51 protein-coding genes, 2 pseudogenes and 1 riboswitch (1 of these 54 running past the window's edge) are annotated in these 57,671 nt (G+C 65.7%); of the genes and pseudogenes, 24 read left to right on the forward strand and 29 right to left on the reverse strand.

The window, feature by feature from the left end; genetic code table 11:
• The 3 genes from EET13_RS23270 to EET13_RS23285 all read right to left on the reverse strand — a co-directional run.
• Positions 1-668, reverse strand: a 668-nt coding sequence (locus EET13_RS23270; protein WP_136623235.1) for a PPE family protein, incomplete at its 3' end; no start/stop codon positions are given.
• Positions 669-938: 270 nt separating this feature from the next.
• Entirely contained in the window at positions 939-3,326 is a 2,388-nt protein-coding gene (locus EET13_RS23280; RefSeq protein ID WP_122444481.1) for a cation-translocating P-type ATPase, read from the reverse strand.
• Positions 3,323-4,915, reverse strand: coding sequence for a serine hydrolase (locus EET13_RS23285; protein WP_168990869.1), 1,593 nt, complete (start codon positions 4,913-4,915; stop codon positions 3,323-3,325). The genes EET13_RS23280 and EET13_RS23285 overlap by 4 nt, the downstream gene beginning before the upstream one ends.
• Positions 4,916-5,156: 241 nt before the next feature.
• On the opposite strand from EET13_RS23285, the pseudogene EET13_RS23290 reads away from it, so the two are divergent.
• A pseudogene (locus EET13_RS23290) lies at positions 5,157-6,072 on the forward strand (IS3 family transposase).
• Positions 6,073-6,204: 132 nt separating this feature from the next.
• Here EET13_RS23290 and EET13_RS23295 read toward each other — a convergent pair.
• From EET13_RS23295 to EET13_RS23310, 4 genes are all read right to left on the reverse strand, one after another.
• Positions 6,205-7,023 (reverse strand): sulfite exporter TauE/SafE family protein, encoded by an 819-nt coding sequence (locus EET13_RS23295; RefSeq protein WP_122444482.1) that lies wholly within the window; start codon positions 7,021-7,023, stop codon positions 6,205-6,207.
• Positions 7,024-7,217: 194 nt separating this feature from the next.
• The gene (locus EET13_RS32955; protein WP_122444483.1) at positions 7,218-9,014 is read right to left on the reverse strand and encodes a PE family protein; all 1,797 of its coding nucleotides are present in this window, start codon (positions 9,012-9,014) and stop codon (positions 7,218-7,220) included.
• Positions 9,015-9,851: 837 nt separating this feature from the next.
• Complete coding sequence (locus tag EET13_RS23305; protein WP_122444484.1) at positions 9,852-10,970, reverse strand: MBL fold metallo-hydrolase; 1,119 nt, start codon at positions 10,968-10,970, stop codon at positions 9,852-9,854.
• Positions 10,970-11,701, reverse strand: a complete 732-nt coding sequence (locus tag EET13_RS23310) for an enoyl-CoA hydratase (protein WP_122444485.1) — start codon at positions 11,699-11,701, stop codon at positions 10,970-10,972. The genes EET13_RS23305 and EET13_RS23310 overlap by 1 nt, the downstream gene beginning before the upstream one ends.
• A gap of 26 nt (positions 11,702-11,727) precedes the next feature.
• On the opposite strand from EET13_RS23310, the gene EET13_RS23315 reads away from it, so the two are divergent.
• The gene (locus tag EET13_RS23315; RefSeq protein WP_122444486.1) at positions 11,728-13,209 is read left to right on the forward strand and encodes an acetyl-coenzyme A carboxylase carboxyl transferase subunits beta/alpha; all 1,482 of its coding nucleotides are present in this window, start codon (positions 11,728-11,730) and stop codon (positions 13,207-13,209) included.
• A 33-nt stretch (positions 13,210-13,242) separates the two neighbouring features.
• Here EET13_RS23315 and EET13_RS23320 read toward each other — a convergent pair whose 3' ends face one another.
• Together EET13_RS23320 and EET13_RS23325 are read right to left on the reverse strand one after the other, a co-directional pair.
• Positions 13,243-15,060: an ABC transporter ATP-binding protein gene (locus EET13_RS23320; protein WP_425294267.1), complete on the reverse strand. Its 1,818-nt coding sequence runs from the start codon at positions 15,058-15,060 to the stop codon at positions 13,243-13,245.
• Positions 15,057-16,868, reverse strand: a complete 1,812-nt coding sequence (locus EET13_RS23325) for an ABC transporter ATP-binding protein (RefSeq protein WP_244604071.1) — start codon at positions 16,866-16,868, stop codon at positions 15,057-15,059. Before EET13_RS23325 ends, EET13_RS23320 begins: the two co-directional genes overlap by 4 nt.
• A gap of 461 nt (positions 16,869-17,329) precedes the next feature.
• On the opposite strand from EET13_RS23325, the pseudogene EET13_RS32630 reads away from it, so the two are divergent.
• The 4 genes and pseudogenes from EET13_RS32630 to prrB form a co-directional block, all read left to right on the forward strand.
• Positions 17,330-17,569: pseudogene (locus EET13_RS32630) on the forward strand (MFS transporter); the annotation flags it as partial.
• A 121-nt stretch (positions 17,570-17,690) separates the two neighbouring features.
• Complete coding sequence (locus tag EET13_RS31900) at positions 17,691-18,491, forward strand: MFS transporter (RefSeq protein WP_244604073.1); 801 nt, start codon at positions 17,691-17,693, stop codon at positions 18,489-18,491.
• 65 nt (positions 18,492-18,556) lie between these two features.
• A complete protein-coding gene (gene prrA, locus EET13_RS23335; RefSeq protein ID WP_023367425.1) occupies positions 18,557-19,267 on the forward strand; it encodes a two-component system response regulator PrrA in 711 nt (236 codons plus the stop codon).
• Positions 19,268-20,608 carry a two-component system sensor histidine kinase PrrB gene (gene prrB, locus EET13_RS23340; protein WP_122444488.1) on the forward strand — a complete coding sequence of 447 codons (1,341 nt, stop codon included), beginning with the start codon at positions 19,268-19,270 and terminating at the stop codon, positions 20,606-20,608.
• 13 nt (positions 20,609-20,621) lie between these two features.
• On the opposite strand, the gene arfC is transcribed toward prrB, so the two are convergent.
• From arfC to arfA, 3 genes are read right to left on the reverse strand one after another with little or no spacing between them, the layout of a single operon-like run.
• Positions 20,622-21,206: a channel accessory protein ArfC, sunset domain variant gene (gene arfC / locus EET13_RS23345; RefSeq protein ID WP_122444489.1), complete on the reverse strand. Its 585-nt coding sequence runs from the start codon at positions 21,204-21,206 to the stop codon at positions 20,622-20,624.
• Positions 21,203-21,358: a channel accessory protein ArfB gene (gene arfB / locus EET13_RS30575; protein ID WP_168990870.1), complete on the reverse strand. Its 156-nt coding sequence runs from the start codon at positions 21,356-21,358 to the stop codon at positions 21,203-21,205. The genes arfC and arfB overlap by 4 nt, the downstream gene beginning before the upstream one ends.
• 12 nt (positions 21,359-21,370) lie before the next feature.
• The gene (gene arfA / locus EET13_RS23350) at positions 21,371-22,369 is read right to left on the reverse strand and encodes a channel-forming protein ArfA/OmpATb (protein ID WP_122444490.1); all 999 of its coding nucleotides are present in this window, start codon (positions 22,367-22,369) and stop codon (positions 21,371-21,373) included.
• A gap of 104 nt (positions 22,370-22,473) precedes the next feature.
• Here arfA and EET13_RS23355 point away from each other — a divergent pair, with 104 nt between their 5' ends.
• Positions 22,474-22,737 carry a DUF2630 family protein gene (locus EET13_RS23355; RefSeq protein WP_122444491.1) on the forward strand — a complete coding sequence of 88 codons (264 nt, stop codon included), beginning with the start codon at positions 22,474-22,476 and terminating at the stop codon, positions 22,735-22,737.
• Between the two features lie 41 nt (positions 22,738-22,778).
• Entirely contained in the window at positions 22,779-24,329 is a 1,551-nt protein-coding gene (locus EET13_RS23360; RefSeq protein WP_122444492.1) for a phytoene desaturase family protein, read from the forward strand.
• 70 nt (positions 24,330-24,399) lie between these two features.
• Here the strand turns inward: EET13_RS23360 and EET13_RS23365 are convergent, their stop codons facing one another.
• Positions 24,400-25,695, reverse strand: coding sequence for a citrate synthase (locus EET13_RS23365; RefSeq protein ID WP_036405182.1), 1,296 nt, complete (start codon positions 25,693-25,695; stop codon positions 24,400-24,402).
• 855 nt (positions 25,696-26,550) lie between these two features.
• Between EET13_RS23365 and EET13_RS23375 the strand changes: the two genes are divergently transcribed.
• Positions 26,551-27,672, forward strand: a complete 1,122-nt coding sequence (locus tag EET13_RS23375; RefSeq protein ID WP_122444493.1) for a citrate synthase 2 — start codon at positions 26,551-26,553, stop codon at positions 27,670-27,672.
• Positions 27,673-27,766: 94 nt separating this feature from the next.
• Here the strand turns inward: EET13_RS23375 and EET13_RS23380 are convergent, their stop codons facing one another.
• The 3 genes from EET13_RS23380 to EET13_RS23390 form a co-directional block, all read right to left on the reverse strand.
• Positions 27,767-29,317, reverse strand: a complete 1,551-nt coding sequence (locus EET13_RS23380; RefSeq protein ID WP_122444494.1) for an Ig-like domain-containing protein — start codon at positions 29,315-29,317, stop codon at positions 27,767-27,769.
• A 1,259-nt stretch (positions 29,318-30,576) separates the two neighbouring features.
• Positions 30,577-31,338 carry a sterol desaturase family protein gene (locus EET13_RS23385; protein WP_122444495.1) on the reverse strand — a complete coding sequence of 254 codons (762 nt, stop codon included), beginning with the start codon at positions 31,336-31,338 and terminating at the stop codon, positions 30,577-30,579.
• Between the two features lie 9 nt (positions 31,339-31,347).
• Positions 31,348-31,917 carry a TetR/AcrR family transcriptional regulator gene (locus EET13_RS23390; protein WP_122444496.1) on the reverse strand — a complete coding sequence of 190 codons (570 nt, stop codon included), beginning with the start codon at positions 31,915-31,917 and terminating at the stop codon, positions 31,348-31,350.
• 335 nt (positions 31,918-32,252) lie between these two features.
• Here EET13_RS23390 and EET13_RS23395 point away from each other — a divergent pair, with 335 nt between their 5' ends.
• Positions 32,253-32,711, forward strand: a complete 459-nt coding sequence (locus EET13_RS23395) for a VOC family protein (protein ID WP_122444497.1) — start codon at positions 32,253-32,255, stop codon at positions 32,709-32,711.
• Position 32,712: 1 nt separating this feature from the next.
• Here the strand turns inward: EET13_RS23395 and EET13_RS23400 are convergent, their stop codons facing one another.
• Positions 32,713-34,416, reverse strand: a complete 1,704-nt coding sequence (locus tag EET13_RS23400) for an FAD-dependent oxidoreductase (protein WP_122444498.1) — start codon at positions 34,414-34,416, stop codon at positions 32,713-32,715.
• Between the two features lie 6 nt (positions 34,417-34,422).
• The gene (locus EET13_RS23405) at positions 34,423-35,448 is read right to left on the reverse strand and encodes an AurF N-oxygenase family protein (RefSeq protein ID WP_122444499.1); all 1,026 of its coding nucleotides are present in this window, start codon (positions 35,446-35,448) and stop codon (positions 34,423-34,425) included.
• Positions 35,449-35,667: 219 nt separating this feature from the next.
• Between EET13_RS23405 and serC the strand changes: the two genes are divergently transcribed.
• The 3 genes from serC to EET13_RS23420 all read left to right on the forward strand — a co-directional run bounded on the left by serC (position 35,668) and on the right by EET13_RS23420 (position 39,038).
• Positions 35,668-36,798: a phosphoserine transaminase gene (gene serC / locus EET13_RS23410; RefSeq protein WP_122444551.1), complete on the forward strand. Its 1,131-nt coding sequence runs from the start codon at positions 35,668-35,670 to the stop codon at positions 36,796-36,798.
• Positions 36,799-36,918: 120 nt separating this feature from the next.
• Positions 36,919-37,668: a septation protein SepH gene (sepH, locus tag EET13_RS23415; RefSeq protein ID WP_122444500.1), complete on the forward strand. Its 750-nt coding sequence runs from the start codon at positions 36,919-36,921 to the stop codon at positions 37,666-37,668.
• Between the two features lie 743 nt (positions 37,669-38,411).
• Positions 38,412-39,038: a hypothetical protein gene (locus EET13_RS23420; protein WP_136623236.1), complete on the forward strand. Its 627-nt coding sequence runs from the start codon at positions 38,412-38,414 to the stop codon at positions 39,036-39,038.
• A 460-nt stretch (positions 39,039-39,498) separates the two neighbouring features.
• Here EET13_RS23420 and EET13_RS23425 read toward each other — a convergent pair whose 3' ends face one another.
• Genes EET13_RS23425 through EET13_RS23435 form a run of 3 tightly spaced genes read right to left on the reverse strand, consistent with a single transcriptional unit; the run spans position 39,499 to position 41,047 of the window.
• Positions 39,499-39,795: a DUF2537 domain-containing protein gene (locus tag EET13_RS23425; RefSeq protein ID WP_122444502.1), complete on the reverse strand. Its 297-nt coding sequence runs from the start codon at positions 39,793-39,795 to the stop codon at positions 39,499-39,501.
• Positions 39,792-40,619 carry a TrmH family RNA methyltransferase gene (locus tag EET13_RS23430; protein ID WP_122444503.1) on the reverse strand — a complete coding sequence of 276 codons (828 nt, stop codon included), beginning with the start codon at positions 40,617-40,619 and terminating at the stop codon, positions 39,792-39,794. The genes EET13_RS23425 and EET13_RS23430 overlap by 4 nt, the downstream gene beginning before the upstream one ends.
• On the reverse strand, positions 40,616-41,047 hold the full coding sequence (locus tag EET13_RS23435; RefSeq protein WP_122444504.1) for an Rv0880 family HTH-type transcriptional regulator: 432 nt from the start codon (positions 41,045-41,047) through the stop codon (positions 40,616-40,618). The genes EET13_RS23430 and EET13_RS23435 overlap by 4 nt, the downstream gene beginning before the upstream one ends.
• Positions 41,048-41,491: 444 nt before the next feature.
• Between EET13_RS23435 and EET13_RS23440 the strand changes: the two genes are divergently transcribed.
• Both EET13_RS23440 and EET13_RS23445 read left to right on the forward strand, forming a co-directional pair.
• The gene (locus EET13_RS23440) at positions 41,492-41,767 is read left to right on the forward strand and encodes a DUF2530 domain-containing protein (RefSeq protein ID WP_122444505.1); all 276 of its coding nucleotides are present in this window, start codon (positions 41,492-41,494) and stop codon (positions 41,765-41,767) included.
• Between the two features lie 39 nt (positions 41,768-41,806).
• Complete coding sequence (locus EET13_RS23445; RefSeq protein ID WP_122444506.1) at positions 41,807-42,262, forward strand: SRPBCC family protein; 456 nt, start codon at positions 41,807-41,809, stop codon at positions 42,260-42,262.
• On the opposite strand, the gene EET13_RS23450 is transcribed toward EET13_RS23445, so the two are convergent.
• Positions 42,259-43,062: a DUF3027 domain-containing protein gene (locus EET13_RS23450; RefSeq protein WP_122444507.1), complete on the reverse strand. Its 804-nt coding sequence runs from the start codon at positions 43,060-43,062 to the stop codon at positions 42,259-42,261. The two genes, EET13_RS23445 and EET13_RS23450, sit on opposite strands and share 4 nt — an antisense overlap.
• Positions 43,063-43,255: 193 nt before the next feature.
• On the opposite strand from EET13_RS23450, the gene EET13_RS23455 reads away from it, so the two are divergent.
• The 4 genes from EET13_RS23455 (at position 43,256) to EET13_RS23470 (ending at position 47,178) form a co-directional block, all read left to right on the forward strand.
• Positions 43,256-44,851 carry an MFS transporter gene (locus tag EET13_RS23455; protein ID WP_122444508.1) on the forward strand — a complete coding sequence of 532 codons (1,596 nt, stop codon included), beginning with the start codon at positions 43,256-43,258 and terminating at the stop codon, positions 44,849-44,851.
• Positions 44,848-45,339 carry a DUF2771 domain-containing protein gene (locus EET13_RS23460; protein WP_122444509.1) on the forward strand — a complete coding sequence of 164 codons (492 nt, stop codon included), beginning with the start codon at positions 44,848-44,850 and terminating at the stop codon, positions 45,337-45,339. Before EET13_RS23455 ends, EET13_RS23460 begins: the two co-directional genes overlap by 4 nt.
• A gap of 315 nt (positions 45,340-45,654) precedes the next feature.
• Entirely contained in the window at positions 45,655-46,287 is a 633-nt protein-coding gene (locus tag EET13_RS23465) for a hypothetical protein (RefSeq protein ID WP_122444510.1), read from the forward strand.
• Positions 46,288-46,761: 474 nt separating this feature from the next.
• Positions 46,762-47,178, forward strand: coding sequence for a hypothetical protein (locus EET13_RS23470; RefSeq protein ID WP_122444511.1), 417 nt, complete (start codon positions 46,762-46,764; stop codon positions 47,176-47,178).
• A gap of 73 nt (positions 47,179-47,251) precedes the next feature.
• Here EET13_RS23470 and EET13_RS23475 read toward each other — a convergent pair whose 3' ends face one another.
• From EET13_RS23475 to EET13_RS23485, 3 genes are all read right to left on the reverse strand, one after another.
• Positions 47,252-48,256, reverse strand: coding sequence for a glutathione S-transferase family protein (locus tag EET13_RS23475; protein WP_122444512.1), 1,005 nt, complete (start codon positions 48,254-48,256; stop codon positions 47,252-47,254).
• A gap of 6 nt (positions 48,257-48,262) precedes the next feature.
• Complete coding sequence (locus EET13_RS23480; protein WP_122444513.1) at positions 48,263-50,209, reverse strand: acyl-CoA dehydrogenase family protein; 1,947 nt, start codon at positions 50,207-50,209, stop codon at positions 48,263-48,265.
• Positions 50,210-50,582: 373 nt separating this feature from the next.
• Positions 50,583-50,987: a cold-shock protein gene (locus EET13_RS23485; protein ID WP_036393661.1), complete on the reverse strand. Its 405-nt coding sequence runs from the start codon at positions 50,985-50,987 to the stop codon at positions 50,583-50,585.
• Positions 50,988-51,149: 162 nt separating this feature from the next.
• Here EET13_RS23485 and EET13_RS23490 point away from each other — a divergent pair, with 162 nt between their 5' ends.
• The 4 genes from EET13_RS23490 to EET13_RS23505 all read left to right on the forward strand — a co-directional run bounded on the left by EET13_RS23490 (position 51,150) and on the right by EET13_RS23505 (position 54,241).
• Positions 51,150-51,554 carry a YccF domain-containing protein gene (locus tag EET13_RS23490; RefSeq protein WP_122444514.1) on the forward strand — a complete coding sequence of 135 codons (405 nt, stop codon included), beginning with the start codon at positions 51,150-51,152 and terminating at the stop codon, positions 51,552-51,554.
• Entirely contained in the window at positions 51,551-52,636 is a 1,086-nt protein-coding gene (gene moaA / locus EET13_RS23495; RefSeq protein ID WP_122444515.1) for a GTP 3',8-cyclase MoaA, read from the forward strand. Before EET13_RS23490 ends, moaA begins: the two co-directional genes overlap by 4 nt.
• A 4-nt stretch (positions 52,637-52,640) precedes the next feature.
• The gene (locus tag EET13_RS23500; protein ID WP_122444552.1) at positions 52,641-52,907 is read left to right on the forward strand and encodes a MoaD/ThiS family protein; all 267 of its coding nucleotides are present in this window, start codon (positions 52,641-52,643) and stop codon (positions 52,905-52,907) included.
• A gap of 236 nt (positions 52,908-53,143) precedes the next feature.
• A riboswitch (cyclic di-AMP (ydaO/yuaA leader) is annotated at positions 53,144-53,329 on the forward strand.
• A 9-nt stretch (positions 53,330-53,338) separates the two neighbouring features.
• Positions 53,339-54,241, forward strand: coding sequence for a transglycosylase family protein (locus tag EET13_RS23505; RefSeq protein ID WP_122444516.1), 903 nt, complete (start codon positions 53,339-53,341; stop codon positions 54,239-54,241).
• Between the two features lie 8 nt (positions 54,242-54,249).
• Here the strand turns inward: EET13_RS23505 and EET13_RS23510 are convergent, their stop codons facing one another.
• The 4 genes from EET13_RS23510 to EET13_RS23525 are packed head-to-tail and all read right to left on the reverse strand — an operon-like array spanning position 54,250 to position 55,853.
• Positions 54,250-54,675 carry a molybdenum cofactor biosynthesis protein MoaE gene (locus EET13_RS23510; RefSeq protein WP_122444517.1) on the reverse strand — a complete coding sequence of 142 codons (426 nt, stop codon included), beginning with the start codon at positions 54,673-54,675 and terminating at the stop codon, positions 54,250-54,252.
• The gene (locus EET13_RS23515) at positions 54,672-55,157 is read right to left on the reverse strand and encodes a MogA/MoaB family molybdenum cofactor biosynthesis protein (protein ID WP_122444518.1); all 486 of its coding nucleotides are present in this window, start codon (positions 55,155-55,157) and stop codon (positions 54,672-54,674) included. Before EET13_RS23515 ends, EET13_RS23510 begins: the two co-directional genes overlap by 4 nt.
• Positions 55,154-55,645, reverse strand: a complete 492-nt coding sequence (gene moaC / locus EET13_RS23520) for a cyclic pyranopterin monophosphate synthase MoaC (protein ID WP_122444519.1) — start codon at positions 55,643-55,645, stop codon at positions 55,154-55,156. The genes EET13_RS23515 and moaC overlap by 4 nt, the downstream gene beginning before the upstream one ends.
• Positions 55,646-55,655: 10 nt before the next feature.
• The gene (locus tag EET13_RS23525; protein ID WP_122444553.1) at positions 55,656-55,853 is read right to left on the reverse strand and encodes a hypothetical protein; all 198 of its coding nucleotides are present in this window, start codon (positions 55,851-55,853) and stop codon (positions 55,656-55,658) included.
• Positions 55,854-55,924: 71 nt separating this feature from the next.
• Between EET13_RS23525 and EET13_RS23530 the strand changes: the two genes are divergently transcribed.
• Positions 55,925-57,671 carry the 5' portion of a helicase-associated domain-containing protein gene (locus tag EET13_RS23530; protein WP_122444520.1) on the forward strand. The gene runs 530 nt beyond the window's last position, so the window shows 1,747 of its 2,277 coding nt (coding positions 1-1,747); the start codon lies at positions 55,925-55,927; its stop codon lies beyond the right edge, outside the window.

Raw genomic sequence — 57,671 nt, forward strand, 5'->3', positions numbered from 1 at the left:
CCCACATTCCCATCACCCACACTCCCCAACCCAACATTGCCCACCCCCACATTCGCCAACCCCGCATTAAAAATGCTCACCCGACCCGGCGGGCTCAAGACGGCGGCCTGCGCGGCCGCGACCAATGCCTCACCGGCGGCGACGGGGTTCTGCGCGAACTGGATGAACGGCGTCAACGCCGACGCGGCCGCCGAAGCACCGGCGTGATACCCGAACATCGCCGCCACATCCTGGGCCCACATCTGCTCATAGACGGCCTCGACGGCGGCGATCGCGGGCGCGTTGAAGCCGAGCAGGTCGGAGGCAACCAGCGAAACCAGCTGAGAACGGTTGGCCCAAACCGCTGCCGGATGCACCGTGGCGGCGCGGGTTGCCTCGAACGCGGCCGCGGCGATCCGAGCCTGACCACCCGCCTGCGCCGCTTGCGCTCCCGCCGAGGACAACCATCCGAGATAGCTTCCGGCGACACTTGCCATCGCCGTCGCCGCCGGGCCCTGCCAGGAAGAACCCACCAGCTCCGAGGTCACTGACGAGAATGCGGTGGCCGCCGATCCCAGTTCACCGGCCAGCTGATCCCAGGCCGCCGCCGCGGCCAGCATCGGAGCCGCTCCGGCACCACCGAATATGCGGGCCGAATTGATCTCCGGTGGCGAGACCGAAAAATTCATCGCGGCAACCTTCCACGAGTGGCCCGAGCACCTGGGCCACCTATCGATCACTGCCTGCGACAATCCGGCGGTCACCGGGATTCAGCCGGTTGCCGTCAAGCGGATTTCCCGGTCAGCATACGGTGACCGGGGTCGTAATTTCGCATTTTCACCAAAAATGGACAGCGACAAATACGTATTCTTAGATAGCCCGATAATGTAAAGTTTCTGTACAGCCTCGAATAGCGCATACCCTCGTCATGCGTCCAGGCCGAATTAACGTCTCTGTCATTAGGTTTCTGGTCGGCACCATACCTGCGGTTTGACACCCAGCGCCCTGGCCCGAATCCACCACGTTGCCTCGATGGCCGCGGCGCCGATCACACCGATGCCCAGGGCCGTCGACGTCACAACGAGGTTCGACGGGTCCAGGAAGAACTTCTGCTGCGCCAGCGGCAGGCTGAAGATCACCACATAGGCAGCACCGGATGCCATGACCAGTCCCACCCGCCACCATTGGTAGGGGCGGGCTACCACCGCAAGCACCCAGAGCGCGGTGACCAGCAGCGTGATCAGGGCCGCGGTCGAGGCTTGCGTTCGGTCATGCCATGTCGAGTGGCGGCCGGGATAGGCGGCAAGGTAGGAGACGAACGTCGCCGTGCCCACAACAAGCCCGGAGGGCAGTGCGGACGTCAACACACGCCGAACGAAGCCGGGATACGCGCGCTCGGTGTTGGGTGCCAGCGACAGAATGAATGACGGAATGCCGATGGTGAACCACGCCGCGATGGTCACATGGATCGGCTGAAACGGGTACAGCAGCGGGTCGGCCCCGAGCGGTTTGGCAAGCAAGCACTCGATCCCCACCAGCAACGCCAACAGCGCCGAATACACCGTCTTTGCCAGGAACAGATTGGCCACCCGCTCGATATTGCCGATCACCCGGCGGCCTTCGCCCAGGACATAGGGCAGGGTGGCAAATCTGTTGTCCAGCAACACGATCTGCGCTACTGCACGAGAGGCGGGGCTACCGGCTCCCATCGCCACGCCGATATCGGCGTCCTTGAGAGCCAGCACATCGTTGACGCCGTCACCGGTCATCGCCACGGTATGCCCGTGCGACTGCAGGGCATGCACAATCGCGCGCTTCTGGTCGGGGCGCACCCTGCCGAACGCCGTGAAGGATTCCAGGGCGTCGGCCAATTCAGCCGGCTCCCTGGGTAGTTGGCGCGCATCCAGCACCTCGCCGCGCAGCCCGAGCTTGGCGGCGACCGCCCCGACCGACACGGCGTTGTCGCCGGAGATTACCTTGATAGAAATACCTTGGTCAGCAAAGTATTCGAGTGTTTGGTAGGCATCGGGACGGACCTTCTGCTCGAGCACCACCAGCGCGACCGGGGTGACCAGGCCGGGTGCGTCGGGGTGATCCACGGCGACGTCGCAAGCACCTAGCAGTAGCACCCGCAATCCCTGCCCCCCGAGGTGCTCTGCCCGCTCGGCGGCCGCCGACGCCGGCTCGAGTAGCACATCGGGCGCACCGATCACCCAGTTGCCGTGGTCGCGGTAGGAGGCACCGCTCCATTTGGTCGCGGACTTGAAAGATGCCGTGGCTGTGGAGATCCAGCCGGGCGGAGGGTCGCCGGCCTCGGCAATCGCCTGCATGCTGGCGTTGGGTCGGGCATCGGCAGCAGCCAAGGAAGCCAGCACGTCGGACACCCGGTCGTCAGCGGCGCCCAGCCGAATGACCTCGGCTACCCGCATGCCGCTTTCGGTCAAGGTGCCCGTCTTGTCGGCACACACCACGTCCACTCGGGCCAGTCCTTCGATGGCGGGCAATTCCTGTATCAGGCAACGTCGTTGGCCTAGCCGGATGACACCGACCGCGAACGCGATCGACGTCATCAGTACCAGACCTTCGGGCACCATCGGTACCAGCGCCCCCACCGTCCGCAACACCGAGTCCCGCCACCCCGCCTTCGTGGTGAACAGCTGCGTGTAGACGGTCAGCAGTCCGGCCGGGACCAACAGGTAGGTGATGAACTGCAGAATCCTGTTGATGCCGTTGCGCAGTTCGGATTTCACCAAAGTGAACTTGCTGGCCTCGGCGGCCAGCTTGGCCGCGTAGGCTTGGCGGCCCACCTTGGTGGCGCGGTAAGCTCCGGCGCCGGAGACGACGAAGCTGCCCGACATCACCGCGTCGCCGACGTCTTTGGCGATCGGGTCGGCCTCGCCGGTCAGCAGTGATTCGTCGACCTCGAGGTTCGAGTCTTCGACAACAACGCCGTCGACGACGATCTGGTCTCCCGGACCGAGTTCGATGATGTCGTCCAGCACAACTTCGTTCGGCAACCGGGTCTGAGTGCCAGATCGCCTGCGCACCAACGGTTTCGCTTGGCCCACGATTGCCAGGTTGTCCAGCGTCTGCTTTGCCCGGAGCTCCTGAATCATACCGATGATGCTGTTGGCGACGATCAGCAGACCGAATAGCCCGTTGATCACCGAGCCCGTCGCCAACACGATCAGAAGCAGCACGCCCAGAATTGCGTTGATCCGGGTGAACACATTGGCTCGGATGATCTGCGCGACGCTGCGGGTGGTCCGTTCCGGGACGTCGTTGCCCTTGCCCTCGGCCAGCCGTTGTGCCACTTCGGCATCGGTCAGGCCGGGCGCGGCACTCATCGGGCAAAGGTTCCCAGCTGGTTGGCGTCGTAATATTCGAGGTTCAGCGTGGCGACTGGGGAGCCGGCGAACACCGCCTTGGAAATCGATCCGGGTAAGGCGTTTTCGGTCGACAGGGGGAACGTGAAAGTGTCTCCGTCCCAATGGGTCAAAGCCAAAATCTGGTTCTTCGGTCCCAGCGACAGCTGCAGCTGGCCGTCATGCTCGGTCACGGTGGCCGGGCCCCAGTACTCGTTGGCATAGACCCCGACGTAGTCGCTGAGCGGCCGCGCGGGCGCGGGGCTGACCGGCGGTTGTTTGCCGACCAGCGAGCCTTCCGGATTATTCATCGGGGCAAGTTGCTGCTTGTACAGCGTCGCCCAATCCTGGCGCACCTGCCCGTACTGCACCAGGTCCATGAATTCGGCCGTCAGCGTTTCCGGCACCCCGTACGGTGCGGCATTGGTCAGGGCAATGATACCGAGGTCTTCAGAGGGCAGGACCGTGAAATTCGTGGCGGCCCCCAACCCGAAGCCGCCGGAGTGGCCGTACTGGGTGCGACCCGACGAGTTCACCGACACGTTGAACCCGTAGCCATAGGTGCCCGCTCGCGCCTTGGGCAACCGCGCGGGTGTCGAGATCACTTGTGGTGTGACGGCCGGCAGGAGCGCCTCCGCAGTGGCGATCTGCTGACCGTTGTAGGTGCCGCTGGCCAGCACCATGGTCAGCCAGCGCGTCATGTCGTTGAGCGAGGAGCTCACCCCGCCGGCGGGCGTTTGGGGATCGGGATCCCGTTGGTAGCGCGCCTCCCATTTGTCTCCGACCTTGATGTGGGTGACCGCGTGGTTGGGCCTGGCCAGAAAGTCGGCGAACCGCGAGCTGGTGGACCTCATTCCCAGCGGACGGTAGAGCACCTCGTCGGACAGGTCCGCCCATGACTTGCCGGCGGCGGCCGCGACCGCTTCGGCCGCCGCGGTCACCCCGAAGTTGGTGTAGGCGTAACTGATCCGAAATGGTGCCAATGGCAAGTACTTGAGCCGCTGCAGTACCTGCTGCCCGTCGTAACCCAGGTCCTCCAGTGGGTCACCGGCATGGTCGGGCAACCCGGAACGATGCGAGTACAGGTCCGCGATCGTCACATGGCTGGTGACGTAGGGATCGCCGAGTTCGAACCACGGCAGCTTGGAGACCACGGGCGTATCCCAGGTGACCACGTGGACGCCGACTTCGTGCGCCACCACCGTGGCACCGACCGACTTGGACACCGATGCCAGCTGGAACACGGTGTCGGCATCCACCTGGTTGTCCTGGCCATCGGTCTTGCTAGCATCCCTGATACCGAAACCCTTGGCGTACAACGTTTTTCCACCGTGGACAACGGCAACGGCCATGCCGGGGATGCCGCTGTTCTTCATCAGTTCGGCGACCAGAACGTCGAGCTTTGCCACCGCCTCGTCGATACGCCCGGCCGGAATGTCCACGCCGGAAACCTCATTGGGCGGAGCCTTCGACAGCGCGGACGCCGGGCCGGATGCCCGCTGCGCGGACCCGCAGGCCACCAACGCCAGCAACATCACCAGTAATGCGGCCGTTGCCGCACGTCTTGTCATCTTTAGTCAAGGGCACAGGTCGCCGAACCCCTCCCTTTACCCCTTTCACCTACGTGCGTGCGGGTTTCCGAACACGGCTTGCCGCGAGCAGCCAATATGTTGACAACGGTTTCGCGCATTAGCACCTGGAATGTTAGCGCGCGCGGGGTGCTGATCGCTCCGGTTGCTCGGGCCTTGACCCCGCGTGTTGGACACGCTTAATCCCGGTGTCAGACCGGCGGAAGCGAGATGATCCAACCCGATGGCAAAGAAGAATTACAGTAAAGAGTTCCGCCGCAACGCCGTTGAGCTGTACCGCGTCACCAAGGGTGCGACCGTAGCGGGATCGCCACCGCTCTCGGCATCGCGCACGGCTCGTTGTCCGCGTGGCTCAACGCCGCGGGCGTCCCCATCCGTCGACCCGGCACACCGGTGCCACCGCCGGGACCAGGTGAAGCGCCGGAGCAGCAAGCAGCCCGACTGCGGGCCGGAGGTGCACCAGCTGCGTGCGGAGAAAACCAAGCTCGAAACCGAGCGTGACATCCTGCGACCGGCGGCCAAATATTTCACCGCGGAGACAAACTGAAGGGATTGCGGCTATGCCGCAAGCATCGCACCACGATTCCCGAGCCCGCTGACACCGCGTCCACGGGCCTGCTCGATCGAGATTTCACCGCCACCGAGGCCAACACCAAGTATGTCGGCGACGTCACGTACCTGCCACGCGGACAGGGCCAGTTGTTGTACGTGGCGACAGTGATCGATTGCCGTTCCCGGCGCCTGGTGGGGTGGTCGATCGCCGAGCATCTGCGCACCGCGCTTGTCGAGGACGCACTCAAAGCTGCTGCGCTTGTGCGGGGCAGCCGCAATGGCGCCGTGTTTCACGCGGATCACCGAAGTCAGTACACCTCAAAGGATTTCGCAGGACTATGCGAACAGTTGGGTGTCACCCGATGGATAGGCGCGATCGGGAGCAGCGCCGGTCGTTCAACGCCACTCTCAAACGCGAGACACTACCGGGCGCGACGCGCTGGGGATCGCCCCGAGCGGCCCGCCTGGTGGTGTTCCGATGGATCACCCGATACAACACCAAACAGAGGCACTCGCACGGCAACTATCTCAGCCCTACCAGCTACGAAAACGCTCACACGACAGATGGCCTGGACCACGTCGCCTAACCACAAATCCCGTGTCCACTACATGGGGACAACGCCCTGTTCCTCAGCCATGCCAACTATCTCGGCTGGCCATCGGACCGAACCGCCGGTTCCCTTCTGCAGGCGCATGAGCGATGGAGTTCTAACCTGTGACTACACCATGAGCAGACGAAAGAGCCCGATCAGGCCGACCACAATGATCATCGCGCGCAATGCTTTCGGCGACAGCCGACGGCCATAACGGGCTCCGAGCGATCCTCCGAGCAGCGAACCTACCGCGATCGCCCCGGCAACCGGCCAGCTGATGCGATCGCAGGCAACAAGCGTATATCCGAACGCTGCAACAAGATTCACCACGAGACCCAGGACGTTCTTCGCCGCGTTCATACGCTGGACCGACTCCGGCAACACCGCGCCCATCAGGCCAACAAGCAGGATTCCCTGTGCGGCGGTGAAGTAGCCGCCGTATAGGCCGACGCCAAATGTGCCGAGGACCAGCGCGGCCATCCGACCCGTAGTGATGCGTTCGACCGAATCCCCCGCCCGCTCGGCTCGACGGCGCGCCCACGACTGAATCCCTGGCCCGATCGCTACCAGTAACAGAGCCAGCACCAGTAGCGCGGGCACGACCTTGCCAAACACATTCTCTGGCATATGCAAAAGCAGCAAAGCGCCCAAAGCCGCTCCAGTGAGGGAGGCTGGGATCTGCCAGCGCAACCGGTGCCACTGTCCGTGTAACTCGGCGCGATAACCCCAGCTGCCTGACATATGGCCGGCGACCAAACCGATCGTATTGGACATGGTGGACGTGACCGGCGGATAGCCGATAGCCACAAGCGTCGGGAAGGTGATCAAGGTGCCTGATCCGACCAATGCGTTGATTGCGCCGGCTCCGAAGCCAGCCAACCCGATCATGAGGATCTGCACGCCGGCCGCCGCAGGTATTTCCGGCGCTGCAATCACAAACGACATCTGGTACCTCTCACGCGAAGGGGCGGACGGCAGCTGATCTACTCAGGATGGGCGCCGCACCTGCGCGACATACCACCACGGCCGTTCGCCTGTTGCGGTGCGCGCGGGTGACTTCGATGGGCGTTTGGCGACAGGCAGCTTGCCATCGGTAGCCAGGACGTATCGCGCTGCCGTTGCCGCCGCGATGCGTCCGCCTACGCGGGTCGACCCGCAGCGCCGTTAATGCCGTTGGCGCCGGTCGCGCCCTGTTGGCCGGGGTTGCCGTCAGCTCCATCAATGCCGTCGATAGAAAGGAAATCCCCGAAACCGCTGCCACCCTTGCCGCCAATGCCAAAACCCCCGCCGGTTCCCGGAGTCCCGGCGTTTGCGCCCTGACCGCCGGCGCCGGAGCCTCCCGCATGGCCGAACAGTCCGCCGGCACCCGCGTCGCCGCCCATGCCGCCGTTGCCGCCATCGCCGGCAGCGCCGCCACGACCGCCATCGCCGCCTTGACCGCCAGAACCGCCCCTACCGACGGTGCCTTCGCCACTGCTAGAGCCATTTCCGCCGGTGCCGCCGGCGCCGCCCTGACCGCCCATAGCGCCGTTACCGCCGAACCCGCCTGACCCACCGAGACCACCGTCGCCGCCAATCCCAAAGAGCAGCCCGCCACGGCCACCCGCCCCCCCGGCGCCGCCGTGGCCACCGTTAACACCAGCGATGCCGGCGCCGCCGGTGCCTCCACGGCCACCTTCGCCGCCGATAGCGCCCGAATAATCAGAAGGAACGCCAGCCTTGCCGGCTCCGCCGTTGCCACCGGTGCCCCCGCTTCCGCCTCCGATGCCGCCGTCGCCGCCGGCGCCGCCTGCCCCTCCGATGCCAGGCCCGGCGGCGGTGGTGCCGGTTCCGCCGCCAGCTCCGCCAGTGCCAGATCCGCCGTTACCGCCGTTACCGCCGCGGGCGCCGCCTCCACCGACGCCACCGTTTCCACCTGCACCGCCTTCTCCCCGTCCGCCACCCATTCCGGCGTTAGCGCCGCCCTCACCATCACCGCCTGTGCCACCGACGCCGCCGTCGGTGCCGGCGGTTGCGCCGAAACCGCCGCCGCCTTGACCGCCGCTTCCGCCTTTAGCGTCACCACCCGGGCCGCCGCTGCCGTTTCCGCCCGCGCCCCCGGTGCCACCAGCCTGCGTGTCGTTGGTGCTATTGGTGCCGGGGATGCCATCTTGGCCATTCGGTGTGCCGTTGTTTCCTGGAGTGCCGTCAGTCGCGCGATCGGACGCGGCAAGTGGAGTGGGATTTTGGCCGTTGGCGCCGTTGGCGCCGGCTCCACCGGCACCTCCGGTGCCGCCGTTGCCGAAGAGCCATCCACCGACCCCGCCATTGCCACCGCTACCGCCGTTGGCGCCAGCTGAAGTGGCGACTCCACCGGCTCCACCATTGCCGCCGTTGCCGAAGAGCCAACCGCCCGCCCCGCCGTTGCCGCCGGCGCCGCCGACTCCGCCGGCGCCGCCAGAACCACCGTTACCGATCAAACCGGCGGCGCCACCGTGGCCGCCTGCCATTCCAGGTAGCCCGGCTCCACCATTGCCGCCGTTGCCGTAGAGCAACCCGCCAGGTGCCCCTGGCTGTCCAGGTAATCCGTCGGCGCCATTACCGATCAGTGGGCGCGCCAATAGAGTCTGTGTAGGAGCATTCAGCAGATTGAGCAAGCCGCTCAGCGGTGTAGCGTTTCCGGCATCTGCGCCTGCATATGCCACGGCGCTCGCAGTCAATGTCCGCACAAATTCATCATGAAACGCTGAAATTCGGGTGCTTAATTCTTGATATTCCCTGGCGTGCATGGAAAACAACGCTGCCACGGCCGCTGATACCTCATCGCCAGCGGCGGCCACCAGTCCTATGGTGGGAGCGGCGGCCGCCGAGTTCGCAGCGCCGATCGCTGAGCCGACGCCCGTCAAATCCGCTGCCGCCGATAGCAAGAGCATCGGATTCGCCCTCATCATGGACATAATTTTTCTTCAGAAGATCGCCGCCATCGGGTCGTCGCCAGGACCCCGGCACCCAACGCCCCCCTGTGTATCGAAGCCGGCCCGGTCGACTGCATCGTCGTTCCCCACCATGGCGACCGAGATTCCCGATGCCACCTTCGCCAGCCAAGCCCGCTCGACCGCCAGGCGATGCCGTGCCTGATGAGCACGTACCCCTGCGGCGTCTGGGTGGGCTTATCGATCACGTCGACCTGGCATCGTGTTTGCGGCGGCGAGGTGCCGGCGACCTCAGCGCCGCATCCGACGCAGCGCTCGTTCTCCACGATGGCGGCCCAGTGCTGTGCATAATCTCAGTCGCGTGAAGACATCGGCACGGTGACATCGCGGCCAATTCCAGTGACCGTAAAGGCCAGTTGTTCGTCATACACCTGGTCTTCATCGATAGCACCTCGTGGGATACACAGTCAGATACGGAATGCAGGGTTGGATATCGCAGCGTTGCAAAAATAACCCGCCAAAATTGTGCTGGTCATGCCTTGAGAAAGCATTGGACAACCATGAAATGCGCTGGTCGCCGGGGTACGGGGGCGCCCGCTTACGCCGCCTCGCCGAGGCTCATCCACAAATTCTGAGCATTGCTCTCGCTGAAGAGGTGCCCTCGAGAGCGGGCAGAGTCAGTGCGGGAAATCGGTTACAAACGTCTGAGCACTGCTCATGATGGCGCAATCTAGCCAAGCAAGACGTAACTCGAGAGCGGTGTCGCATTGTGTGAGAAACGTGTCGATTGAAACGGTGTTCCTGCGTTTTTGGCGTCAACAGATGGGATTGCTCGACTGCCGCGACCTCGGACCTACACATTCAAAGCCGCCACCACGGGTTGGATCGCAACGGCCCGGCCGGATCTACCCGCTGACCCGGCAGCGGAACCGCGACCTTGACCCGCTCGGACTCCGCAGCCGTCAGTAACCGCTCGACCGGTTCCGACCACGGGTGCGGAGCCAGCCGGAACGTGCCCCAGTGCACCGGCACCAACAGCCCCGCCCGGGAATCGGTCACGTCCAGATGCGCCCGGATCGCCTCTTCGGGGTTCATGTGGATATCCGGCCAGGCCGTGTTGTAGGCGCCGATCGGCATCAGCGTCAAGTCGAACGGCCCGTGGTCCACGCCGATCTGGGCGAAGCTCTTGGTGTAGCCGGTATCACCGCCGAAGTACGCGCGATGGCTGGGACCGATAAACGCCCATGACGCCCACAAGGTGTTATCCCGGCTCAGGAAGCGCCCCGAAAAGTGGCGTGCCGGCATGCAGACGATGGTGAGCTCGTCGACCTGTCCGCTTTCCTGCCAATCGAGTTCGACGATGCGCTGCTCGGGAATCCCCCACGACCGAAGGTGGGCGCCCACTCCGAGCGGCACGAAGAACGGTGCCCGCTGAGTGCGGGCCAAGGCGATGATGGTGTCGATGTCGAGGTGGTCGTAGTGGTCATGGCTGATTACCACGGCGTCGACGGCCGGCAGACCCTCCAATTGCACCGGCGGCGGATGCAGCCGCTGCGGCCCCACGATATCCGAGGGCGAGCAACGGTTGCTCCACACCGGATCGGTCAGCACCCGGTAACCGTCGATTTCCACCAGCGCCGTCGAGTGGCCGAACCAGCTGACGGCCAGCCGGCTGGCGTCACCTGTGTAGATCTCCGGTGGGGCCAACGGGATCGGCTTCGCGGGCCGGCTGCCACCGCGATTGCCTACGAACTCCCAGAGAATGAGCCGCAGTTCCTCCCGCCCCATGAGGTATACCGACGCCGGGTCGAGGTTGACGAAGCTGCCGTCTCGGTAATGCGGCGACCCCTCCGAGACAACGTGGATGTCCGCAGGGTTTGCCCCGAGCGCGGCCGGAGCCCCGTGCAGCGCTCGCACGAGCCAACCACCGGCCGCAAGCGAGGCTGTGCCAGCAGCCAATCGCAGCGCTCGGCGCACCACTATTCCCCCTGAAACCTCGGCGGCCGCTTCTCCACGCGGGCGACCTGTGCCTCGATAACATCCTGGCTGCCCCACGCCCGATCGAAAAGCTCCTTGTGCGCCGGCCACGGCTCCTCGATGGCACCGTCGTCGTTGAGCACCCGCTTGGCGTGCTGAATTGCCAGCGGCGCCAGGCCGGCGATCTCGGCGGCCCAGGCCTGCGCGTCGGCCAACGTCCCGATCCGATTGGCCATTCCGGTGTGCAGCGCCATCTCCGCGGTCAGCTTCTCCGCGGCCAGCAGCATCGCGCGGGCCCGTCCGTGACCGACCAGCGAGGAGAGCCGACGAATGCTCCAATTATCCAGTGCCAGGCCATATTTCGACGTCGGAAACTGAAAGAAAGCATCCGCAGCGACCACCCGCAGGTCGCATTGCATGGCCAGCTGCAGTCCCGCGCCGATAGCGGGGCCGTTGATGGCGCCGACCACCGGTATCAGGGTGGCGTCCATCACCCGGTGCAGCTCGACGAGCCGGTCGGGGTAGTCGGCGGCGAATGCGTCGCCGGACAGGTCCGCGCCAGCGCAGAACGCCGAGCCTTGTCCGGTGAGCACAATCGCCCGGATTGAGCCGTCACCGGCCTTGAGGAATGCCTCGCGCAGCTCCTCCACGAGCTGGGAGTTCAGGGCATTGCGGCGCTCCGGGCGCTGCAACTCGATTGTCAGCACGGCCTCGGCCTGGGTGATACCGATCATTGCGTCAGCCTATATAGCCTCATCGGGTGAGTCGTATCACGACCGACCAACTGCGCGATGCGGTGCTGGACGAGGACTCGTTCACCAGTTGGGACACCGAACCGCTGCCGGTGCCGGTATCGGAGCCCTACGCGCGTGATCTGGCGCGGGCCCGCGCCGCCACCGGCCGTGACGAATCGGTGCTCACCGGCGAAGGACGCATCTTCGGGCGCCGCGTCGCGGTGGTGGTGTGCGAATTCGAATTTCTCGCCGGATCGATTGGGGTGGCGGCGGCAGAGCGCATCACCGCCGCCGTCGAGCGCGCCACCGCCGAGCGCCTGCCGCTGCTGGCGTCGCCGTGTTCCGGCGGCACCAGGATGCAAGAGGGCACGGTCGCCTTCCTGCAGATGGTGAAGATCGCCGCGGCCGTCCGGCTTCACCAGCAGGCACACCTGCCCTATCTCGTCTACCTGCGCAATCCGACCACCGGCGGGGTGTTCGCGTCTTGGGGCTCGTTGGGCCATGTCACCGTCGCCGAACCGGGTGCCCTGATCGGTTTCCTGGGTCCGCGGGTGTACCAGCTGCTCTACGGCGAAACCTTCCCCGACGGTGTTCAGACCGCGGAGAATCTGCAGCTTCATGGCGTCATCGACGGTGTGGTTGCGCTGGGCCAGCTGCGGCCCATGGCGAATCGGGCGCTGACGGTGCTCACCGACGCTCCCGAGCCGCCGCCGGCGCCGGCGCCGACCAAGCCGGCACCCGACGTGCCGACCTGGAACTCGGTGGTGGCGTCGCGACGGCCCGACCGGCCGGGTGTGGCGCGGTTGTTACGCGATGGTGCATCCGACCGGGTGCTGCTCTCGGGTACCGGTTATGGCGAAGCGGCGACGACGCTGCTGGCACTGGCTCGCTTCTGCGGCCAGCCGGCGGTGGTGCTGGGCCAGCAGCGCGTCGTCGGGGGACTCGTCGGTCCGGCGTCGCTGCGTGAAGCCCGGCGAGGCATGGCGCTGGCCGCCGAGCTGCAGCTACCACTGGTGCTGATGATCGACACCGCCGGACCCGCGCTGTCGGCCGAAGCCGAGCAGGGCGGGCTGGCCGGCCAGATCGCCCAGAGCCTGGCCGACCTCGTCACGCTGGACACCCCGACGGTGTCGGTGCTGCTGGGCCAGGGCAGCGGTGGGCCGGCGCTGGCGATGGTGCCCGCCGACCGGGTGCTGGCCGCACTGCACGGCTGGCTGGCGCCGCTGCCGCCGGAGGGTGCCAGCGCGATCGTATTCCGCGACACCGCCCATGCCGCCGAGCTGGCTGCGGCCCAGGGCGTCCGGTCGGCGGACCTGCTGGCCGCCGGGATTGTCGACGTCGTCGTACCCGAGTATCCCGACGCCGCAGACGAGCCGGTCGAGTTCGCCCAACGGCTGGCGCACGCCATCGCGACCGAGATCCACGCGCTGCGGTCGGTTCCCGACACCGAACGCATGGCGGCCCGGTTGGCACGCTATCGCGGCATCGGGTTGCCTCGAGACACCTAGATCCACCTAGACCCGCGCCGGGACCGCTGTGGCTTAGCCCTCGACACCCGGTGCCACCCATTTCGGGTGGCCGTGCCCCACGGCGGCGCCCGGCGCGTTGTCGGCGACGATCTGGCCGTGTTCGCCGAGCACCACCAGCCGGTCGGCACCCTCGGCCGCGTCGAGCCGCTGCGAAATGACCAATGTGGTACGGCCCGCCAGCACGGTCTGCAAGGCCCGCCGCACCGCGCGTTCGCCGGGGACGTCCAGCAATGACGTGGCCTCGTCCACGATCAGCACCGCCGGCTCGGCCAGCACCGCCCGAGCCAGGGCAATGAGTTGGCGCTGGCCCGCGGACAACGGCACGCCGGTGCCGGCGACCTCGGTGCGGTATCCGTGGGGCAGCGCGGCAATGAAGTCGTCGGCTCCTACCGCGGCGGCCGCATCTCTGACCTGCGCATCGCTGGCGTCGGGCCGGCCCAACCGAATGTTGTCGGCAATCGAGCCGGAGAACAAAAAGGATTCCTGGCCGACCAGCACGACATGCCGGCGCAGCTCGGCCCGGGACAAATCTCGCAGATCGACGCCGTCCAGGGTGATCTTTCCCGACATCGGGTCGTAGAACCTGGCCAGCAGTTTGGCGACGGTGGTCTTGCCGACGCCGCACGCCCCGACCAGCGCCATCCGCTGGCCCGCCGGCACCGTCAAAGACAGTCCCGACACGACGGCGCGCCCCGGTGCGTAGCCGAAATCGACATTGTCGAAGTCGACGGTTCCCCGCACCGCACCGAGTGTTCCTGTTCCCGCATATTCGATGGCGGGCCGCCGGTGCAGCGCCGCGGCCAGCTTCTCCAGCGCCGACGTCGCAGCCTGAAAAGCGTTGAAGAAATGGGTGATCTCGTGCATCGGCTCGAAGAACATGCGCAGGTACAACAGGGAGGCCGCGAAGGTTCCGATCGTCATCTCGCCATGCAGTACCAGGCTGCCGCCGTAGAGCAGCACCATTCCGATGGTCAGGTTGCCGATCACTTTCACGCCCGGTGTGAAGACGGCCATCAACTTGAAGGACTTCTCGTTGATCACCCGGTACTGATCGGCGATGTCGTCGAACACCACCTGATTCCGCGGCTCCTGCCGGTAAGCCTGCACCGTCTTGATGCCGGCCATCGACTCGATGAACTGCATGATGACCAGCGCCGTGCTCTCCCGCACCTCGCGGTAGGTCTTCGACGATTCCGCCCGAAACCACGCCCCCAGTCCCAGCAGGATCGGAAACACCGCCAGGCAGATCAACCCCAGCTGCCAGTCGAGCACGACCAACAGAACCGCGATACCGAGCGGCGTGAGCGCCGCGGTGATCAGGCAGTCGAACCCGGCTGCAAGCATGTCCTGGACGGCCTCGACGTCGTTGGTCAGCCGGCTGACCACCCGGCCCGTCGTATAGCGGTCGTGGAAGGCGGCGTCGAGCCGCTGGAAGTGCCGGAAGACCCTGCGCCGCAGCTCCAACAGGACCGTCAGGCGGACCACGCCGGCGCGGTTGAGGAAGAACCACCGGCAGACGCCGTGCAGAAGCACGGCGCCGCACAAGGTGACGACGATGAGCAACAGCGCGCGCGCCGAGCCGCCACGCATGATCGAGGGAATCCCGTAGTCGATGCCCCGCCGGACCAGCAGTGGAACGGAAAGCCGCGCAGCGTTTTCCAGCACCGCCACCAGTAGCAGCAACCCAAGCGCCGGCGCATGCGGGCGCATCAGCGAACCCAGTAGGACGCGCGCGTCGCGGCCGTGGGCCAGGGTTTCGTCGAGGGCAGGATCGGGGCGGTGGGCGTTACGGTCGTGAGCCGACCTCGGCCGGATACCCAGCGTGGTCACGGTTGCTTCACCAATGCGCTCGTGAAAGCCGATGCCGGGCAATCGATATCGTCGAGCAGCCGGCGGTAGCGCGGCAGCTGCGCATACAACTCGGCATGCGATCCGATGTGAGTGATGGTCCCGTCCTGCAGCAACGCCACCCGGTCGGCGAGTTGCACCGTGGACACCCGACGGGCAACCACCACCGTGCTGATCCCGCGCAGCGTCCTGGGCAACACGTCAGCCGCCGGCGAGGCGTCATCGACAACCAGTAATGCCGGCGCGGCAACCAGCGCCCGCGCGATGCACAACCGCTGCCGTTGCCCGGCAGATAGCCGCATGCCCTGCTCGCCGATGCGGGTGTCGAGCCCGAATGGCAGGTCGTACACGAACTGTGCCCCGGCCAGCTCAATCGCCTCGGCCACGGTTGCGTCGTCGGCCGCCGGCCGGCCCAGTCGGATGTTCTCGGCTACCGACATCGAAAACACTGTGGGGTCCTCGAACACCGGGCAGACCAGGCCGCGCACTGCGGGCAGCGACCACTCACGGATGTCGCGGCCGTCGAGCATGATCCGGCCCTCCGAGACGTCGTAGATGCGCGACAGCAGCGCGGTCAGCAGCGACTTGCCCGACCCGGTGCAGCCGACCAGCGCCAGCGTCTCACCGGGTTCCAGGCTCAGCGTGACGTGCCGGAGCAGCCACCTGTCACCACCGGCGCCGGGAACACGGAACCCGACATCGCGCAATTCCAGCCGGCCGCGGGGCGCCGAGCCCGGAAGTTCTCCGTCTTCGATTTCAGCTGGGGCATCGAAGATCTCAGCGATACGGTTCGCCGCGGTCATCGCCTCCTGGGTCATCGACAGCAGAAAACCCATCGCGGTGACGGGCCACACCAGCGACAGCGTCATCGTGATGAACGCGGCCAGGGTGCCGATGGTGACCAGTCCGTGGCCCACCGCATAGGCGCCGAAGCCCAACAGCACGATCAGCGCCACGTTGGGGATGACCTCGAGCAGGGTCCAGAACTTCGCGGCCACCGACACCTTGCGACGGCCGACGCAGTACAGCGTCGTGATCTCCGAGTCGAACTGGTCGTATACCTGATCTTCGCGCCCGAATGCCAGCACCGCGTCGCGCCCCAGCGTCGACTCCTCGACCTGCGTTGCGACGTGGCCGGTCTGGTCCTGGACATGGCGCGACAACTGGGCGAACTCCCCCTGGTAATGCAGCACCGTGGCCACGATCGGCACGATCGAACCCAACACGACCACACCCAGCGGCCAGTACATCACCAGCAGGCATAGCGTCACCACGGTGATCTGCAGCAGGTTGAGCATCATGAACACCGCACCGAACGACAGCAAATCGCGAATTGTGGCAAGGTCGTTCATTATCCGCGACACCAATTGGCCCGACTGCCATTTCTGGTGAAACGACATCGGCAATATCTGCAGTCGCGCATGCAGGTCTCGCCGGATATCCGCTTCGACTCCCATGGTCGCGTGCGCGGTGAGCCAGCGCCGAATGAACAGCAGCCCCGCCTCGGACAGGCCCAGACCCAGCGCCGCAGTTCCGAGTACCCACAGCCCGCGTTGGTCGTGGTGGCGCACGGGTCCGTCGATGACGGCCCTGGTCATGATCGGGATACCCACCGTCGCCACCAGGCTGGCAGTCGCGGCTGTCACGATGACGATCCAGCGGGTGCGATACGGAACCAGATAACGCAACAGCCGCTGCAGATCCGTTGCGGCCCTGCGATGCTCGGGGGCCGCGGCGATGTCCGGCGCCGAACGTGTCGCGGCCCCCCGCGTGCACCTGGCTTCACCCACGACGACTTCGTCTCCCGATCCCGTTGCGAAAATGATGGCGCCACATCGAAACCGCAACGACGAATGTCGGTCGCGGCATCGAATGCCGCGGCCTGCCACCTGGTTTCGATGATGACACGCCGGCAATGCCGGGCAGTCGCGCCGTTGCCTCGAGTCCGTAACCATTCAGCCAACATTGGCGCACACCACCCGTGGGCACCGGCAGAGCGCGAAATCGCGTTGTCGCGGACGCCCCGGTCGAGTGCCTGCGGCGGTGCGGGCAGCGCGTCAATCCGCTGAGTACGGCGCGTCCCGGGCCAGGTGTACGCCTTGCCGGTACCGCATCGACTTGCGCCGAGCCGGCGGGCCTCGGCAACAATCAGGGAGTGCCTACCTGGAACATGCCGGCGCCCAGGCTTGCTGTTCGCGATCGCGCTGCGCTGCGCGCGGTGAACTTCTTCATGGCCGATATGGAAGCCGGCATGGGCCCTTTCCTGGGCGTGTTGCTGGCCGGCCGCGGCTGGAGTACGAGCGCCATCGGCGCGGTGATCACGTTAGGCGCGATCGTCGGGATGTTCACGGTGGCCCCGGCCGGGGCCTTGGTGGATGCCACCAGGCGCAAACGCGCCTGCGTCATCGTGGTCGGCTTGGCCGCTGTTGCAGCCTCGGCGGTGATCCTGACCTCGCGGAATTTCTGGGTTGTCGCCGGGGCGCAGTCGGTGATGTGCATTTCGGGAGCGACGATCGCCCCCGCGGTGATCGGGATCACGCTCGGCCTGGTCGGGCAGGGGGGGGTTCGTCAGCCAGAACGGCCGAAACCAGGCTTTCAACCATGCCGGCAGAATGGTCGGCGCCGCCGGATCCGGGCTGCTGGGGCTGCTTTTCGGCTATGCCGGCGTGTTCTGGCTGGCGGCAGGATTCGCCGTCGCCACGGTGGTGGCGGTGCTGGTGATCCCCGCCGCTCGCATCGACCATCACGTCGCCCGCGGTGCGGCCCATGAGTCGGATCAGGCCCCGGTCAAGCGGATCCGCGTGCTGCTGGAATCTCGGCCGCTGCTGGCGCTGGCTGCCGCCCTGGCGCTGTTTCACCTGGGAAACGCGGCGATGCTGCCGCTGTACGGGCTGGCTGTGGTGGCCACCCACGCCAACCCGTTCACCACGGTGGCCAGCACGGTCGTCGTCGCGCAGGCGGTCATGATCGTCGCGTCGCTGGCCGCGATGCGGATCGCGCAGAGGCGCGGCTACTGGCTGGCCATCGTGATCGCCTTCACCGCTTTGCCGATCCGCGGTCTGCTGGCCGCGGGCGTCATCACCAGCTGGGGAGTAATACCGGTGCAGATGCTCGACGGCATCGGGGCGGGCATGCTCTCGGTGGCGGTGCCGGGGCTGGTAGCCCGGATACTCGACGGCACCGGCCACGTCAACGTCGGCCAGGGCGTCATCATGGCGGCCCAGGGACTCGGGGGTGCGCTCAGCCCGCTGCTGGGCGGAGTTGTCGCCGAGGACTTCGGGTTTCCGGCGGCGTTCGCAATGCTGGGCGGGCTATCGCTGGGATCGCTGGTCATCTGGATCGGGTCCAAGGGGCTGCTGCGCCGCGTCGGGGGCACCGCCGCCGACGCTCCGGTGGTCGTCGAGATGCGTTGAACCGCCGTCGCCAGCAGGCGACCCGGCGGGTGGCGTCCCACCGCCGCGGGTGACAATCAGGCAAAATGAGCGGCATGGAGACTGGTGTGAGCTCACCTCGGGTCTTGGTGGTCGACGACGATTCCGATGTCCTGGCCTCTTTGGAACGCGGCCTGCGGCTGTCCGGGTTCGAGGTCTCGACCGCCGTCGACGGCGCCGAGGCTCTGCGCAGTGCGACCGAGACGCGCCCGGACGCGATCGTGCTCGACATCAACATGCCCGTGCTGGACGGCGTCAGCGTGGTTACGGCGCTGCGAGCCATGGACAACGACGTGCCGGTGTGCGTGCTGTCGGCACGCAGTTCGGTCGATGACCGGGTCGCCGGCTTGGAGGCCGGGGCCGACGATTACCTGGTCAAGCCGTTCGTGCTGGCCGAGCTGGTGGCGCGGGTGAAGGCGCTGCTGCGCCGGCGCGGCTCTACCGCGACGTCTTCGTCGGAAACCATCACGGTGGGCCCGCTGGAGGTGGACATCCCCGGCCGGCGCGCCCGGGTCAACGGCGTCGACGTCGACCTGACCAAGCGCGAGTTCGACCTGCTGGCGGTCCTGGCCGAGCACAAGACCGCGGTGCTGTCCCGCGCACAGTTGCTGGAGCTGGTGTGGGGCTATGACTTCGCCGCCGACACCAACGTGGTCGACGTGTTCATCGGGTACCTGCGGCGCAAGCTTGAGGCCAACGGCGGTCCCCGGCTGCTGCACACCGTGCGCGGGGTCGGCTTCGTGCTCAGGATGCAGTGAGTGAACATCCTGTCGCGGATCTTTGCCCGTACCCCTTCATTGCGGACGCGGGTGGTGGTCGCGACAGCGATCGGCGCCGCGATTCCGGTGCTCATCGTCGGCACGGTGGTCTGGGTGGGCATCACCAACGACCGCAAAGAGCGGCTGGACCGCCGCCTGGATGAGGCGGCGGGATTCGCGATCCCGTTCGTGCCGCGCGGTCTCGACGAGATTCCGCGCTCCCCCAACGACCGTGACGCCCTCATCACCGTCCGCCGTGGTGATGTGGTCAAGTCGAATTCCGACATCACCTTGCCCAAACTGCAAAAGGACTACGCCGACACCTATATCGGCGGCGTGCGCTACCGGGTGCGCACGGTCGAGATCCCCGGCCCCGAGCCGACGTCGGTAGCGGTGGGCGCGACCTATGACGCCACCATCGCCGAGACCAACAATCTGCACCGCCGGGTGCTGTTGATCTGCGGGTTCGCCATCGGTGCCGCGGCAGTGTTCGCGTGGCTGCTGGCCGTGTTCGCGGTGCGGCCGTTCAAGCAGCTGGCCGAACAAACGCGGTCGATCGACGCCGGGGATGAGGCGCCGCGGGTCGAAGTGCACGGCGCCAGCGAGGCCATCGAGATCGCCGAAGCGATGCGGGGCATGCTGCAGCGCATTTGGAACGAGCAAAACCGCACCAAAGAGGCGCTGGCGTCGGCTCGCGACTTCGCCGCGGTGTCCTCACACGAGTTGCGCACCCCGTTGACCGCGATGCGGACCAATCTCGAGGTGCTGTCCACCCTGGACCTGCCCGACGACCAACGCAAAGAAGTGCTCAACGATGTGATCCGCACCCAGTCGCGCATCGAAGCCACCCTGTCCGCGCTCGAGCGGCTGGCCCAGGGCGAACTGTCGACCTCGGACGACCACGTGCCGGTCGACATCACCGAGCTGCTCGACCGCGCCGCCCATGACGCGATGCGCATCTACCCGGACCTCGACGTCTCCCTGGTGCCGTCGCCGACCTGCATCATCGTCGGGTTGCCGGCCGGGTTGCGCCTGGCCGTGGACAACGCCATCGCCAACGCCGTCAAGCACGGCGGCGCCACCCGCGTGCAGCTATCGGCGGTCAGTTCGCGCGCCGGCGTCGAGATCGCCATCGACGACAACGGCAGCGGCATACCCGAAGAAGAACGCCAGGTGGTGTTCGAACGGTTCTCCCGAGGATCGACGGCTTCGCATTCGGGGTCGGGACTGGGACTGGCACTGGTGGCGCAGCAGGCCCAGCTGCACGGCGGGACCGCGTCGCTGCACGACAGCCCACTCGGCGGCGCGCGGCTACTGCTCAAGCTGCCCGGCCCGAGCTAACCGAGCGCCGGTTTCACTCGCGTCGGGCGCTCTTGCGCCATGGCGTGAAAAACGCTCGTGCCGCGGCGCCCTCGTCCTGGAACCAGACCTGGGCCGCGGTCGCGTCGTAGTCGGGATCCTCCGGGGTGTAATAGAGCCTGGTATCCGTTCGGCCCTTGACCAGCCATCCCGGCGGTCCGCTGCCGTCGGCGTCGGCCCGCGCGGAGCCCGGGCCGTAAGGGGCAAACCGCGTCGGGGTTTGCGGCGCAGCTTCCCTGGTGACCGCGGTCTGCTCGGCCGAAGATTCTCCAACAGGCGGCGCCGCAGGGACTTTCCCGGCTGTGATCTCTTGCGTTGCAGTCTTTTCCGCATCGGCGGTGTCGGATCGCGGCACCTTCTTGGCGGCCGGGACCTTCGTCGCCGGTGCGCCTTTGCCCGCGCCGGACTTCTTCGGCCGCGTCCCGGCGACAGTGGCCTGCGTCGCCTGCTGCCGCGGCAAAGTGCGCGGCTTATGTTGCGGTTGTTGGCTTTTGACCGGCCCCACCATCATCATGAAGGTCAATAGCAGGCCGAGGGCGAAGGACAGGCCCACCAGCCACCAGTGCAGATGGCCCGTCACGGCGCTGCCCCGGTCTCATGCTCGTGGACTTCGGCCGGGTCTTGGTGGTCCTGGCCGCCGGGCCTGATCAAGGCGGTGGCGATCACCCAGGCCAGAGCCGAACCAGCCACGAAGGCAGCCAGGTAGTACAACCACTGGATCACGAAAGCCACGCTCGATTCTCCTTAGCTGACCACGATTTCGACGCGGCGATTCTTGGCGCGACCCTCGGGTGTGTCGTTGCCGGCTATGGGATTGGCCGAACCGAAGCCCTTGGCGGTGATGTGATCGCGGGCAAAACCTTGGGCAGCCAGGAAGTCGGCGACGGTAGTGGCTCGCTGCACGCTCAACGGAAAGTTGATGCCCTCGCCGCCGCTGTTGTCGGAGTATCCGTTGACGGCTACGCGTGCGTCCGGACAGGCTTTGAGCCTGGCGGCGACCTGAGTCAGAGCCTGATTGTCGGCGGGGGTCAGGCTGACCCCGTCGTCCTTGAAGGCAATAGCCCCGCCCGTCAAGGCATTGATGGCCGCCGGCAGATCGGCACACGGTCCGGGTGCGCCGGAGCCGGGCGGCGGAGCGGCCCCAGGCGTCGGCGGCGGTGGCCTGACCTCGATCTTGTTCACGACATTGGCTCCGGGCCAGGCGGTCTTGGCCGCGCGTTGCACCGCATCTTTCTGGTCAGGCGACGCAGCGGTTCCCGACAGCGTCACGGTGTCCCTCTCGACTTTGACGCTGAAGTCCGGAATAGCCGCGCTGGCGGTGAAAACCGGTTCTGCGCTTGAGAAGTCGAGGGCGCGCACCAGGGGATCGATACGAATTTGGTCGATGACGGTGACACCCGGAGTCAGCACACCCTTGAGCGCCGCCAGCAGCGCCGCCTTGGCATTATCGTCGGGAAAGTCGCCGATAAGTGTAATAGTGTTGCCGCTGCGGCTAATTGAGAGCAGCGACCAGGACGCGTCGGAAACGCTGGGCGTGCTGCTGGCGGTCGTCAGGGTGGGCAGCTCACCGGTCGGGGCGGTGACGGACGTGGGTCGCTCGAATGCGCCGTATCCGATTGCCGCTATCAGCAACGGGATAACCACCAGCGCGATCACCCAGGCGGCGCCGAGCGGATGCCGGTGGAGTCTGCGCTTGTGGGCGGGTGCGGGCGCCGCGTCTGAGACCGGCTGGGTACCCGCCATTGCCCTGCCTCTCGTCGTTGAAAAGTTGTCGTACCGCCCTCAGGCGATATGCAGCCTACCGACTGTGCAGCGGCGAAACCGTCAATGTCAGGCACACTGGAGCAATGGCCAACGGGAGGAAACCAACGGACAGCGAGACCCTGGCGCATATCCGCGACCTGGTCGCTGAGGAGAAGACGCTGCGTACGCGGCTGCAGCACGGCGACGTCGCCGAGTCCGACGAGCATCAGCAACTGCGCCGCATCGAAATCGAACTCGACCAATGCTGGGACCTGTTGCGGCAGCGACGGGCACTGCGGGAAACCGGTGGTGACCCGCGCGAAGCCAAGGTGCGCCCCGGCGGCCAAGTCGAGTGCTACCTCAGCTAGCACTCAGCTAGCATCGATCCGGGCTGCCTGTCGACACCACCATGCAGGAATACGATGTCATCGTCATCGGCGGCGGTCACAACGGCCTGGTCGCGGCCGCTTACCTGGCCCGAGCGGGGCTTGCGGTGCGCTTGCTCGAGCGGCTGCCGCACGTCGGTGGGGCCGCGGTGTCGGCGCAGGCCTTCGATGGCGTCGACGTCCGGCTATCGCGCTATTCGTACCTGGTCAGCCTGCTGCCGTCGCGAATTGTCGACGATCTGGGCGCCGCCGTGCGGTTGGCCCGTCGACCGTTTTCGTCGTATACCCCTGACCCGGCGACCGCGGGGCGGTCCGGTCTGCTCGTCGAGCCGAACGGCGCGGGCACGTTCGCGGCGATCGGCGCCGCGGCTGACGAACGCGGCTTCGCGGCCTTCTACCGCCGGTGCCGGCTGGTGACCGAACGGCTGTGGCCGACGCTGACCGAACCGCTGCGTACCCGCGAGCAGTTGCGCCGCCGGGTCGTGGAACACTCCGGCCGCGCCGCGGCGACGGCTTGGCGGGCCATGATCGACGAGCCGATCGGACACGCCATTACCGGGGCGGTGGCTGACGACCTGGTCCGCGGGGTGATCGCGACCGACGCGCTGATCGGCACCTTCGCCCGGCTGGACGACCCGTCGCTGACGCAGAACATCTGCTTCCTGTACCACGTGCTGGGTGGGGGTACCGGCGACTGGGACGTCCCGGTCGGCGGCATGGGCTCGGTGACTTCGGCCCTGGCCGCGGCGGCCACCAGAAATGGTGCTGGAATAGTCACTGGCGCAGAGGTTTTCGCGCTTGAACCGACCGGGGAGGTGCGCTACCGCGCGGGCGGCGACGAGCATACGGCCCGGGGCCGCTTCGTGCTGGCCGGCGTCACGCCGGCGGTGCTCGCCAACCTCCTCGGCGAGCCGGAGCCCAGACTGACGCCGGGTGCACAGGTCAAGGTCAACATGGTGGTGCGCCGACTACCCCGGTTGCGCGACGCCCGCGTCGCACCGGAGCAAGCGTTTGCCGGGACCTTGCATGTCAACGAAACCTGGACCCAGCTAGACACCGCGTATGCCCGCGCAGCCGCCGGCCGGTTGCCGGAGCCGTTGCCGTGCGAGGCGTACTGCCATTCGCTGACCGACTCCAGCATCCTGTCGGACCGGTTGAGAGAGGCGGGAGCGCACACCATGACGGTGTTCGGCTTGCAGACTCCGCACTCGCTGTGTTCGGACGGGGTCCGGGCTCAGCTGACGCGTTCGGTGCTGGACTCGCTGAATTCGGTTCTGGCCGAACCTATTCAAGACGTCTTGTTGTCCGACGCAGGTGGCCGGCCGTGCATCGAGACCACGACCACCGCGGACCTGCAGCGGACCCTGCTCATGACCGGGGGCAACATCTTCCACGGCGCCCTGTCGTGGCCGTTCGCCGAGGACGACGAGCCGCTCGACACCCCGGCCCGGCAATGGGGGGTGGCCACCGACCACGAACGGATCATGCTGTGCGGTTCGGGAGCCCGCCGAGGCGGAGCGGTATCGGGCATCGGCGGGCACAATGCCGCGATGGCGGTGCTGGCCAGCCTCTAACCGCGAGCAGCCGCAAAAGCACCCTATTTCGAGCCGAAATGGGTGCTTTTGCGGCTGTTCGCCCTATGGGCTAGCGCCCGTCGATCGCGACGTAATCGCGTTCGGTGTAACCGGTGTAGATCTGGCGCGGACGGCCGATCTTGCTGTCGCCCTCATCGTGCATCTCGCGCCAGTGCGCGATCCACCCAGGCAGCCGGCCCAGCGCGAACAGCACGGTGAACATCCGGGTCGGAAATCCGAGGGCGCGATAAATCAGGCCGGTGTAGAAGTCGACGTTCGGGTAGAGCTTGCGCTCGATGAAGTAGTCGTCGGTCAGCGCGGCCTCTTCAAGTTCTTTGGCGATGCCCAGCAGTGAGTCGTCGCCGCCGAGCTTGGACAGGATCTTGTCGGCTTGTTCCTTGACAATTCGCGCGCGGGGGTCGTAGTTCTTGTAGACGCGGTGGCCGAAGCCCATCAGTTTGACGCCGGCTTCGCGGTTCTTTACCTTGCGGACGAATTCACCCACGTCGTCGCCGCTCTCGCGAATCTGCTCGAGCATTTCCAGCACCGCTTGGTTGGCGCCGCCGTGCAGCGGGCCCCACAATGCGTTGATCCCGCCGGAAATCGAGGTAAACAAGTTGGCGCGCGACGAGCCCACCAGCCGCACCGTCGATGTCGAACAGTTCTGCTCGTGGTCGGCGTGCAAGATGAACAGCATGTCCAGCGCGCGCACCACCTCGGGGTCGGCCTGGTAGGGCTCGGCGGGGAAGCCGAAGGTCATCCGCAGGAAGTTCTCCACCAGCGTCAGCGAGTTGTCCGGGTAAAGGAACGGCTGGCCGACAGACTTCTTGTAGGCGTATGCCGCGATGGTCGGGAGTTTGGCCAGCAAGCGAATCGTCGACAGCTCGACCTGCCGGCTGTCCATCGGGTCCAGCGCATCCTGGTAGTACGCCGAGAGCGCGTTGACCACGCTGGACAACACCGGCATGGGATGGGCGTTGCGCGGGAAGCCGTCGAAGAACCGCTTGAGGTCCTCGTGCAGCATGGTGTGCCGTTGGATGCGCCCGGTGAACTCGGCAAGCTGGTCCGGGGTGGGCAATTCTCCGTAGATGAGCAGGTAGGAAACCTCGATGAAGGTCGACTTCTCCGCCAGCTGGTCAATCGGGTAGCCGCGGTAACGCAGAATGCCCGCGTCTCCATCAATGTAGGTAATGGAGCTCTTGCAGGCGGCGGTGTTGACGAAGCCGACGTCAAATGTCGTGTGTCCCGTCTTAGCGAGCAGCGGACCGAGCGCAATACCGTCCGCACCTTCGGTGGCATGGACGACCTGCAGGTCGATCTCGCCCCCCGGGTACTTCAGTGTTGCGGTGTCGTCGGTGTCGGCCACGAGAACCCCTTTGCGCTCTGGCTGATATGGCTGCTCCATGTGGTGCGTATAGGTGAAGGTAGTCGTTGACACGACGGTGCGCCTGCCCGGGGTCGAATCTGCTGGTCTTGCGGTGCTTGTCAGGTCACTGAGGGCATGCCCCGGGATGCTGCTGCGGCGTCGAGTGTGGGCCCATGGCGTCGAGCGTGCGGTGGCGGCGTCGAGCGTGCGGTGGCGGCGTCGAGCGTGCACCCATGGCGTCGAGCGTGCGCTCCGGGCGAGCCCGAGGCCCTTGGTGCCACCGTGAGCTCACATTCAAAGCCACAATTGCACAGTCGGAGCACACTCGGAGCACCTTCGGATGACGGCGGCTTGATATGGGAACTGTTCGCCCCCCCACAGTCTCGCCACTGCCCGCCGTCGAGCGATCTCGCCGGGGCGCGGCGCGGTAGCGTGCCCATCGACTCCCATTAGGGCTGTGGACGCTTGACACGACCGCCGGTGACGCGGATCTTGTTGTACAGCAAGCCTTCTCGGCCATGCCAGAATTTCACCACCGCAGCAGCAACGCCGTAACAACCCCTTGGTCGAGTCGCAGCTCGTGAAAAGGTGATCCCCGTCACGTCTACACCGTTGCGCTGCACCGATCGGCTGACCGGCCGACCCGCCGCAAGGGTGGCCACGACCATCGCATTGGCTCGACGACTCCGGCGCATTCAGCATCGTATCGGCATCGAGGTCGAGACTTCCGTCCCTGTCCGACAGACCCATACTGCGCAGACATCCCAGGTAGATCGCCTGTGATCGCGCCGAAGCAACGGGCGTTGCTACCAGCCGGTAGCGTCCGCCGGGAAGTGGGGTGCGAGAATTTTGCCTATGACTGTGGTCCCGGAAGATTTTGTCCCTGGTCTTGACGGCGTGGTGGCCTTCACCACTGAAATTGCCGAACCGGATAAGGACGGTGGCGCCTTGCGCTATCGGGGTGTCGATATCGAAGATCTGGTGAGTCAACGGGTCACCTTCGGCGACGTGTGGGCGCTACTGGTGGACGGCGAATTCGGCCACGGTCTGCCACCCGCGGAGCCGTTCCCGTTGCCCATCCACACCGGCGACGTGCGGGTCGATGTCCAGGCGGGACTGGCAATGCTGGCCCCCATCTGGGGATACGCGCCATTGCTCGATATCGACGATCGCACCGCCCGCGAACAGCTGGCGCGGGCATCGGTGATGGCACTGTCCTATGTCGCGCAATCCGCGCGCGGCATTTACCAGCCGGCTGTGCCGCAACGAGTCATCGACGAATGCTCCACGGTCACAGCGCGTTTCATGACCAGATGGCAAGGCGAGCCGGACCCCAGACATGTAGAAGCCATCGACGCCTACTGGGTGTCGGCCGCAGAGCACGGCATGAACGCCTCGACGTTCACCGCACGCGTGATCGCCTCCACCGGTGCAGATGTCGCAGCAGCGCTGTCCGGGGCGATCGGCGCAATGAGTGGACCGCTGCACGGCGGGGCACCGGCCCGGGTCCTGCCCATGCTCGAAGAAGTCGAGCGCAGCGGCGATGCACGTGGCCTGGTCAAGAAGATCTTGGATCGTGGCGACAAGCTGATGGGCTTCGGGCACCGGGTCTACCGCGCCGAGGACCCGCGGGCGCGGGTGCTGCGAGCAACGGCCCAGCGGTTGGGCGCGCCGCGTCATGAAGTTGCCATGGCGCTGGAGCAGGCCGCGCTGGACGAGCTGCGGGAACGCCGGCCGGACCGGGCGATCGAGACCAACGTCGAGTTCTGGGCCGCCGTCATCCTGGACTTCGCTCGGGTGCCGGCCAACATGATGCCGGCGATGTTCACCTGCGGACGTACCGCGGGCTGGTGTGCGCACATCCTGGAGCAGAAGCGCCTCGGCAAGCTGGTCCGGCCGTCGGCCATCTATGTCGGGCCTGGTCCGCGGAGTCCGGAATCCGTCGCAGGGTGGGACCAGGTGCTCACTAGCGCCTGATTCGAGGCCTGATTCGAGCGAACAACGCCCTTAGGCGCGCGGCCCTCCCCGGGTTACAGCTGCCGGTCCTAGCTGGCCGGCGGCGGATTGACGCCTAGGGACCCACATTGTCCGCGGTGTACTGAAAGGTCACCATGGGCGGGCTGTGATCCGACAACGGCTGACCGTTGGAGTTGAAGAACTTTGGCGCCTCGTTGCTGTAGGCCATCGCCGTCAGCGTCACTCCCTGACCGCTTCGGTAGAAGATTTTGTCCAGCAACTCGCACTCGTTACCGACCATGCACGTGGGCGCGAAGGGCGGGCTGGTGGGACCGCCCTGCACCTGGACCCACGCATCGGTCAGCGAGTTGTTCGAGGCGAATTGCAGAAGCGCACTTTGGTCGTCGGAATACAGGGCGTTGAAGTCGCCCGTGACGATGACGGCACGGCCGGCGGAGTTCTGCTGGATGTAGGTCGTGATCTGATCGAGGTTGGCGTTCGTCAACACGCCTCCTCCGGTATTGGTATGCAGGTTGTAGAGGTCGATCGTTTCACCGCCCGGAAGCTGCAGCTGGCTGTAACTGAATCCTTTGGCGGTGAGGCAGTTGTCGGCATTGCACTGCCACCAGGTCTGCCGGTCGAGCCGTTTCACCTTGAACTGGGCGAGCGTATTGAGTCCGTCGGAGAAAGGCACCCCGACAGGCCAGAGCAGCGTGGGCGGGCTGGGCGGTGTCTGGCTAGGCATATTGGATTTCTTGACCAGGAAATCGTGGTAGGCGAAGTCCTCCTGGACGTTGGCGACGTAGTACGAATTGAGCCGCTGCCCAATCTGTTTGGTGTACAGAAAGCGCGGCAGAACTGCACTGGACAGCGGAAACGGCAGCCCGGCGATGTTGTAGGTCAGCATGCTGAAGCCGCCGGTGATCGTCGTGGTGGGGATGCCACCCACGAATACGGTCACGGTGGCGACGTCGTCGTGCCCATGGAACGGACCCAAATATCCCGCCAGACCGTGCACATGCAGGCTGGTGTCGTCACTGACGGCGACGGTGAAGGTGTCGTTGCCGACGAAACCCGGATCTGCCGTGTAGACGAAGCTGGCAGTTTGTTGGTTGACGTTGACAACACCGTGCTGCGGTCCGCCGGGAGTACTACGCGGGTTGACCTTGAAGGTCATTCTGTTGCCATCGGGATCGAAGGCCGTGAACGGGACGGGACCCGTGCTGCCGTTCACCGGAATGCTGACTTGCTGCGGGGTGGCCACCGGGGTGCGGTTGAAGATGACGGGCACGACCCCGTTGCGGATCGCGGCCAGGAAATCGATCACCGCGTTGACCACGTCGTCGGGAATGCTGGCGGGGTCGACCGGTTGCGCGACGGCGCCGGGCAGGGCCGCACCCGGGACAGCAGCCGCCGCACCCGGCATCTCAGACACCGCACCCGGCACCGCAGCCGCCCCACCCGGCACCGCGGCCGCCGCACCCGGGACCGCGGCCACCGCGGTGTTCGACCCCGCTGGCGGCGACGGCACCTCTGCCCACTCGCCGCTCGCGGAACCCGGATCCGTTGGCGCGGCATAGCCGACCATGGGACTGGCCGGCGCGGTCACAGCCAGCAGCACGGCCGTGATCGCCCCTACACCGCCGATACGCCTGACATGGCCCATGACTTCTCCTTGCGCATCCACTCGTGATCCGCTGATTGTTAAACTGTCACTGGATAATTCGGGTACTTGTCATCGCTTGCGTTAGCGTCACATTCAGTAAATGCAGGGCCGGCCGTCTCGTCCAGGACTGAGGTAATCAGGTCTAGCGTTGCGCACCCGGCGTCGGGAGTATTTGACCCAAGGCGCGAATGCCGAGCGAAGTTTGCCGCGCTGTGAGAGCCATTGTCAATATCCGACTTTGGGTTAGCTGATCTAATCGCCCCCGGCGTATCCCGCCAGCGTTTTCAATGAGTTTCCGAGTGTAGGCAAGACCACCATCCGAACCCGGGCGCGTACGCGGCACCTCGCATGGCAGTACCTGCGCAACCGCCCGGCCGGTGATCGCCAGCGCCCAGACCGCGTCACCGCTCCTCGGATGACCCTCTAGAAGGTCACCAAAACGCTGACGCACATTCAACTAAACGCATTGAAATGCAAAGGAATTACGCGGTGTATCGACAGCGCGAATTCACCGTGCAGGCCAACCTGCCACTCACCAGCCCGGCGCTCAGCCGCGATGGTGACATCAATGACTCCATGTCATTAAAATGTTATGTGTAACAACGAATGTCGTGCAGAATCAACAACGCACCAGCCGTGCAAAGAAAATAGTTATCGCCAGCCCCCACCGATCGCGTGACCGGCTGTCAGCGGCTTCGCGATCTCGAAGTGAACTGAGATAAGTTGTAGCATACTCGGTTTCACCGCTATCAAACAGCTTGGATGCGGTTGTTGAGCGCCAGTTTCCGTTGTCGCCGGCAACACTGCGAACACATGGCTTTGGTTGGGCGATTCGTGGTGGCCACCCGCCGCCGGCGCAACTCTTGCGTCGACCATCGGCCGCCAGCCGGCTGGTCGCTCACAAAGACGCCGTAGGGCCGGCGATCGGCAACCACGGCAAGGCTCGTGGTGTCGTTGGGCCGACATCGTGATGAAGAAGCATTCGTGTCGAAACCGAAAGGCACCCGTGTCGAGACCCGATAGTGCTCATCCTGAAACCAAAAGTATTCGCATTCAACAGTACCCGCATCCCAACAAGCGGGTACCGGTTCGGATGCTTGTCCGCCCGACGATGGTCATCGAGGCGACAACCGCGGCGCTCCTCGACGTCGTCGCCGCGGTTCAGCTGCTCGAGCAGGCGCGGATATTCGGCCCCTCCCCACTGGTCAACCGCGGCGCAGGGGCGACTCTTGTTGTCCCACACCGCCTCCGAGCACGGATCAGGCCGGCAATGCGAGCCCCTGCTGCGACCCGGCCGGCTTCTGATATGTGCCAAACAGCTTGTCGCCATATGTCATCACCACGGACAAGTTGGTGGGACGCCGCTCGGAATGATGCAGTTCGTGACCCGACGCGGCCGGCAACAACCAGCGGGGATAGAACGTGATGTCGTATCCGCTATGCGTTATCACCATGGCGGTGGTGTTGGCCACTGCATAGGCGACTACGACCAGCGGATGCGCGCCGACCAGCAGTGGCGGAACGTACAGGCACAACATCACCATCAGACCTTCGACGGGATGCACGACGAAGTTGGTCCAGATGGTCAACGGCGACTGCACACGGTGGTGCACGTAGTGGACCTTCTCGAACACGAAGCGGCTGCCATGTTCTAGCCGGTGCCACCAGTAGGTCAGAAATTCGCCGATCACCATGAAGCATAGGAGTTGGGTGACAAAAGCCGGCAACGTCGGCGCAGCAGCGGGGACGGTGGCCGTCCAGACGTGGAACGTGGCGTGCAGCACCAACAGCAAGGCTGCCGCGCCAACGTATGTCGACATGATGCGAACCCCGAGCTTTGCCGCTGCTCGAGCCGAGATCCGTTGGTAGATAGCGACATCGGCTATCGAAAAGCTGATCCCGGTCAACAACACGACCGCGATGACGACGGGCAGAAAATACAATGGAAATTCGAAGAAGCCGACGCCCAGCAGGCTCAATAACCCATCCCAGATCGGCTGCAAAGGCGATGCCTGGCTCATGGTCTGCTCCTAGTTGTGGTCGGTACTGCCGGTCAATAAGCGCCGCGCGGCCGTCCGCAGCTCCTCAATGCATTGCTCGACGCTGATGTCACCGACACCCATCAATGCCAGATCGGCGAAAAAGACCCGTCCAAGCAACGTCATTGACGGATCAAGAGACGCCGGCACGTCATCGACCGCCCCCGCTAACAGCGCCCGAAACATCTCGCGCACGCCCAGGCGAAACTCGTCGGCAACAGTGCCCTGTGCCAACACCGATGCCATGGTGGCGCGGACCATGGCTAAATCCGAAGCCGCTTCGTGAACGACTTGCTCGATCGCGACGTCGATGGCGTTCGCCGGCTCCCCCACCGCCTCGACGATCTGCGGCAGGCGCGCCGCAACCTCATGGCCCCAGGCTAGCGCGGCCTCACAGACCACATGTTCCTTGGACGCGAAGTATCGGTAGGTAGTCGCCCTCGACACTCCGGCTGTCTTGGCCATCATCTCCATGCCCACGGCCTCATGACCGTGCTCGCGGATCAGCTGTCGCGCGGCCTGCAGCAGCCGTGCGCGTACTTCCTGCTGGCGTGCGTCCATCGTGCGATGGATAGTCAATCGGGTGGCGTGCACGCGAGCATCCTTACGCCAGAAGGGTCAGTGATACTGATGTTGATACAGCTGTATCACTATCTGTAGACACAGATATATCAGGTTTCAGTGACAGATCGCAAGAGCCGGCCCGAATTGCGGCGCAGCCGTCGGCCGCGCGTGTGCTTCCTACCGCCTCACGGCCAGCGCCGGCTCTGAAGCCCGGTGAAAACCCGGCGAAAACCCCAATGAATACCCGATATAAGCCCGATGAAAAATGCCGCCGCGCCAGGTCAGTACCGGGGAGCCCGCACGGGCGAAACCAACTATCCAAAGGAGCGAAAGTGGCAATCCACGTGGAACCCGCGTTGTCCCCCCATCTCGTCGTCGACGACGCCGCCGCGGCGATCGACTTCTACGTCAGGGCCTTCGACGCCGTCGAGCTGGGTCGCGTACCAAGCCCCGATGGCAAGCTCGTCCACGCTGCGCTGCGCATCAACGGGTTCATGGTGATGCTCAACGACGACTTCCCGGAGACCTGCGGTGGCAAGTCGACGACACCGAGGTCGCTGGGCGGAACCCCGGTCACCATCCATCTGACCGTCACCGATGTCGATGCCAAGTTCCAGCGGGCAGTGGACGCCGGCGCCACCGTCGTGCTGCCCTTGGCGGACCAGTTCTGGGGCGATCGATACGGTCTGGTCGCCGACCCGTTCGGTCACCACTGGTCATTCGGGCAACCCGTACGGGAGCTCAGCATGGCCGAGATTCAAGAAGCCATGTCCGCGCAGGCAACCAGCTAGTTCACGCCAGCTCGCGCAACCGCGTCAGCAGGCGCCGTCGCAGCGGCGGCGCCTGCTGGGCGACGGTCGCCGCCGCGAGCATGTCGCTGACGTCGGTGAACTTGTTGCGCGGACGACCATCGTGGCTACCGCGAACCACCTCGGCGGCATCGATGGCACGCCATCCCGCGGCGTCGATCACGTCGGGCTGATGCGCGGCCACCAGCTGGTCCAGCGCGGCCGGCCGGCCCCCAGGCTCGGTGAGCTTGCCCGCATTGAAGTCGGCCACCAGCGCCTGAACAGTTTGCCAGGAGCAGGACTTGTTGGTGCCGATGAAGCCGGTCGGCCCGCGCTTGCTCCAGCCCGCGACATACGCGCCCGGCACCGGCTGACCGGTATCCGGATTGACCACCCGGCCCCCGTCGTTGGGCACGACGGCCGCCTCCTCGTCGAATGGCAGATCACCAATCCGCTTGCCGCGGTAGCCGATTGACGTCAGCACCAGGCCTGCGTCAAGTCGGCGCACCGCATCGGTGCCGGTGACGGAGAACTCGACGCCGACGGCCCGCTCGGCTCCCAGGACCCGCCGGGGCGTCAGCTGATACGCCAGCCGAATTCGGGGGCCCGACGCCTGGGCAGCCCCTTCGCCCAGGGTACTCAAGACCTCCAGCTTGGCCTTGGTCAACGGCGTTGAAGCCGCTGAAGCCGCTGCCAAGTCCTCGCGGACCCGCGTGTGGTCGTCGCGGTCGAGCACCACATCGGATGCGGCGGTGAGTCCGATCAGCTCGGGCAGAGTGAACGCCGAGTGAGCAGGTCCGCGGCGGGCAGCGATCACCACCTCACGGACCGCTGAGCCGCGCAGCGCCTGTAGCGCATGGTCGGCGATGTCGGTTCGGGCCAGCTGGTCCGTGCCGGCGGTCAGGACCCGGGCCACGTCGAGGGCGACATTGCCGTTGCCGATGATCACCACCCGTTCGTGGTCGAGATCTACTGGAAGATCAGCGAATTCGGGATGCCCGTTTATCCACGCGACCAACTCGGTGGCGGTACCCGTGCCAGGTAGCCCCATCCCGTCGATGTCGAGGCGACGGTCGTCGGGCGCGCCGACCGCATACACCACGGCGTGGTGGTGGGCCAACAGATCGGCGTGCGTGAGGTGCTTGCCGATCTCGACATTCAGATAGAAGTGGAACCGGTCGTGGCTGGCGACCCGATCAAACAGTGCCGTAACCCTTTTGGTGTTCGGGTGATCCGGCGCTACCCCGGCGCGCACCAGGCCGTAGGGCGTGGGAAGCTTCTCAAAGACGTTGACCCGCACACCGGGCTGAACCAGCAGCTCGTCAGCGGCGTACATCGCCGCGGGCCCGGAACCGACAATGGCGACGGTCAGCGGACGACGGCGTGCACGCACCTCGGCGGCCGGGATCACCGGGGCCAGTTTGGACGTCGGCGGCAGCTTCGCGTCCGTAGGCCGCTTCGGATAGTACGAGGCATTGATCTCGACGAACGGCAGTTGCGGCGATTCCAGCCTGCTGTCTGGCGCGATGGCGCCAACCGGACAGGCGCTCACGCAGGCGCCACAGTCCACACACGCCACCGGATCGATATACAGCATCTCCGACGTCGCAAAGCCCGGCTCGTCAGGCGAGGGGTGGATGCAATTGACCGGGCACGCGAAGACGCATGACGCGTCATTGCAGCACGATTGGGTAATAACGTGCGGCATAAGTATTTACGCGGCCGGCACGGTGGCCAGATGCTGACGTTGCGGCTCGCTGCGGTAGCGCGACGGCTCACCGTTGATCTTGCACATCCGCCACATGAGCCGGGCCAGGCGACTTTCCATCAGTCCGGTGTCGTAAGCCAGCATTCGCACATCGGCGAACATGTCGCGCAACCACTTCCGCGACTCCGGCGACCGGAAGAACAGATCCTTCTTCACCTCGTGCGGTATATCGAATTCCTCCCAGAACGCCTTGGGCGGCACAACGATTGCGTTGCACAGCATCCGCATGGTCAGCGGGAAGTACAGCGACGCCCAGAATCGTTGTCTCTTGGTCAACTGTGGCAACCGCTTACGCAGAAATTCGTGCGCGAACGAGATGTGGCGGGCTTCCTCGGCCACATGAATCGACATCACCCGTTCCATGATCGGATGCAGCGCCTTGCCCTCGCGCAACACATTCTTCTGGGTGTGGTCAATTGGCTCCTCGCCAGCGAGCACCCCGATGAAGAACGCCACCGGCAAGGGGCCGGCCACCAGCGGGATGAACGGAGAAACCCAGCGCAGCCGCCGCGGCATGCCCGGAACGTCAGCGCCGACGCGGTTGATCATCTCCTGGAACATCATGGTGTGGTTGCACTCTTCAACCGACTCGTGCAGGCAGTACCGATATTCCGGCGACCCGTTGGGCATCCAGAACGTGTAGTTCATCAGGCCGCGGATCAGGATGGACTCGAAGTGCAGACCGACCTTCGCCACGTTGGCCTGGCGCCACATGCCGATCTTGATCTTGCGCTCGTCGGGCTGCGCCAGATACCAGGGGTGGCGGCCCAGGGGGTCCGTCGTCGGCAGAATCCACCGGGGATCGTCGGCGGTGACCGCGAACTCAGCCGACTCCCAGTCGATGTCGGTGTACGGGTTGAAGTTTCGCCGCACCGACCCTTCGGACAGTGTGGCGAGCATTGCCACGTACTCGGTGTCGTCCCGGACCTCCATGTTGCGTCGCCAACGGCGAACCATGCGCGTCTTGTCCACTGCGAAGCCTCCCCAATGAGGTCTGGTGTCGAGATTTACCTTCGGACGTCTGATAAATACGGTACCGCTGGTACCGGGAATTATCCAGACTTGCCCGAGGGCTGTGGCTCGGCCCGATTGGCCACTGGAGTGTGGCGTAGCGCACACCGCACGGCGTGCCGTCGCGTTATTCGGCCCGTGTGGTCGCCGGTCCGCCACCGCATCACTACCCTGATTGCCATGGCCGACCAGCTCACGACTGCCCTCGAAATTCCTGCTGACCTCAAACCCCGCGACGGGCGCTTCGGATCGGGCCCGTCCAAGGTGCGGCCCGAGCAATTGCAGGCGCTGACCACCACCGCGGCGGCATTATTCGGCACCTCGCACCGGCAGTCGCCGGTCAAGAATCTGGTAGGCCGGGTCCGCACCGGCCTGGCCGAGCTGTTCTCCCTGCCCGACGGTTACGAGGCGATTCTGGGCAACGGCGGCGCGACCGCGTTTTGGGACGCCGCCGCGTTCGGGCTGATCGACAAGCGCTCCTTGCATCTGACCTACGGCGAGTTCAGCTCGAAGTTCGCCTCAGCGGTCGCCAAGAACCCGTTTGTGGGTGACCCGATCATCATCAAGGCCGACCCGGGCGGTGCACCGCAGCCGCAGGCCGACCCGTCGGTGGACGTGATCGCCTGGGCTCACAACGAAACATCGACCGGGGTGGCGGTGCCGGTGCGACGTCCCGCCGACTCGGGCGACGCACTGATCGTCATCGACGCCACCTCCGGAGCCGGCGGCCTGCCAGTCGACATCACCGAGGTCGACACCTATTACTTCGCGCCGCAGAAGAACTTCGCCAGCGACGGTGGCCTGTGGCTGGCGCTGATGAGCCCGGCGGCGCTGGCCCGGGTCGAGACGATCGCGGCCTCGGGGCGCTGGGTTCCGGACTTTTTGTCGCTGCCGATAGCGATCGAAAACAGCCTGAAAAATCAGACATACAACACACCGGCCATCGGCACGCTGGCACTGCTGGCCGAACAACTCGACTGGCTGCTGGCCAACGGCGGGCTGGATTGGGCCGTCAAGCGGACGGCGGACTCCTCGCAGCGGCTGTACTCCTGGGCACAGGAGCGGCCGTACACCACGCCGTTCGTCACCGATCCGGAGCTGCGCTCCCAAGTGGTGGGCACGATCGACTTCGTCGACGACGTGGACGCCGCGGCCGTGGCCAAGACCTTGCGGGCCAACGGCATCGTGGACACCGAGCCGTACCGCAAGCTGGGCCGCAACCAATTGCGGGTGGCGATGTTTCCAGCCGTCGAACCCGATGACGTCAGCGCCCTCACCCGATGCATCGACTGGGTGGTCGAGCGGCTTTAGCCAGCTCGTTATCAGCCCGCAACCATCCCGCGTGTCAGCGCGGATTGGCGGGTTCGCTGCATTAAAGTGCGCACCTAACAGGTCCGGTGCGCAGCTGCACGGAGCCTGCGAGGAGAAGCCATGCGGGAACTCAAACTGGTTGGGCTGGATGCCGACGGCAAATACCTCATCTGCGAGGGCGCCAAACCGGCCGAAACATTCAAGCTGGCCGCCGACGATCGACTGCGGGCGGTCTTGAGCGGCCATACGGTACACCCCGTTCAACCGCACCTGGACATGGAAATAACGAATATGTTGAGCCCCAAAGAAATTCAGGCCAGGATCCGCGCCGGAGCATCGGTGGAGCAGGTGGCCGCCGCGTCGGGCTCCGACCTGGCACGCATCCAGCGGTTCGCCCACCCGGTATTGCTGGAGCGGTCGCGCGCCGCCGAGCTGGCAACGGCCGCGCACCCGATGCTGGCCGACGGGCCTGCGGTAATGACTCTGCTCGAAACCGTCACCGCCGCGCTGCTGACGCGTGGTCTGAGCCCCGAGAAACTCAGCTGGGACGCCTGGCGCAACGAAGACGGCCGCTGGACGGTGCAGCTTGCGTGGCAGGCCGGCCGGTCCGACAACCTCGCGCATTTCCGCTTCACTCCCGGCGCGCACGGCGGCATCGTCGCCGCGATCGACGACGCGGCCAGTGAGCTGATCGACCCGGACTTCAAACCTCGACAGCTGGCTCCGGTGGCCCACCTCGCCTTCGACGAGCCCGCGAAGCCGGCACCCACCTCGGCGGGGGAACTACCAGCTGGCCATCGCCGCGGCAAGCCGGTCATCCCGGCCTGGGAGGATGTCCTGCTCGGGGTGCGCTCCGGCGGGCAGCGCTAAGCTCGCGTTAAGTCGACGTTGAAGAAGCGAGCAGCTACGCATAGCGCGGTCGCGGCGAACGTAAACGCACGCCGAGCGGATGAAGGCGCTGACTCCGGCCGAACTTGACGTCGTGCGGTCGTTCACCGAAGGGCTGGGCAAAAGACATCGCAACCCGGCTCTGCGTGTCAGCGTGGACCCTGCAAGCGCGTGGCCCACCTCTACGCCAAGTCGGGCCTCAGCTCTCGGGTTCAGCTCGCCCAAGAAGCGGCCCAGCGCGCATGGCTGTTCAAGTTCTGTCTCCGCGGATCGTTTCTTGCATCGTCCCTCCTTGCCGCCAAGCTCGCGCTCGGCGTGTTAAACCAAGATCAGATCCACCGTTTCTTCCTCAGACCCGCCGTTCATAACTCTTGTTTATGAAACGATTTGTGATGTTGATTGGAAAGAGAAAGCGAAATTCTCTATGGTAATAACTCGCTGCGAGGTCAGATGTTTTCGGCGATGTTGAATGGTACCGTGATGTTTCGATCAGTTAGTCATGATCTGGCATGTGGTGTAATGGAATTTTACGCCGCATCCCGGCCAAACATCGCGGCGCCGTTAGATTGGTCAGGATCAGGACCGCCAGCGCGGCTTAGGATCAAAAATCTTTGTCACAGCTGTTTCGCTTAACCGAAGTCGCTGTGTCCCTCTGTTTGTTGTGTTGATCGATTATACGCGGCCTTGGCTAAACTTTCATTCCTCAATAATGAAGGGAATCATTCGTGGCGCGACTTTCCCAAAATCCCATCTTCACGCGCAGCGTTAATACTGCTGAATCTCACTTGGCCGACGCCGCAGGGCGGACCACCCAGGCGCAGCGCCGCACCCGCGCTGCTGCTATTGCACTCGGGGCACTGGCTCTGACCGGCACCATAACCCACACCGCAACCGACAACGAAGACGCCAGCGACCCAGCCCTCAGCTTCGGCAGGCTCGCCATAACCTTGACTGCCCACGATGGATTAAAACTCGAAACCTGCGCCAGCGGTAACGCCACCGGCAGTCCAAACAATGAAAATACCACCAGCAGCGCCAACAACGAGAACACCAACGGCGGCTCCGAAAATAGTTCACATCAGTCCAGCTACGCCGCTAATTCCGATGAGATTCAGGATTCCGTCAACAATCAAGGCGACGTCAACAATCAAGGCGACGTCAACAATCAAGGCGACGTCAACAATCAAGGCGACGTCAACAATCAAGGCGACGTCAACAATCAAGGCGACTATGTTGACGGTACAGTAATTATCGATATTACAGATTATCTAAGCCCGGCGACTGACGCTAACGGTCAATGGCGCCCCCGGATACTACCGCAATACCCTTTCGACTTCAATTATAGCGATTGACTTCAAACACGACGACGGCGATGACAAATGAACTGCCCGGGGCGGGGGCCTACCGTCAAGCGTATTAATTGTCTGGGCCGCGGCGTCCGAGGGGCTGGAATGCAGCGAAGGTGGGGCGTCAGCCGAGAGGGCGCGTCGTACCATCAGCCCTTATGTGCAATAACGGCAATCTTGGTCTTTGCGCGTGGCAAAGCGTAATCAGGTCAGGAGGTCGTGATGGCGAACTAGTCGCGACGAAGGGTCGCCGTAGGACCACTCGTACCTGCCTGTGACGGTGCAATCCGAACCGAACACGCACAACTGCCCCCAAGGGCGTCAAGATCACCGACCTGCAGATGCAAGACCCCCAACATCGCGCATTGCCCCGCCACGGCTTTCACGGCGAATAGAACTACAGCCCCGTTTCCGAACGCATCGACCAATCACCGCAAATTACCGTGGCATTTATGACAGAACCTAACTAGGCCCTGCCCAGGCCCGCCATCGCGAGCAGCGTCAACCACGCCACCGCGACCCCTACTGCTGCGCCCAGGACAAACCAGCGCAGCACCGGAGTGCGCCGCCAACCCCAGAGGGTCGGCGCCAGCCCGCCGACCGCCACGATGTTGAGCCCCACCGCCAGCAATGCGTGCACTCGGATCAGTCCCAGGCTAAGCACCACCATTCCGACCCCGGTTGCGGCGGCGACAAAACCAGCGACTACCAAACCCGTTGCCCACGGCACAGATTCGTTGCGATCTTCGAGCTCTCGGCTCACGGGCAGAGCCTAGCCCGCTCGTAGAACGCCAATGCCGCCGCCGTCGCCACGTTGAGGGAGTCGGTGCCTCGCGACATCGGGATCCGCACCCTCAAATCGCTGATCCGCAGCGCCGCGGCGGTCAGTCCCGGCCCCTCGGCGCCCACCAGCAACGCAATCGGTTGCTCGCGCACCGAATCCATGGCCTCGCCCAGTTCGCGCGCATCGCCCCGCGGAGTCATCGCCAACAGCCGAAAGCCCCATTGTTGCAGCATCAACAAGTCTGCGGGCCAGTCGGCTGCTCGGGCGTAGGGCACCAGCAAAGCGTGCCCCATCGACACCCGGACCGCACGACGATACAGCGGGTCGGCGCAACCGCTGCCGAACACCACCGCGTCCACTCCCAGCCCTGCCGCATTGCGAAAGATCGATCCGAGGTTTTCGTGGTCGTTGACTCCCTCGAGTACGGCGACGGTGCGGGCACCGTCGACCACCTGGGCCACTGTGAGCTCCGGCAACCGGTTTGCCGAGGCCAGCACCCCGCGATTGAGGTGAAATCCGACGGCCCGTGCCATGACTTCCGCGGACGTTCGGTAGTAGGGCGCCCGAATGCGCGCCAAGTCGTCCTTCAGTTCGGCCAGCCTGCGGTCGGTGCCGAGCAGCGCGCGCGGCGGGAACCGCGACGCCAGCATGCGCTGGACGACCAGCACACCCTCGGCGATCACCAGGCCCTTCCCGGACGGCAGGTCGGGCCTACGGTCGACGCTGTTCAGATCACGGAAGTCATCGAGGCGCGGGTCGTCGGGGTCGCTGATGTCTTGAACATCGATGCCGAAACCGGTCACGGGCTTTCGTCGACCAGCGCCATCATGATGTCGGCCGCCCGGCGCAGGGTGTCACGTTTGCCAGTGTCGAGGGTTGCCAACCGCTCGGCCAGCCACTCCTGACGGGCTCGCCGCGCGGCTTTGACCAACTCCGCGCCGGCTACGGATACTGACACCAGCACCTGACGGCCGTCCACGGGATGCGGGGCACGGTCCACCAAACCCACGTCGGCCAGGGAAGCGATCACCCGGGTCATCGAAGGTGGGCGGACGCGTTCCCGGATGGCCAGTGCGCCGGGCGTCATTGCGCCCTCATTGGCCAGGGTTGTCAATGCCGACAGCTGCGACAAGGACACCGGAGATGACGGGTTCCTGAATCGGAGTTGGCGCGCCAATCGCATGACCGCCAGCGACAAGTCGCTCGCCAGCTGGGCATCGCTGTCAGGCACAGCGCGAGGTTACAACGGAACCCCAGTGCTCGCGATCAGAACGACGGCAAACGATTGCGCTCCCGCCTTGAACGCTCACCCCGTCGCCGCACTCCCTCGGCACCCTGAAACCGTTGCGTCGCTCCGTCCCGCAACGTCACATCCACACCACCTGTCACATCGGTCCTGCGGCCATGCCCGCCGTAACGAGTGTGCAACGGCGGCTTTGATCGTGCACGTAGGGCGGGAAAATCTGCGGCGGCCCGCCCCGACGGCACGCTCGACGCCCCCACTGCACACTCAACGCCCCCAACACACGCTCGACGTCCCCAACACACACTAATGGGTCTCGACGCCAGTCAACAGCGACAACCCGGCGCCGTGCGCCCCAACGCCGTGCGCCCCCGGGCGCTCTCGCTCCGCCCGTTCAGCGCCCGGCATCGTCGCGAGCTATGTTGAAACCCGATGAGCGATGCAACCGACCACAATCCCGAGCCGCCACCATTACCGGCACCGCTGCTAGAAGTGTGGCCGGTCATCATGGTCGGCGCACTCGGCTGGGTGGCCGCCGCGGTGGCCGCGTTCGTCGTGCCCAGCCTTCAGAACTGGCGTCCGGTGACGGTGGCCGGGCTGGCCGTGGGGCTACTCGGAACCGGCATCTTCGTCTGGCAACTTGCCGCTGCGCGCCGCGGAGCGCGGGGCGCACAAGCCGGCCTCGAGGCATACCTGGACCAGAAATAGAACCAGAATTCTTAGCGCACAACATATCCGGGAGGACGAATGGTAGCTCCGCTGTTACAGGCGCACGTCGACATCGATGCCCCGCCCTCGAAAGTCTGGGCGCTGATATCCGACCTGCGGCGAATGCCGCAGTGGAGCCCGCAGTGTCGCTGGACGCACCAATTCGGTCCGCTGCGCCAAGGCACCCGCACGATTAACCTCAACCGCCGCAATCGATTGTTCTGGCCTACGACGTGCACGGTCGTCGAAGTCATCCCCGAGAAGAAGTTGGCGTTCCGGGTCGACACCAACCGCAGCGTCTGGAGCTACGAGTTGGAACCGAATGGCGAAGGAACCCGGGTGACCGAGAGCCGCCATGCCGAGAACGGGGTGAGCGCGTTTTCTAACTTGTCGGTCAACGCCCTCTTGGGCGGCACCACCAACTTCGAACGGGAATTGGTCGACGGCATGAACGCCTCGCTGGCAAAGATCAAGGCTGCCGCCGAAAACCGCTAATCGGACGACTCTGGCGGCTTGTCGCAGATGTCGAGCACCCCGTCGTCGTAGGGGTCATACATTGGGGAGCCGCCACCCGCCGGGGCCGGAGTGTCGGAATGAGCGCCGCAGCCATAATGCTTGTCGACGACATGGCCGTCGGCCGACATTTCGTTGCCGCACACCCCGAACATCGCGCCCAACGATCCGGCGAGCGGCAGGAAGAATGCGCAGTCCCGGCACACTCGCTTGGTCGACCGCGCCATCGCCGAGTCTGGGCCGTAGTCACCGTTGTGCCAGCGCTCGGCCGCCCCGGCGCGACCCCATGCGCTCAGCACCCAGCGGCGGCCGAACCCGATCTCGGCAGCGGTCTCGTCGACCTGCGGGTCGCCACTGGCGCTGTAGCCCGGCACCAGCCGCGGATCGCTCTTAGTCGGCGCCAGCAGGTCGCCTGGGCTCAAATCTCCGGGCCGCACCCGCTGCTCCCAGGGCACCCAGGCCGGCGCCAGCAAGGCCGTCGGGCCGGGAATCAACACGACCTCGCTGATGGTGGCGCAGTCGGCACCGGCGTAGCCAGCCACCACGACGGCCCATTGCCATCCCTGGTAACCGGGCAAATGCGCCAGGAACCGGTGCGTCGCCGCATTGGGATCTTCGTAGCTGACCCCGAGATAGTCTCCGACCGCATCGGGGCCGCTGAACTCGGCGACTGCCGTCCTGGCCTGTTCCACAGCGCCGGTGAGCACCGCCGCCAGGTCTTGCGGCCGCTCGCTCACGGTCGCCACGGCGGATTCCGCCGATTCCTCCACGGGTCCGGTCACACTCTTCCCTCTCTGCAATGCGTATCCATACTGCCGGAAGACACGGTGGACGAGCCACACCCGGTTGCCTACGCGTGGAGACGAGATAAGCCAGAATTGATGCGTGTCTGGACGGCGACGTGATCATCCGGGCCGTACGGCTCCAGCTGAGGGCCGCCGGACCCGCAACGGATCGGTCAACGAGCACCCGGGCATGGCCAATTACCCCGCTGATGACACCGACTATCGGCGTCCGCGCCGTCCACCGCCCATGCCGAGCGCCAACCGCTATCTCCCGCCGCTGGGCGAGGAGCGGCAACCTCCGGGTGAGAGCGAGCCGCCGCCGTCGCGCGGGTTCAACAACGGCGAACGGATCACCGTCACCCGGGCCGCGGCGATGCGCAGCCGCGAAATGGGCTCGCGCATGTATTGGATGGTCCAGCGCGCCGCCACCGCCGACGGCGCCGACAAGTCGGGCCTGACCGCGCTGACCTGGCCGGTGATGGCCAACTTTGCCGTCGACTCCGCAATGACGGTTGCGCTGGCCAACACGCTGTTCTTTGCCGCGGCCAGCGGTGAAAGCAAATCACGCGTTGCCCTCTACCTGCTGATCACTATCGCGCCATTCGCCGTGATCGCACCGCTGATCGGTCCCGCGCTGGACAAGTTGCAGCACGGCCGACGGGTGGCGCTGGCTCTCTCGTTCGGACTGCGGACCGCCTTGGCGCTGGTCCTGATCATGAACTACGACGGCGCCACCGGAAGCTTCCCGTCGTGGGTGCTCTATCCGTGTGCGCTGGCAATGATGGTGTTCTCCAAGTCATTCAGCGTGTTGCGGAGCGCGATGACCCCCCGAGTGATGCCGCCGACGATCGACTTGGTCCGGGTCAATTCCCGGCTGACGGTGTTCGGTCTGCTCGGCGGAACGATGGCCGGTGGCGCCGTTGCCGGTGGAGTCGAGCTAGCCTGCACCCGCCTGTTCGAGCTCCCGGGCGCACTGTTCGTCGTTGTCGCGATCACCATCGCCGGCGCCTTCTTGTCGATGCGAATCCCGCGCTGGGTGGAGGTGACCACCGGCGAGGTGCCGGCCACATTGAGCTACCACCGCGACGGCGGCAAGCTGCGGCGAAGCTGGCCGGAGGAAGTCAAGAACCTCAGCGGAACGCTGCGGCAACCGTTGGGCCGCAACATCATTACCTCACTGTGGGGCAACTGCACCATCAAGGTGATGGTCGGCTTCCTGTTCCTGTATCCGGCGTTCGTCGCCAAGGCTCACGACGCCGACGGGTGGGTTCAGTTGGCCATGCTGGGTCTGATCGGCGCCGCGGCCGCGATCGGCAACTTCGCCGGCAATTTCACCAGCGCGCGTCTGCAACTCGGCCGGCCGGCGGTGCTGGTCGTGCGCTGCACGGTAGTGGTGACCGTGTTCGCGCTGGCGGCCGCGGTGGCCGGCAATCTGGCCGCGGCTGCCGTTGCGGCCCTGATCACGTCGGGCTGCAGCGCAATCGCAAAAGCCTCACTGGACGCCTCGCTGCAAGACGATCTGCCCGAGGAATCACGGGCGTCGGGCTTCGGCCGTTCGGAGTCGACGCTGCAACTGGCCTGGGTGCTCGGCGGCGCGGTCGGCGTGCTGGTCTACACCGAATTGTGGGTCGGGTTCACCGCCGTCAGCGCCTTGCTGATATTAGGGCTGGCGCAGACGGTCGTCAGTTTCCGGGGTGACTCGTTGATACCGGGTTTCGGTGGTAATCGGCCGGTCCTGGCCGAGCAGGAGAGCACCGGCCGCGGTCCGGCGGTGATGCCTCAATGAAACGCTGGCTAGCCGTACTGATCGCGGTCGGTGTGCTGTTGGTTTGCGCCGGAGCAGGTTTCGGAGCCTGGTTGCTGGTGCGCGAACCCGGCCCACAGCGACCTGAGATCAGTGCGTACTCGCACGGGCACCTGACCCGCGTCGGGCCCTACATGTACTGCAACGTGCTGCGGCTCGACGAATGTGCGACGCCGCAGACCCAGGGCGAACTGCCGGTGAGCGAGCGCTATCCGGTACAACTTTCAGTGCCGCAAGCTATTTCGCGCGCACCATGGCGACTTCTACAGCTCTACGAGGATCCCGCAGATGCCGCCGCCACCATCTTTCGGCCCGACAGCCGGCTGGCGGTCACCATCCCCACTGTGGACCCGCATCGGGGGCGACTGACCGGGATCGTGGTGCAGTTGTTGACGCTGGTGGTCGACCCCACCTCCGGTGAGCTGCGGGAGGCGCCGCACGCGGAATGGTCAGTGCGCCTGGTCTTTTGACGCCGAAGTGCGGGCGATGAAGAGGGTGGCTACAGTGCCGCCATGCCGCGGGATCCGCGTGTCGACACCGGCCGCCCATGTCGCCGAGGCTGATACTCGCTACGTTGCCAACGAGACAGATTCGGCGAACATGCCGGCCGCAGTGGCCAGTCGGGTGATCCGCGCCTAGCACATGTCAGCAATTGCGGCGTTTTCCACCCTTTCGCAGCAGTTGGCCTGGCCCACCGAGCACCGCGCCGAGGCTGCTGACCACTGGGAGGCTGTCGCCGGACGCTGCCACGGGGTGGCCAATCAGGTCTGGCGAGACGCGCTAGCGTGGATTGGCGCGGCGCGGCAGCCGACACGCTGCGCACCGAGACGCATTCCGACATGCTGACGACCAGCGCGGTGGCCGACCAGTTGCATGAGGCGGCCAAAGTGGCCCGCAGCGGAGCCGCAGATCTGTATGCGGCGCGCTCGCGGGTGCGCTACGCGGTCCAGGATGCCCGCGCGGCGGGGTTCGATGTCGGCGAAGACCTGTCGGTCACAGATCGAAGCAGTGGTGGGTCGGCCGCGCAGCGTGCCGCCCGGCTAACCCAGGCACAAGCCTTCGCCGGCGACATCCGCCAACGAGCCGTCCAGCTGTCGGGGTCGATCAGCAAGTCGTCGCCAAAGTCACCGCCGTCGTGGCCGGCATCCGCCACGCCGTCCCGCCAACGCCTGTCCCCGCCGCACCGGCACAAGGCAAGCGCGTGCAGGCCATCGACAACCGCACCTGGAAACAGGACCCGACGCCGGCGCCGACGCCGGAACCTGCCACCGGTTCCGAGCGCCGACGATATTCGCAAGGTGCTGCATAAATTGCCCGTCGGTAATTCCCCTGATGTCAGGGAGATCCGCTCACCAGAAGACCTTCAGAACCTGTGGAGGTGTGCCCAACAGAACGGGGTAGAAATCCTGAACGGCTAGGGCGATCCCAGCAAAGGCGCCCGATATCGACTTCCGGACGGCACAACGATTGGGCAACGCTGGGCTGCCGAGTCGACCGGAAAGCCCGTCCTTGATGTCCGGTTCCCCAGCAAAGGTGGCTATACAAAGGTGCATATCAACCCGCGAGGGGGCGTGCCAGACATTCCCGCACCTGTCAGGCCAGCGCCACCCGAGGTGCCAGCGGTCCAAGCGCCCGTCGAACCCCCAGCCGCGACGCGCCCACCGGCCACGCCGACGCCCGAACGCGCACCGCCACTGATCGGGATCGGCCCGGTACCGCCAGAATCCGTGCCACACCCTGTTCACCCGCCCCACAGCCACCACGGGCCCCGGTGCTGGGCAAGGACGAGTTACCCGACCTCGACAAATTCAACCCTGGATGACGCCCTGACGTTGACTCCGACCGGTCGCCGACCAGCGAAAGCCCAAACACACCAACAAAGACGGAGAATTATGACTCGACCCGACGAGAATAGACGGCCGGAGACCCAACCAATTGAAACTGCACAAGACCGGCTGCAGGCGGAACTGCTGATCAGTGCGCTGTACGACCTGGTGCCGCTGGCTCAGATCGAATCGGCCATCACCCGCGACAACCTCGCTACCACAATTCCCACCCGACAACAGTTCGCCCTGCGGACCATCCGATCGCTCTTGGAAGACGGGCTCATGCAAATTGGGGACCTTCCCTACCCGGGCGAAAGGTTCGCAGGGTGGGACCTCTCGGTGGACGCTGCTATGGAGCGCGTCTCCAACCTTTTTGTCAGCAAATACGATGAGCCTGATCTGCGGGAATTCACGATCTGGCTGGGCCTCACGCCCGCCGGAGAACGGCAAGCCCACAAGTTCAAAGGTGACTCGACGGGCTGATTCGTCAAGCGCGCAGTAATAGGGCAGTACTCGTCAACGATTTTCAGTCACGCACGTCGACACCGGAATCCCCTTACGCCCCATGGCCGGCCGGCACCCGTTCCTCCTCGACCGGCGGGCCTGGTGGCGTCCCATCGCCGAAAGGCCTGCCGCCCAATACTCCCCGATCATGTGGTGTGAGCCATCCGGCTAGCTCAGGCCCCTTGGGCACGATACGGGTCGGGTTGATGTCGGCGTGCACGATGTAGTAGTGCTGCTTGATCTGAACGAAGTCGACGGTATCGCCGAAGCCGGGTGTCTGGAACAGGTCACGGGCATAAGCCCATAACACCGGCATCTCGCTCAACTTGCACCGATTGCACTTGAAGTGCCCGTGGTACACCGGGTCGAAGCGGACCAGCGTGGTGAACAACCGCACGTCGGCCTCGGTGATGGTGTCGCCCACCAGGTATCGCTGCATCGCCAGGCGGTCGCTGACCCAATCCAGCGCGGTGAACAGCCGGGCGTAGGCGGCATCGTAGGCCTCCTGCGAACCGGCAAAGCCACAGCGGTAAACCCCATTGTTGATTTCGGTGTAGACCCTCTTGCTTACCTCGTCGATCTCGGCCCGCAATACCTCGGGGTAGAGCTGCGGCGCACCGTCGCGATGGTATGCGGCCCACTGCGTGGAAAGGTCCAAGGTGATGTGCGCGAAATCGTTGGTGACCACCGCCCCGCTGGCCACCTCGACGATTGCCGGGACCGTAATGCCCTTGGGGTAGTTGGGGAAACGCTTGAAATAGGCGTCCTGCAGGCGCGGGATTTTCAGTACCGGGTCGACGCCCCCGGGATCGAGGTCGAACGTCCAGCTGCGCTCGTCGTGGGTGGGACCGCAAAACCCGATGGACAGCACGGGCTCCAGGCCAAGCAGCCGCCGCACAATGATGGTGCGGTTGGCCCAGGGGCAGGCGCGGGCGACCACAAGGCGGTAGCGGCCCGGCTCCACCGGATAACCATCTCGACCGTCCGCGGTGATGCGGGTGGTGATGTAGTCGGTGTCGCGGTTGAACTCGCCCGTCCCGGCGACGTAACCGGCCATGGGCGACTAAAGCTGTGCTTCAGCTGGCAATGTCAGGAATCGACGGGCCAGATTGGATTCGGTGGAAGGCCCTGGTTCCCAGGGCGCGATCCAAGGTCCGGTGCCCTCCGACTGATCGATGATCCCCTCCTCCAGCCAGGTGTAGCGACCCTCCAGCACGTCGTTGGTCAGGCGAACGTCGCTGCTGTCGGTGTTGGCCCACAATGCGTGGAACAGCGCCTCGACTCGCAGAGTCGCTTGCTCGCAGAAGATTTCGGCCAGCTCATAGGCCTGATGACCGACGACCGGGTCCGCAGCCCGTTGGGCCTCGGCACGGACGCACGCCGCGGACATGGCGAACAGCTCCGCACCGATATCGACGATGCGCCCGAGGAACCCTTGCTTTTGCTCCAGCCGCGCCTGCCAACGCGCCATCCCGTAGAAGGTGTTGCGGGCCAGCTTACGCGTGGAGCGTTCGACGAATCGCAGATGCGACGCCAGTGGGCCGAATTCCTGATATGCCGTGGGTCGCTGCCCTTCGCCGAATACCAGCTGCGGCAACCACTTTGCATAGAACCCACTGGCACCGACCGCTGCTGCGGCCTTCTGGCGCAGATCGGTCTCGGGTTTGGCGAGATCACCGGCGGCTGTCAGGTGCGCGTCCACCGCCTCCCGCGCGATGAGCAGCCGCATGATCTCACTGGATCCCTCAAAGATTCGGTTGATCCGCATGTCCCGCAGCGACTGCTCGACCGGTGCCGCGCGCTCACCTCGAGCGGCCAACGACTCGGCGGTCTCGTACCCTCGTCCGCCCCGTATCTGCAGCAGCTCGTCGGCAATCCGACACGTCATCTCGCTGGACCACAACTTGGCCAGCGCAGCCTCGATGCGAATGTCGTTGCGACCCTCGTCGGCCATCTGGCCGGACAGCTCGACCACAGCGTCCAGCGCGTAGGTGGTGGCGGCGATGAACGCGATCTTGCCGGCCACCGCCTCGTGTTTGCCTACCGGCTTTCCCCACTGCACCCGCTCACGCGACCATTCACGCGCTATCTTCAGCGACCACTTGCACGATCCGGTGACCATCGCCGGTATCGCCAATCGTCCGGCGTTGAGTGTGGTCAGCGCGATCTTGAGACCGTCGCCCTCCCGACCGATCAGGTTCTCGGCGGGAACCCGCACGCGGTGCAGCCTGGTTACGCCGTTCTCGATACCGCGCAGTCCCATGAACTTGTTGCGCCGCTCCACGGTGATCCCGGGCGAGTCAGCCTCCACGACGAAAGCGCTTATGCCGCCCCGATGCCCCTCGCTTTTGGGGACCCGGGCCATGACGACCAGCAGTTCGGCGACCACGCCATTGGTAGTCCACAGTTTGAGGCCCTCGAGTTCGTAAGCCCCGCCGTCCTCGATCGGTGTTGCCGTCGCGGCCAGCCGCGCCGGGTCGGAGCCCACGTCGGGCTCGGTGAGCAGGAACGCCGAGAGGGCGCCAGCGGCGCACCGCGGCAAGAACTTCCGCTTCTGCTCCGGGCTACCGGCAAGCTTCAACGGTTCGGGCACACCGATCGACTGGTGGGCCGACAGCAGTGCGCCCAGGCTCGGATGCACCGTCGAGGCCATCATCAGCGCGCGGTTGTAGGCAACCTGCGACATGTTCAATCCGCCATACTCGGCCGGTATTTTCATGCCGAAGCAACCCAGTTCGGCCAGGCCCTTCACGTATTCGTCGGGAATCTGGGCATCGCGCTCAATGACGCTGCCGTCGACGGTGGCGAGGAATTCCCGCAACTTGCCCAGGAATGCCCCGATGCGAGCCTCGTCAGCTTCGGACGGTTTTGGAAACGGATGTATCAGTTCGAGCGGGAAGCGGCCGAGAAAAATTTCCTTTGCAAAAGATGGTTTGTCCCAACCACTTTCGCGCGATTCTTCGGCAAGCGCTCGCGCCTGCTGTTCGGTGACTTGCACTTGCTGCGCCATCGCGGCCTCCTCGCCGATGAACCGATATGAGGATTGATTACCCGGTTCCTGCCCGATAGTACGACGCAGCGCGGCCCAAATGACCGCTTCCGGGTCTCAACAAAAGCTGGGCGGTCGCCCAGCGCAGCCCGCGCACTGTTGGGCGCCCGGACCGGCGGGCTCGTCGCGGCGCCGCGCGCCGGTTATGACACAGCCACGATCACAGCACGACCATTAACCACCAAAAGTGTTGCCTGCTAAACATGTTCAGCCGCCAGCCCGCGACCACAAATCGCAGACCCGGCGGATCCGACCGACCAGCGGTGCGACAACAGGGCCACCGCGCGACATCAACGGCAGCTGGTCGCGCCGGCAGCATCGGGTGCTGGCGCGGTTAAGCGTCCAACTCCCGCGCCACCGCCTTGACCACCTCGGAAACCCGCCGAGCCGTCTTGCGATCGGGGTAGCGGCCCTTGCGCAACTCGGGCTGCACCGTGCTCTCCAGCAAGGTGATCATGTCCTCGACCATGCCGTGCAGTTCATCGGGACTGTGTTTGTGCTCGACCGCCTCACGGCGCGTGCGAGCCAGGCTCGGTGGCGGGTCGATCAGCTTGAGGCTCAGCGCCTGCGGTCCGCGCCGCCCGGACGCGATCCCGAACTCCACGCGTTGCCCCGCTTTAAGTCCCTCGACACCCGCCGGCAACGCCGAGGAACGGACGTAGACGTCCTCGCCGTCCTCCTGCGACAGGAAGCCGAACCCCTTTTCGGAGTCGTACCACTTCACCTTGCCGGTCGGCACTGCTCTCACCTGCTTGTCTGACGGATCGCTGGGAATTCCACACCAAGAAGCGCCCCACATGCGCAGGACGCAATGACGATCTCAGATCCTACTCGGATCGTCGCCCGCCAAGCATCCGTGTTTACCCGTACTGAGTAGGCTGGCATTACCGCTGGAGGAGATATGCGCCTGATTCTGAACGTTATCTGGCTGGTCTTCGGTGGCCTGTGGCTGGCCATCGGGTACCTGGTCGCGGCGTTGGTCTGTTTCCTTCTCATCGTCACTATCCCGTTCGGCTTTGCGGCCCTGCGCATCGCGTTGTACACGTTTTGGCCGTTCGGCAGGACGATTGTCGACAAGCCGAGCGCTGGGACCGGTGCCCTGCTGGGTAACGTCATCTGGGTATTGCTGTTCGGTATCTGGCTGGCAATCGGGCATGTGGTCAGCGCGGTGGCGATGGCCGCCACGATCGTCGGCATTCCGCTGGCCCTGGCCAATCTCAAATTGATCCCGGTGTCTTTGGTGCCGTTGGGCAAAGAAATAGTTCCTGTCGGTGCGCCGGCGCGAGTCGAACGTGTGACCGCATGACGGTCACGGCGCTGGGCGTCCCGACCGTGCGTGGCCGGTTGCCGGCGCCAACCACCGTGCCCGACGGCGCCCCTGCGGAAGGTCCCTTGCTGGACAGCTTCAACCGCGTCGCCACCGATCTCAGGGTTTCGCTGACCGACCGCTGCAATCTGCGGTGCAACTACTGCATGCCGGCCGAGGGCCTGGACTGGTTGCCCGGGCAGCAATTGCTGCGCCCTGATGAGCTGGTCAGGCTGATCCACATCGCCGTTCACCGGCTCGGTGTCACCAGCGTGCGGTTTACCGGCGGCGAGCCGCTGTTGGCGCGTCACCTGGAAGAGGTCGTGGCGGCAACGGCCGGCCTGCGGCCTCGTCCGGAGATCTCGTTGACCACCAACGGCGTCGGACTGGCGCGGCGGGCAGCTGCCCTGGCCGACGCGGGCCTGGACCGGGTGAACGTGTCTCTGGACAGCGTGGACCGCACCCATTTCGCCGCCATCACCCGTCGGGACCGGCTTACCGACGTGTTGGACGGCCTGGCCGCCGCCAAGGATGCCGGCCTGACGCCGGTCAAGGTGAACGCCGTGCTCGACCCCGGAACCGGCCGCACGGACGTCGTCGCATTGCTGCGCTTCTGCCTGGAGAACGGCTACCAACTGCGAGTCATCGAACAGATGCCGCTCGATGCCGGCCACCAATGGCGCCGCGGCGCCGCGCTGAGCGCCGACGACGTGCTGGCGGCGCTGCGGCCACACTTTCGCTTGCGGACCGATCCGACGCCGCGAGGTTCGGCACCCGCCGAGCTTTGGCTGGTCGACTCGGGCCCGGACACGCCGACCGGGAAGTTCGGGGTCATCGCCTCGGTCTCGCACGCGTTCTGCTCGACGTGCGACCGCACCCGGCTCACCGCCGACGGCCAGATCCGTAGCTGCCTGTTCGCCAGCGAGGAGACCGACCTGCGCGGCTTGATGCGCGGCGGGGCCGATGACGATGCGATCGAGCGGGCATGGCGGACCGCGATGTGGCGCAAGCCAGCCGGCCACGGCATCAACGATCCCGATTTCGTACAGCCCGACCGTCCGATGAGCGCCATCGGTGGCTGACTCGATGGCACGTGCCGCCGAGAAGCAGGTGACCGTCCGCTATTTCGCGGCGGCCCGGGCGGCCGCCGGTGTCGAGTCGGAAACAATCACAGTGCGACCCGACACGACGGTGGCCGAGTTGGTGACGGGGCTGGCCGCACACAGCGCTCAGCTGGCGACGGTGTTGGCCCGATGCTCTTATCTGCGTAACGGAATTGCCGTCCGAGACGACACAACACCGTTATCCGCCGGCGACACGGTTGACGTACTCCCCCCTTTCGCCGGGGGCTGACCCTTGTGAGATATCTCACGTAACGGAACGATAACAAGCCGGACACGACATGGTGTCGGGTGTTATGACCTGCGCAAATGAGCGCGCTTCCTGGGCTTTTGGCGAGCTTCAGTGAGCAAAACGCCGGCTCACCTCACACGTGACGGGATCGGCTGAAACCGCTACCGTCTCCGAAGGCTCGTCAACGAACCACTGACTTGCCCACCCCGCCTACCACGCGCCGAGCTCCATCCAGTAGGTGAGGGGTTCCGACCGCGGGATGGAGGCGGGGGACCCATCAGGTCCGCCGAGATCGGACCGGGGCCGGTTTACGGCCCTTGGGGTGAAGCCGACGTCGTCTCATCGGAGTACGACGCTGGCCGGGTGACCTCTCTCAACCCGAACCCGACAGCTGACCTCGCAGGCGTGCACAGAGAGGAATCACCGAGCGTATGAGTGGACGTCACCGTAAGCCCACGACATCAAGTGTCAGCGTCGCCAAGATCGCCTTTACCGGCGCCGTGCTTGGTGGCGGCGGAATCGCCATGGCCGGTCAGGCCAGCGCAGCCACCGACTGGGAATGGGATCAGGTAGCCCGTTGCGAGTCCGGCGGCAACTGGGCGATCAACACCGGCAACGGCTACTACGGCGGCGTGCAGTTCACCCCGGGCACCTGGGCCTCCCACGGCGGCGGCGAGTTCGCCCCATCGGCTCAACTGGCCACCCGGGAACAGCAGATCGCGGTCGCCGAGCGAGTGCTGGCCACCCAGGGCCGCGGAGCCTGGCCGGTGTGCGGTCATGGACTGTCCGCTGCCACTCCGCGCGATGTCCCCGCTCCGGCCGCACTGGACGCGCCCGTCGATGCGCCGGATGTCAACGGCGAACCGGCTCCGCTGGCCGACGCTCCGCCCCCCGCGGACGTCGCGCCGCCAGCCGACCCGGCACCCGAGGTGCAATTTGCCGGAAATGAGCTGCCGGCTCCCCAGGCTCCCGCCGAGCTGGCGGCACCTGCCGCCCCGGCAGACCTGCCCCCGGCCCCTGCCGACCTGCCGCCCGCTCCGGCGGACTTGGCGCCGCCGGCCCCTGCGGACCTGCCGCCGGCCCCTGCCGACGTGAGCCCGCCGGCAGACCCGGCACGGCCCGCCCCGGAGGCCCCGGCAGTCGTCGATGCAGCCTTACCGCTGCCCGACCCGGCTGACGCGCCTCCGCCGGCTGACAACGGCGACGCACCGGTGGAAATCCACCAGGTCGAGACTGTCGCCTACACGAAGAAACTGTGGCAGGCGATTGTGGGGCAAAACGTCAGCGGCAATGACGCGCTGGACGCGCTCGCGCAGCCGACCGTCATCGGCTGATCAAAGGTTCAAGCCGAACCCACCCATTCTTCGGAACCATCACCGAAGAACTGATGCTTCCAAACCGGTAGCCGCTCTTTGATGCTGTCCACCAGCTGCGCGCAGGTGGCAAACGCGGCCTGTCGATGATCGGCGGCGACGGCGGCCACCAGGGCCGCCTCCCCGACCGCCAGGACGCCGATGCGGTGACTGGCCGCCACGGCGTGTACCCCAGTGGAGTTTTCGGCGATCTCGGCTACCACGTCGGCAAGCACCTGGTTGGCCGACGGATGCGCCGAATACTCCAACCGCACCACGTCCCGTCCGCCATCGTGGTTGCGGACCACTCCGACGAACCCGACGACAGCGCCGGCCGCGTGATGGCTCACCAGGCTCTCATGCTCGGCCAGATCGATCGGTTGGTCGGTCAGCGAAGCGCGCAGGACCTGCGTCATCGCCGGTGATCTTGGCCGGCGAGTTGGTCGAGTGCATGATCCACCACGCCGGCGAGCACCCCGAGCCCGTCGCGCACCCCGCCGGGTGAACCCGGCAAATTGACGATCAACGATTCGCCGGCGACGCCGCACACCCCGCGCGACAACACTGACGTCGGAACCTTCGGCAGCCCCGAGTGACGGATCGCGTCGGCCAAACCGGGGATGACGAAATCCAGCACCGCCACGGTCTGTTCCGGAGTGGTGTCGGTCGGCGAGATACCGGTGCCGCCGGACGTGACGATCAGGTCGACCCTCGCCTCGACCGCGTTGTGCAGCGCCTCACCGACCGGATTCCCGTCGGCGACCACCTCCGACTCGACGGGCGAAAACCCGCGCTGCGCCAGCCATTCGGTGATGATCGGCCCGCATTCATCGGTGTAAACGCCCGACGATGCGCGAGTCGACGCGATGATGACCCGGGCAGACCGCGCGCCGGTCACCGTTCCCAGCTTCCGCTACGGCCGCCCTCTTTGCGAAGCACGCGGATGTCGTCGATCCGGGCGGCCGGGTCGACCGCTTTGATCATGTCGTAGAGCGTCAGAGCCGCCACGCTGACCGCGGTCAGCGCCTCCATTTCGACCCCCGTTCGATCGGTGCTGCGAACCGTTGCGGCGATCTCGATGTCCGACTCGCCGATGGTGAAGTCGACATCGACACCGGTGAGCGCGAGCTGATGGCACAGCGGAATAAGGTCGCTGGTGCGCTTGGCTGCCATAATGCCCGCCACCCGTGCGGTAGCCAGCGCGTCACCTTTGGGTAAGCCTCCGGTGGAGATCAGCGCCACCACCTCCGTCGAGGTGCGTAAGGCGCCGGCAGCGACGGCCGTGCGCCGGGTGGCCGACTTGTTCGTCACGTCGACCATGTGCGCGGCTCCCCGCTCATCCAGGTGCGACAGTCCGCCCGAGTGCAAGTCGGACCCCCTGGCCATCGGCGGAGTCCTACCTGTTGACGACCGTCACCGGATGGAGGTACGGGAGGTCATCGGCGGCCAACGGGAACGCCAGCTCGCCGAAGGGTGACAACGCACCCGTGCGGTCGGTCACCAGTTCGCTTACCGCATGATCGTCCGGGTCGGTGGTCGGCCAGCCGTTGTCTACGTAGTTGGTCTTGCGCGCCTTGCCGTCATTGTCAGCCACGGCATCCATTCTGACAGGTCTTGCTGCCGCCCGCGGCGCAAGGTCGCAAGTCGGGCCTACGCTGATCAGCAATGCCTGAGCAAGCCCCGACCGAACACACTCCGGAGATCCCGCTGGGGTCCTGGCTGGCCGAACTACCCGACGAACGGCTGATCCAGCTGCTGGAACACCGCCCGGATCTAGCTCAGCCGCCACCTGGCAGCATCGCCGCACTGGCAGCGCGCGCCCAGGCCCGGCAGTCGGTCAAGGCCGCCACCGACGACCTCGACTTCCTGCGACTGGCAGTGCTGGACGCCCTGCTGGTGCTGCAAGCCGACACCGCGCCGGTGCCGGTCGCCAAGCTGCTGTCGTTGATCGGCGACCGCGCCGGCGAAGCCGACGTCGTCGATGCGCTGGCCGACCTCAAGCAACGAGCCCTGGTCTGGGGCGACAGCGCGGTGCGGGTCGCCGGCGACACCGACACGGCGCTGCCGTGGTACCCGGGCCAAGTCACGCTCGAATACGGCTCATCCACCGGAGACCAGATCGTCGAGCTGATCGCCCGGCTCGACGAGGCTCAGCGCGACGTGCTGGAGAAACTCGTCGAAGGCTCCCCCATGGGACGCACTCGCGACGCCGCACCCGGCGCACCTCCCGACCGCCCGGTGGCCCGGCTGCTCGCCGTGGGGCTGCTGCGGCGCGTCGACGCCCAGACGGTGATCATGCCCCGCCAAGTCGGGCAGGTGCTCCGCGGCGAGGAACCCGGTCCGACGCAGCTGACCGCACCCGATCCGGTGCTGTCGACCACCGCGGCCGGCGACGTCGACGCCGCGGCCGCCGGAGCCGTCATCGACCTGCTACGCGAGATCGACGTCCTGCTGCAGAACCTCAGCGTCACACCGGTTCCCGAGCTGCGCACCGGCGGGCTCGGAGTCCGCGAAATCAAGCGGCTGACCAAGGTCACCGGGATCGACGAACCACGTCTGGGTCTGCTCCTCGAGGTGGTGGCCGCGGCCGGGCTCATCGCCGGCGGCATGCCCGAACCGCTGCCGTCCCACGGTGAGGGACCGTATTGGGCGCCGACGCCGGCCGCCGACCGATTCACCGGCTTGTCCCCGGCCGAGCGGTGGCACCTGCTGGCCCGCACCTGGCTCGACCTGCCGGGCCGGCCGGCGCTGATCGGCAGCCGCGGCCCGGACGGCAAACCCTATGCCGCCTTGAGCGATTCGCTGTTCTCGACAGCGGCGCCGCTGGATCGGCGGCTGTTGCTGAGCATGCTCGCCGAGCTGCCGGCCGGCGCCGGTGTCGATGCGGCAACCGCCTCGGCAGCCTTGATCTGGCGTCGACCGCGCTGGAGCCGGCGATTACAGCCCGGGCCGGTAGGGGACCTGCTGACCGAAGCCCACACGCTGGGCCTGGTGGGCCGCGGAGCGATCAGCACGCCCGGCCGTACGCTGCTGGACCACGTCCGGGACGCCGGGGACTCCGCCGTCGTGATCGACGCGATGACCCGGGCACTGCCCAAGCCGATCGACCACTTCCTGGTCCAAGCGGACCTTACCGTCGTGGTACCGGGCCCGCTGCAACGCGAACTCGCCGATCAGCTGGCTACCGTCGCCACCGTCGAGTCGGCCGGCGCGGCAATGGTGTATCGGGTCAGCGAGCAATCCATCCGGCATGCGCTCGACATCGGCAAGAACCGCGACTGGATGCACGCGTTCTTCGCCGGCCACTCCAAAACACCGGTGCCGCAGGGACTTACCTACCTGATCGATGATGTCGCACGCCGTCACGGACAACTTCGGATAGGCGTGGCCGCGTCGTTCGTGCGATGTGAGG

Source organism: Mycobacterium attenuatum (assembly GCF_900566085.1).
Lineage (GTDB): Bacteria > Actinomycetota > Actinomycetes > Mycobacteriales > Mycobacteriaceae > Mycobacterium > Mycobacterium attenuatum.

Bases quoted from the DNA above. Each gene is read 5' to 3' on its own strand.
- EET13_RS23280 (WP_122444481.1), bottom strand. From the start codon at position 3,326: ATGAGTGCCGCGCCCGGCCTGACCGATGCCGAAGTGGCACAACGGCTG.
- EET13_RS23285 (WP_168990869.1), bottom strand. From the start codon at position 4,915: ATGACAAGACGTGCGGCAACGGCCGCATTACTGGTGATGTTGCTGGCG.
- EET13_RS23295 (WP_122444482.1), bottom strand. From the start codon at position 7,023: ATGTCGTTTGTGATTGCAGCGCCGGAAATACCTGCGGCGGCCGGCGTG.
- EET13_RS32955 (WP_122444483.1), bottom strand. From the start codon at position 9,014: ATGTCCATGATGAGGGCGAATCCGATGCTCTTGCTATCGGCGGCAGCG.
- EET13_RS23310 (WP_122444485.1), bottom strand. From the start codon at position 11,701: ATGATCGGTATCACCCAGGCCGAGGCCGTGCTGACAATCGAGTTGCAG.
- EET13_RS31900 (WP_244604073.1), top strand. From the start codon at position 17,691: ATGGTCGGCGCCGCCGGATCCGGGCTGCTGGGGCTGCTTTTCGGCTAT.
- prrA (WP_023367425.1), top strand. From the start codon at position 18,557: ATGAGCGGCATGGAGACTGGTGTGAGCTCACCTCGGGTCTTGGTGGTC.
- arfA (WP_122444490.1), bottom strand. From the start codon at position 22,369: ATGGCGGGTACCCAGCCGGTCTCAGACGCGGCGCCCGCACCCGCCCAC.
- EET13_RS23355 (WP_122444491.1), top strand. From the start codon at position 22,474: ATGGCCAACGGGAGGAAACCAACGGACAGCGAGACCCTGGCGCATATC.
- EET13_RS23360 (WP_122444492.1), top strand. From the start codon at position 22,779: ATGCAGGAATACGATGTCATCGTCATCGGCGGCGGTCACAACGGCCTG.
- EET13_RS23375 (WP_122444493.1), top strand. From the start codon at position 26,551: ATGACTGTGGTCCCGGAAGATTTTGTCCCTGGTCTTGACGGCGTGGTG.
- EET13_RS23380 (WP_122444494.1), bottom strand. From the start codon at position 29,317: ATGGGCCATGTCAGGCGTATCGGCGGTGTAGGGGCGATCACGGCCGTG.
- EET13_RS23385 (WP_122444495.1), bottom strand. From the start codon at position 31,338: ATGAGCCAGGCATCGCCTTTGCAGCCGATCTGGGATGGGTTATTGAGC.
- EET13_RS23390 (WP_122444496.1), bottom strand. From the start codon at position 31,917: ATGGACGCACGCCAGCAGGAAGTACGCGCACGGCTGCTGCAGGCCGCG.
- EET13_RS23400 (WP_122444498.1), bottom strand. From the start codon at position 34,416: ATGCCGCACGTTATTACCCAATCGTGCTGCAATGACGCGTCATGCGTC.
- serC (WP_122444551.1), top strand. From the start codon at position 35,668: ATGGCCGACCAGCTCACGACTGCCCTCGAAATTCCTGCTGACCTCAAA.
- sepH (WP_122444500.1), top strand. From the start codon at position 36,919: ATGCGGGAACTCAAACTGGTTGGGCTGGATGCCGACGGCAAATACCTC.
- EET13_RS23440 (WP_122444505.1), top strand. From the start codon at position 41,492: ATGAGCGATGCAACCGACCACAATCCCGAGCCGCCACCATTACCGGCA.
- EET13_RS23445 (WP_122444506.1), top strand. From the start codon at position 41,807: ATGGTAGCTCCGCTGTTACAGGCGCACGTCGACATCGATGCCCCGCCC.
- EET13_RS23455 (WP_122444508.1), top strand. From the start codon at position 43,256: ATGGCCAATTACCCCGCTGATGACACCGACTATCGGCGTCCGCGCCGT.
- EET13_RS23460 (WP_122444509.1), top strand. From the start codon at position 44,848: ATGAAACGCTGGCTAGCCGTACTGATCGCGGTCGGTGTGCTGTTGGTT.
- EET13_RS23470 (WP_122444511.1), top strand. From the start codon at position 46,762: ATGACTCGACCCGACGAGAATAGACGGCCGGAGACCCAACCAATTGAA.
- EET13_RS23475 (WP_122444512.1), bottom strand. From the start codon at position 48,256: ATGGCCGGTTACGTCGCCGGGACGGGCGAGTTCAACCGCGACACCGAC.
- EET13_RS23480 (WP_122444513.1), bottom strand. From the start codon at position 50,209: ATGGCGCAGCAAGTGCAAGTCACCGAACAGCAGGCGCGAGCGCTTGCC.
- EET13_RS23490 (WP_122444514.1), top strand. From the start codon at position 51,150: ATGCGCCTGATTCTGAACGTTATCTGGCTGGTCTTCGGTGGCCTGTGG.
- moaA (WP_122444515.1), top strand. From the start codon at position 51,551: ATGACGGTCACGGCGCTGGGCGTCCCGACCGTGCGTGGCCGGTTGCCG.
- EET13_RS23500 (WP_122444552.1), top strand. From the start codon at position 52,641: ATGGCACGTGCCGCCGAGAAGCAGGTGACCGTCCGCTATTTCGCGGCG.
- EET13_RS23505 (WP_122444516.1), top strand. From the start codon at position 53,339: ATGAGTGGACGTCACCGTAAGCCCACGACATCAAGTGTCAGCGTCGCC.
- EET13_RS23510 (WP_122444517.1), bottom strand. From the start codon at position 54,675: ATGACGCAGGTCCTGCGCGCTTCGCTGACCGACCAACCGATCGATCTG.
- moaC (WP_122444519.1), bottom strand. From the start codon at position 55,645: ATGGCCAGGGGGTCCGACTTGCACTCGGGCGGACTGTCGCACCTGGAT.